The 48034-nt window shown below is 47.4% G+C and carries 44 protein-coding genes, 1 tRNA gene and 1 rRNA gene; 24 read left to right on the forward strand and 22 right to left on the reverse strand.

What is annotated here, in order from left to right:
* The 5 genes from CRN95_RS14295 to CRN95_RS14320 form a co-directional block, all read right to left on the reverse strand.
* Positions 1–62: ribosomal RNA gene (locus CRN95_RS14295) — 16S ribosomal RNA — on the reverse strand; the annotation flags it as partial.
* Between the two features lie 588 nt (positions 63–650).
* Positions 651–2105 (reverse strand): glycosyl hydrolase family 5, encoded by a 1455-nt coding sequence (locus CRN95_RS14305; RefSeq protein WP_097021260.1) that lies wholly within the window; start codon positions 2103–2105, stop codon positions 651–653.
* A gap of 217 nt (positions 2106–2322) precedes the next feature.
* The gene (purM, locus tag CRN95_RS14310) at positions 2323–3348 is read right to left on the reverse strand and encodes a phosphoribosylformylglycinamidine cyclo-ligase (RefSeq protein WP_088660298.1); all 1026 of its coding nucleotides are present in this window, start codon (positions 3346–3348) and stop codon (positions 2323–2325) included.
* Between the two features lie 39 nt (positions 3349–3387).
* Positions 3388–4188: a cyclic nucleotide-binding domain-containing protein gene (locus CRN95_RS14315; protein ID WP_097021261.1), complete on the reverse strand. Its 801-nt coding sequence runs from the start codon at positions 4186–4188 to the stop codon at positions 3388–3390.
* A gap of 3 nt (positions 4189–4191) precedes the next feature.
* Positions 4192–5427: an ABC transporter substrate-binding protein gene (locus CRN95_RS14320; protein ID WP_235003067.1), complete on the reverse strand. Its 1236-nt coding sequence runs from the start codon at positions 5425–5427 to the stop codon at positions 4192–4194.
* A 193-nt stretch (positions 5428–5620) separates the two neighbouring features.
* On the opposite strand from CRN95_RS14320, the gene CRN95_RS14325 reads away from it, so the two are divergent.
* Positions 5621–6490: a hypothetical protein gene (locus tag CRN95_RS14325; RefSeq protein ID WP_097021263.1), complete on the forward strand. Its 870-nt coding sequence runs from the start codon at positions 5621–5623 to the stop codon at positions 6488–6490.
* A gap of 17 nt (positions 6491–6507) precedes the next feature.
* Here CRN95_RS14325 and CRN95_RS14330 read toward each other — a convergent pair whose 3' ends face one another.
* Together CRN95_RS14330 and CRN95_RS14335 are read right to left on the reverse strand one after the other, a co-directional pair.
* Positions 6508–7278, reverse strand: coding sequence for a hypothetical protein (locus CRN95_RS14330; protein ID WP_088631464.1), 771 nt, complete (start codon positions 7276–7278; stop codon positions 6508–6510).
* A gap of 114 nt (positions 7279–7392) precedes the next feature.
* A complete protein-coding gene (locus CRN95_RS14335; RefSeq protein WP_235003068.1) occupies positions 7393–8328 on the reverse strand; it encodes a M48 family metallopeptidase in 936 nt (311 codons plus the stop codon).
* Positions 8329–8554: 226 nt separating this feature from the next.
* Between CRN95_RS14335 and CRN95_RS14340 the strand changes: the two genes are divergently transcribed.
* Positions 8555–8764 (forward strand): hypothetical protein, encoded by a 210-nt coding sequence (locus CRN95_RS14340; RefSeq protein ID WP_235003069.1) that lies wholly within the window; start codon positions 8555–8557, stop codon positions 8762–8764.
* 196 nt (positions 8765–8960) lie between these two features.
* Here CRN95_RS14340 and CRN95_RS14345 read toward each other — a convergent pair whose 3' ends face one another.
* The 5 genes from CRN95_RS14345 to secA all read right to left on the reverse strand — a co-directional run bounded on the left by CRN95_RS14345 (position 8961) and on the right by secA (position 16281).
* Entirely contained in the window at positions 8961–10802 is a 1842-nt protein-coding gene (locus CRN95_RS14345; RefSeq protein WP_097021264.1) for a penicillin-binding protein activator, read from the reverse strand.
* Positions 10803–10820: 18 nt separating this feature from the next.
* The gene (locus tag CRN95_RS14350; RefSeq protein WP_088631467.1) at positions 10821–11141 is read right to left on the reverse strand and encodes a nucleotidyltransferase family protein; all 321 of its coding nucleotides are present in this window, start codon (positions 11139–11141) and stop codon (positions 10821–10823) included.
* Positions 11142–11184: 43 nt separating this feature from the next.
* Complete coding sequence (locus CRN95_RS14355) at positions 11185–12285, reverse strand: metallophosphoesterase (RefSeq protein WP_097021265.1); 1101 nt, start codon at positions 12283–12285, stop codon at positions 11185–11187.
* Entirely contained in the window at positions 12282–12914 is a 633-nt protein-coding gene (gene tmk / locus CRN95_RS14360; RefSeq protein ID WP_097021293.1) for a dTMP kinase, read from the reverse strand. The genes CRN95_RS14355 and tmk overlap by 4 nt, the downstream gene beginning before the upstream one ends.
* A gap of 379 nt (positions 12915–13293) precedes the next feature.
* The gene (gene secA, locus CRN95_RS14365; RefSeq protein WP_097021266.1) at positions 13294–16281 is read right to left on the reverse strand and encodes a preprotein translocase subunit SecA; all 2988 of its coding nucleotides are present in this window, start codon (positions 16279–16281) and stop codon (positions 13294–13296) included.
* A 167-nt stretch (positions 16282–16448) separates the two neighbouring features.
* On the opposite strand from secA, the gene CRN95_RS14370 reads away from it, so the two are divergent.
* From CRN95_RS14370 to CRN95_RS14390, 5 genes are all read left to right on the forward strand, one after another.
* Complete coding sequence (locus tag CRN95_RS14370) at positions 16449–17846, forward strand: histidine-type phosphatase (RefSeq protein WP_097021267.1); 1398 nt, start codon at positions 16449–16451, stop codon at positions 17844–17846.
* Positions 17847–17852: 6 nt separating this feature from the next.
* On the forward strand, positions 17853–18929 hold the full coding sequence (locus tag CRN95_RS14375; RefSeq protein WP_097021268.1) for a tetratricopeptide repeat protein: 1077 nt from the start codon (positions 17853–17855) through the stop codon (positions 18927–18929).
* Between the two features lie 9 nt (positions 18930–18938).
* On the forward strand, positions 18939–20108 hold the full coding sequence (locus CRN95_RS14380) for an iron-containing alcohol dehydrogenase family protein (protein WP_097021269.1): 1170 nt from the start codon (positions 18939–18941) through the stop codon (positions 20106–20108).
* A 156-nt stretch (positions 20109–20264) separates the two neighbouring features.
* Positions 20265–20870, forward strand: coding sequence for a LemA family protein (locus CRN95_RS14385; RefSeq protein ID WP_097021270.1), 606 nt, complete (start codon positions 20265–20267; stop codon positions 20868–20870).
* Positions 20871–21122: 252 nt separating this feature from the next.
* On the forward strand, positions 21123–21902 hold the full coding sequence (locus CRN95_RS14390) for a nuclease-related domain-containing protein (protein WP_097021271.1): 780 nt from the start codon (positions 21123–21125) through the stop codon (positions 21900–21902).
* A gap of 101 nt (positions 21903–22003) precedes the next feature.
* Here the strand turns inward: CRN95_RS14390 and CRN95_RS14395 are convergent, their stop codons facing one another.
* Together CRN95_RS14395 and CRN95_RS14400 are read right to left on the reverse strand one after the other, a co-directional pair.
* Entirely contained in the window at positions 22004–22897 is an 894-nt protein-coding gene (locus CRN95_RS14395) for a DUF4435 domain-containing protein (protein WP_097021272.1), read from the reverse strand.
* A 1-nt stretch (position 22898) separates the two neighbouring features.
* Positions 22899–24161: an AAA family ATPase gene (locus CRN95_RS14400; protein ID WP_097021273.1), complete on the reverse strand. Its 1263-nt coding sequence runs from the start codon at positions 24159–24161 to the stop codon at positions 22899–22901.
* Positions 24162–24670: 509 nt separating this feature from the next.
* Here CRN95_RS14400 and CRN95_RS14410 point away from each other — a divergent pair.
* Entirely contained in the window at positions 24671–25726 is a 1056-nt protein-coding gene (locus CRN95_RS14410) for a hypothetical protein (protein ID WP_088631484.1), read from the forward strand.
* Between the two features lie 41 nt (positions 25727–25767).
* On the opposite strand, the gene CRN95_RS14415 is transcribed toward CRN95_RS14410, so the two are convergent.
* From CRN95_RS14415 to CRN95_RS14425, 3 genes are all read right to left on the reverse strand, one after another.
* Positions 25768–26418, reverse strand: coding sequence for a DUF4328 domain-containing protein (locus CRN95_RS14415; RefSeq protein WP_235003070.1), 651 nt, complete (start codon positions 26416–26418; stop codon positions 25768–25770).
* 510 nt (positions 26419–26928) lie between these two features.
* Positions 26929–27327: a pyridoxamine 5'-phosphate oxidase family protein gene (locus CRN95_RS14420; protein WP_097021276.1), complete on the reverse strand. Its 399-nt coding sequence runs from the start codon at positions 27325–27327 to the stop codon at positions 26929–26931.
* Between the two features lie 93 nt (positions 27328–27420).
* Positions 27421–27927, reverse strand: coding sequence for an O-acetyl-ADP-ribose deacetylase (locus CRN95_RS14425; RefSeq protein WP_097021277.1), 507 nt, complete (start codon positions 27925–27927; stop codon positions 27421–27423).
* Positions 27928–28197: 270 nt separating this feature from the next.
* Between CRN95_RS14425 and CRN95_RS14430 the strand changes: the two genes are divergently transcribed.
* The 10 genes from CRN95_RS14430 to CRN95_RS14480 all read left to right on the forward strand — a co-directional run bounded on the left by CRN95_RS14430 (position 28198) and on the right by CRN95_RS14480 (position 36150).
* Positions 28198–28779, forward strand: a complete 582-nt coding sequence (locus tag CRN95_RS14430; protein WP_097021278.1) for a VOC family protein — start codon at positions 28198–28200, stop codon at positions 28777–28779.
* Between the two features lie 281 nt (positions 28780–29060).
* Positions 29061–29846 carry a hypothetical protein gene (locus CRN95_RS14435; RefSeq protein ID WP_200816218.1) on the forward strand — a complete coding sequence of 262 codons (786 nt, stop codon included), beginning with the start codon at positions 29061–29063 and terminating at the stop codon, positions 29844–29846.
* Positions 29847–30641: 795 nt separating this feature from the next.
* The gene (locus CRN95_RS14445; RefSeq protein WP_145994004.1) at positions 30642–31355 is read left to right on the forward strand and encodes a 16S rRNA (guanine(527)-N(7))-methyltransferase RsmG; all 714 of its coding nucleotides are present in this window, start codon (positions 30642–30644) and stop codon (positions 31353–31355) included.
* A complete protein-coding gene (locus CRN95_RS14450; protein WP_097021281.1) occupies positions 31348–32133 on the forward strand; it encodes a ParA family protein in 786 nt (261 codons plus the stop codon). The genes CRN95_RS14445 and CRN95_RS14450 overlap by 8 nt, the downstream gene beginning before the upstream one ends.
* A 174-nt stretch (positions 32134–32307) precedes the next feature.
* Positions 32308–33306, forward strand: a complete 999-nt coding sequence (locus tag CRN95_RS14455) for a ParB/RepB/Spo0J family partition protein (RefSeq protein WP_097021282.1) — start codon at positions 32308–32310, stop codon at positions 33304–33306.
* A gap of 10 nt (positions 33307–33316) precedes the next feature.
* The gene (locus CRN95_RS14460) at positions 33317–34117 is read left to right on the forward strand and encodes a M23 family metallopeptidase (RefSeq protein ID WP_088630000.1); all 801 of its coding nucleotides are present in this window, start codon (positions 33317–33319) and stop codon (positions 34115–34117) included.
* 10 nt (positions 34118–34127) lie between these two features.
* Positions 34128–34457: a polymer-forming cytoskeletal protein gene (locus CRN95_RS14465; protein WP_097021283.1), complete on the forward strand. Its 330-nt coding sequence runs from the start codon at positions 34128–34130 to the stop codon at positions 34455–34457.
* A 389-nt stretch (positions 34458–34846) separates the two neighbouring features.
* Complete coding sequence (locus CRN95_RS14470) at positions 34847–35596, forward strand: metallophosphoesterase (protein ID WP_088630002.1); 750 nt, start codon at positions 34847–34849, stop codon at positions 35594–35596.
* A 35-nt stretch (positions 35597–35631) separates the two neighbouring features.
* Positions 35632–35703: transfer RNA gene (locus CRN95_RS14475), tRNA-Met, on the forward strand.
* A gap of 21 nt (positions 35704–35724) precedes the next feature.
* Positions 35725–36150 carry a hypothetical protein gene (locus tag CRN95_RS14480; protein WP_097021284.1) on the forward strand — a complete coding sequence of 142 codons (426 nt, stop codon included), beginning with the start codon at positions 35725–35727 and terminating at the stop codon, positions 36148–36150.
* Positions 36151–36227: 77 nt separating this feature from the next.
* On the opposite strand, the gene CRN95_RS14485 is transcribed toward CRN95_RS14480, so the two are convergent.
* Positions 36228–37448 carry a glycosyltransferase gene (locus CRN95_RS14485; protein ID WP_097021285.1) on the reverse strand — a complete coding sequence of 407 codons (1221 nt, stop codon included), beginning with the start codon at positions 37446–37448 and terminating at the stop codon, positions 36228–36230.
* Positions 37445–37909 carry a hypothetical protein gene (locus CRN95_RS14490; RefSeq protein WP_088630005.1) on the reverse strand — a complete coding sequence of 155 codons (465 nt, stop codon included), beginning with the start codon at positions 37907–37909 and terminating at the stop codon, positions 37445–37447. The genes CRN95_RS14485 and CRN95_RS14490 overlap by 4 nt, the downstream gene beginning before the upstream one ends.
* A 28-nt stretch (positions 37910–37937) precedes the next feature.
* Between CRN95_RS14490 and CRN95_RS14495 the strand changes: the two genes are divergently transcribed.
* From CRN95_RS14495 to CRN95_RS14515, 5 genes are all read left to right on the forward strand, one after another.
* A complete protein-coding gene (locus CRN95_RS14495; RefSeq protein WP_097021286.1) occupies positions 37938–39806 on the forward strand; it encodes a DUF4954 family protein in 1869 nt (622 codons plus the stop codon).
* 29 nt (positions 39807–39835) lie between these two features.
* Positions 39836–40399 carry a M48 family metalloprotease gene (locus CRN95_RS14500; protein WP_159462328.1) on the forward strand — a complete coding sequence of 188 codons (564 nt, stop codon included), beginning with the start codon at positions 39836–39838 and terminating at the stop codon, positions 40397–40399.
* Positions 40400–40529: 130 nt separating this feature from the next.
* Positions 40530–41480 carry a hypothetical protein gene (locus CRN95_RS14505; RefSeq protein ID WP_097021288.1) on the forward strand — a complete coding sequence of 317 codons (951 nt, stop codon included), beginning with the start codon at positions 40530–40532 and terminating at the stop codon, positions 41478–41480.
* A gap of 47 nt (positions 41481–41527) precedes the next feature.
* Complete coding sequence (locus CRN95_RS14510; protein WP_097021289.1) at positions 41528–42085, forward strand: LemA family protein; 558 nt, start codon at positions 41528–41530, stop codon at positions 42083–42085.
* 9 nt (positions 42086–42094) lie between these two features.
* On the forward strand, positions 42095–43147 hold the full coding sequence (locus tag CRN95_RS14515) for a M48 family metallopeptidase (RefSeq protein ID WP_097021290.1): 1053 nt from the start codon (positions 42095–42097) through the stop codon (positions 43145–43147).
* 29 nt (positions 43148–43176) lie between these two features.
* Here the strand turns inward: CRN95_RS14515 and CRN95_RS14520 are convergent, their stop codons facing one another.
* From CRN95_RS14520 to CRN95_RS14530, 3 genes are all read right to left on the reverse strand, one after another.
* Positions 43177–43509, reverse strand: a complete 333-nt coding sequence (locus CRN95_RS14520) for a helix-turn-helix domain-containing protein (RefSeq protein ID WP_088630011.1) — start codon at positions 43507–43509, stop codon at positions 43177–43179.
* Positions 43510–43675: 166 nt separating this feature from the next.
* Complete coding sequence (locus tag CRN95_RS14525; RefSeq protein WP_097021291.1) at positions 43676–45358, reverse strand: glycosyl hydrolase family 5; 1683 nt, start codon at positions 45356–45358, stop codon at positions 43676–43678.
* Between the two features lie 218 nt (positions 45359–45576).
* The gene (locus CRN95_RS14530; RefSeq protein WP_097021292.1) at positions 45577–47043 is read right to left on the reverse strand and encodes a glycosyl hydrolase family 5; all 1467 of its coding nucleotides are present in this window, start codon (positions 47041–47043) and stop codon (positions 45577–45579) included.
* A 677-nt stretch (positions 47044–47720) separates the two neighbouring features.
* Here CRN95_RS14530 and CRN95_RS14535 point away from each other — a divergent pair.
* Positions 47721–48034 (forward strand): GTP-binding protein (locus CRN95_RS14535; protein WP_235003060.1); only part of this gene is annotated, 314 nt, incomplete at its 3' end.

Here is a 48034-nt window from a genome sequence, read left to right on the forward strand (position 1 = left end):
ACTTGCATGTATAAGACACGCCACCAGCGTTCGTTCTGAGCCAGGATCAAACTCTTCATTGATTTTCTAAATAGTCTGTCCTGTTTTTCGTAAATTTGACTTCCAAGAAATTTTCTTGGGCCGTCACTAAGCACATCTCCGATTCCTTCAATCTTCCCGAAAGTCTCGCGGGCTTTCGCTTTTTCCTTCGTTCTCGACTTTCGTTTCTTCGTTTCGGCCTCGTCTCTCAGGAACGGCGCCAATTATAGAATTTTCACGAACATTTGCAAGGGGTAATTGTGAAAAAAATTCACTTTTTTTCACTTTTTTCGATAAAAACGGGATGTATGCCGCCGGCACTACACATTATCCACATTCTGTAAACAGAAATCTTTTTTGGCAGGGGGCGGAGGCCGGGGCGCCAAAACACGAAAAGCGACTGGATCCTTCGCTCTGCTCAGGATGACGGGGTAAAATTCAGGGTGACAAGAGTGAAAAAAGGCAATTCCGGCATCCCGGAACTCGTCCAGGGCAGGTTCAAGCCAGGGTGACTGCGCGGACACTTCGGCTAATTCGACAGGCTCATCAACCAGCTTAGCGACCGTGCAAAAAAAATCCCGGGAGCAATGCTTCCGGGACAACATTTCAAATAAATTCGTTCTTACACAGGACTAGTAGGTCTTTGCCTTGTCTGCAGCCAACTGGTCTGGATCGCAGTATTCGTGCTGATCGTTGGGTGTGCCGCTGCAAGCGTCTGTGGTGATAAATTCACCGCCCTTGTATTTAGACCAATCTGACTGGAACAGAATCTTGGTTTCAATGGATCTGCTGATAGTCGTCTCGTACTTGTCAACCAAGTACTGCGGGCATTCGACTTCTTCCCACTGATAGGTCGGGTTGTCGGCAGCCATAAACCAATCGGCAAACCAGTGACAGCCACGGAGCAGGTTCGGATAGTTGGAGTCACCAAAGGCAGCGTCGCACATTTCGTTGACGCAACTCTGGTAGCATTCCAGCGTACCATCATAACCGCACTTCTCTCCGTTCTGGCAGTATGTCAAGAAACCGCCGTAAGTGGCACCCCATTCAATGCCGGGCTTAGTGATCTGAAGCTGCAGGGCATTGAAGATACCCGGTCCACCACCCGGAACCATGAGGTCGAACTGGCCAGGCTTCACGTCGTGACCGATGTTGGATGCCATCACGATGATATGCTTACCCTTAAGAGCCTTGTGCGTTCCCTTGGGAGCATTATTGCCATCGGCATCCTTAAAGCTACCGTCATACTGCAAATGGAAGCACTTGCCACACGAAGTTGTCGCATCGCTACCAGCAACGAAAGCATATGCCAAAGTATCATTCACAGCTACAGGGGCCATGTCGGTACAGGTAAAGCCGCCACCAGATGCAGGGTCTGCTTCCTGGCATGCGTTTGGCGTATTCTGGATACCGATCCAGTAGCGTTCCAAGCCCTTGCTATAGGTAAACGTAGGAATTTCAATGTCGTTGATATTGCAGACGCGTGCCGTATAATGGCTAGCCGCGTATTCTTCCTGAGTATTGATCTTGGGCTTGCCTTCGGCGCCATCGGTACTCGTCTGGGAGCAGTGAGCCTTACAGGCGTCCCAATAGCGGGTATTCCAGCCACTAGTGCCATTGCCAAGAATATTCTTGAGCGTTGGCACAGGGTACAACTTAATGTCTTCTTCGGGATTGCCAACAGTCTTGACAGGCCCATTGCTGCTAGAGCTTTCAACAGCAGAAGAACCCGGAGTTGCGCTAGATGTCGGATTTACAGACGAACTAGACTGAGACGGATTAACGACGCTGGAGCTAGAACCCGGAACCGGAGCAACCACGCTAGAACTCGAAAGCGGATTCGACGGAACAACACTAGAAGAACTGGAAAGCGGATTAGAACCACTAGAGCCTGGCACTACAGCAGAGCTAGAACCCGGAATCGGAGCAATTGCGCTGGAACTGCTAGAAGCACCCGGAAAATAGCCCGAATCGCTCGACGTCGGAGCCGCAATAGGAGAAGAAGCGGTAACGGGGTCATCAGAGCAGGCGCTGAACATTGAAAAAGCACCTGCAGCCAATAAAGAACTCAGTAAAAGTTTTTTCATATTTTTCCTTTTCACACCTCGTCAAAAATTAGATTTTATTCCAACAAAAGGCACGAAAAAAAGTTTTTTGAAAGCTGTTATGTGAGTTGGAACAAAAAAAGGCCGCACTTGCGTGCAAGCCTTTTGGTTATTAGCTATTAGCCAATAGTCATCAGCCTTAGTTAGGCGCCAAAGGCGCGATTATTTAAACCAATAACCAATGACCAACTACTAATGACTAGTCGCGGAACTTCACCTGCTTGGTGCCGGCGACGACTTCACCGATCTGCGTCCACTTTTCACCCTTAGCTTCGAGGTGAGCGACGACTTCAGCCTTGTCAGCCGGGTCGATGAAGATAAGCATGCCCATGCCCATGTTGAACGTGGAGTACATTTCGTCCTTTTCAACAGAGCCAGCCTGCTGGATGAGCTTGAAGATCATCGGAGGATCCCACGTGGTGCGGTCGATAATCACGTCAACGTTGTCCGGAAGGATACGCGGGATGTTGCCCTGGTAGCCCGAACCGGTGATGTGAGCAAGGCCCTGAATCTTCTTCTTGTTGCAGAGGTCGATGAGGCTCGGGTAGTAACTGCGGTGCGGAGTGGCAAGAGCTTCGCCGATGGACTTGTCCATGCCGTCCACGACCGTGTCGACCTTGTAGCCGGCCACGTCGAACAACACCTTACGGGCGAGAGAGTAACCGTTGGTGTGGAGACCCGTAGAAGGCAGGCCAAGGATAATGGTACCCGGCTTGATCTTCTTGCCGTCAATGATGTTTTCGCGTTCCACGACACCCACGATAGTACCGGAAATGTCATAGTCGCCCGGACCGTAGAAGCCCGGCATTTCAGCAGTTTCACCGCCAATCAGAACGAGATCGTTTTCGCGACAGGCCTTGGCCATACCGGCAACCAGCTTGTCCATGACACCCGGTTCCAAGCGGCCCGTAGCCACGTAGTCGAGGAAGAACAGCGGACGTGCGCCCTGAACGAGGATATCGTCACAGCAGTGGTTCACGATGTCCTGGCCCGGCAGTTCGTGCGTGCCCATTTCGATATCGACCTTGAGCTTGGTGCCCACGCCGTCGACGGAGCTCACGAGGACAGGGTCCTTCATGCCGAGGTGGTTCAGCGTGAACAGGCCACCGAAGTTGCCCACGTCGCCGAGAACGCCCTGGTTGAATGTGGTACGGACGGACTTCTTGACACCGACCATTGCCTCATCGGCACGTGCCAAGGAAACTCCTGCGTCTGCGTAATTCATCTTTTTTCCTTTGCCCTACGAGCGGGCAGCGATTTGGCCCTATTTACGGGCACTTTGTTTTTCATCAATATTTCTGAGCGCATCAAGGATGAGGCTTGTGGTATCCGACATCTGGTTGATGTTTATAACGTCGGGCATCACATGCGTATCCAGCTTGAACAATGTCTCGTCACCCCAGGAAAGCATCTTTTCGAGTGCATCCGGACCTGCAAGCTTGCCGCACTTGGCACAGCAGATTCGGCCGTCCTGGAAAGCGATAAAGCCCGATTCACCGGAGCATTCGAAAATGACCGTTCCGGTAATGCGGCTCTTTTCCATCGTCTGCGCAAAATCAATAAACGGGAGAACCTTCGCCGAAGCCAAAAGCGACAAGCGTTCGAATTCATCAAGCGCCTGATTCTTTGCACGGAGACGATCCGCCATCACCTTGTAGAGGTAAAGCAAGGCACTCGGATTCTTGTCGAGGAACTTCAAAAATTCCGCCTTCGGAATGTGAAGCACCGTGCAGCCGTCTTCGGCGGCAATAATCGTATTGGCGGTAGGTTCGCCACACAGGATAGACATTTCGCCAAAACAGGAGCCGCTTTCCAAAGTCGCAAGCGCGCTGTAATGGCCATCGGACAGAATCTGGCCGCAAATGACAACGCGTCCGCTCTGCAAGACGCAGAAGCAGTCGCCTTCGACTCCGCCCTGGAGGATGATTTCGCCAGCATCGTATTCGCGAATCTGCGAATTTAAAAGCAGATAGTCCGCATATTCCCTGGGCACCTGTTGCAAGAACGGTACACCAAGGTCATACTGAGCAGAAATCCAATCTCCAATACCTGTGTGTGACATCATACGCTAAAAATTATAGATATTTCTGTACCATTTGTAACTGGTGTCAATCGAATTTACCCTCGGAACGGAGCCTTTTATGCATTTTGTAAGATTCCACAGGAGTTCTGCCGGTCGAGTGATGGCTCCTTCGTAAAAATCATTACCTGCCCCGGGGCCCTTAAGCCCATCATTCTGGAAAACTAGCTTATCCCTGAATGCCTTGATATTTTTCACGCGAGGCTCCAGCGAGAGAATTTCATCGACAGTACCAAACGCAGACGGATTCACCCACATGTCCACGCTATCGGCAAGCGCATAGACTTCTTCGAAAGAGAACGTGAGTTCACGTGAAGTATCGGAAGCCCACACATAGCAGCCTCCCGCATCGCGAACCAAGTTTGCCGTAAAGCTTTTACCGCCAGAAGCATGCCACACACCGCCATAGGACATGCCGGCGAGAACTCTAGGGCAATGTTCAGACGAATGACGAGAAACGAGAGACGAGAGGGAGTCTGTAGAAGCAATCAAAGCCTTTAGCGTTTCGTACTTTTCTTTCTCTTGTCTGTAAATAGAATCGGCAAGCGGACGAATTCCAAACAGGATTCCGTACAACTTAATCCATTCCAGTTTTGCAAGCGGAGTATTTTCCTGCCACTCGGACGTAAGCATCAACGGAAGATTCGTGCGTGCAATTTGTTCGTAGTTATCGTAATCACCGCCTGTAGTAAAGTCAAGCACCAAGTCCAGATTCAGCGCCATCAGCTTTTCCAAGGCGCCCGCATCGTAACCGATACTCGCTACAGATTTATTTTTTGCACGTTCATACAAAATGCTATCCACGATATACTGCCCGTCCGAGACACCGACAATGTTATCGCGGAGCCCGAGCCTGAGCATGTAGCCGACCTGCGAAGTCGAAAGAGCAGCCACACGATTGAGCGGCACACGCAATACAACCGCCGAAAGCCACTCTTCTGGGAACCCCCGACGTTGCAAATCCGTCCCGAGAGCAGCCGCAGCAGAATCCATCATCACGTACTTGTGGACGAGCGTATCCTTGCCGACCACGGAACGCACAACAGCGACATCCACCCCGCACAGTTTGCCAATCGAGAAATAGTCGCTCTCGACCGATTCGAATTGAACCGATTCGCTGCACTTTTCCACCGACGTTTTCGCCTGCAAATCCTTCGGCGCTTCACGACACCCAGTCAGGAATACCCCACCAACCAAGGCGCCACCCCACAAAAGCGATAACAAACCCGAACGTGAAACACAAGGCAAACATTCCGAAAAACTAAACCGCAACCCATGGAACGAATGGCAAAACAGGCTTAATTTCTTGATTTTCAACAATCTATCGTAAAATTTCATGCACAAAACCGGAAGATAATGTATTTTATTGTTTGACTTAATATCTCTTTTTTGAGATTCCTATTAGGAGAGAGCCTTTATGAAGACAAAAATAGCCTCTTTGTGCTTGGCCGCGGTATTTAGCATTCTTGCATTTGCCAGTAATTCCTCCGCTGCCGAAGAAGGATTTTACGACAAGGACCACATCCGCGGATTCATTTCTTTTGGCGGTGATTTCCGTGGCATGTTCTCCGGATTCCACGACTACGTGAACGCAGTCCCCTTTGCAGTTGGCGGCCTCAAGTACAAGAGCGGTTCCGACACTTCCCTTTACTACGGTTCCGCAAAATACAGCAAGTTCAACAAGTACTACCCCAACCTCCACTTCAATATCGGTGCGCAGTACAAGCAGTTCCTCACATGGTTCAGCATCAACTTCGCCATCACGCAGATATCCGAAAGACCGAGATCCACAGTTACCGCATACGCTATGGACTCCACGGGCGTCCCCACTGGCAGCACTGCATCATTCCCCCTCTACGACGCACGCTGGTTTAACTATGGTGCCGACTGGATGTTCGGCTGGAAACTTCTCGGCGAAGACGCGTTCTTCAACTTGATCCCTGCTGTAGGTATCGGCTTCAACATGATGAACATCCACTTTACCTCTAACTACGTTGTCACGAGCGAAAGTAACAAGTCCCAAACTCTCATGCGCGACCGCTACTACAGCACCATGGCCGCCACATTCAACTCCGAACTCGAAGCCCGCCTCCAGTTCGAACAGTTCTCCATCGGCCTCTATGGCGGTTACCGCGCCGTACGCTACAATGAACTTGACGTCGAAGGTGAAAAGCTCGATACGCACAGCTTCAACACTGACAACGATGGCGATACCTGGTTCGTGGGTCTCCGCATAGGCTGGACATTCTTAAGTCCCTGGACCAAGAAACAGTTGGACAAAATCTAAGATTCAATTAGTTTATGCTAACCGAGCCTCGCTAACGCGGGGCTTTTTTCATACCTGCAATTGCTCTTGCATTCAGGTTCCGGATTGTCCAGAGAAGCCATGATTTCTTGCAAGTACGTATTCCACACATTCGTTCTCTTTGATGAATGCATGCCATATGGCAGCATGAATAGATTTTTCGCGGCACTACGCTTAGGAGGGTATTTTTCGGCGACCTCCTCCATGGCGACATAATAACCGCTCAACTCGCGTAGGCATGAATCCGTCCTCCAGAACACTTTGGTATTCCCTCTCTCATAATCGAAATTCCACCCCAAAAGAAGCATAGGAACCCCCACCCTCTTGAGCCGTTCCGGCAATGATGAATACTGCCCCTGCGTACTCAACAAAACGAGAACATCAATCTTGCGGTAATACGCATAAAGATATGCGTCCTCGACAAGCTGCATGTTCGGCCCCAGCTTTTTTGCATCTGCAGAGGCATTGTAATGCACCTCGAACCCGGCGAGCATGAGCTGCTTTTCCAGACGGTCCAAACCGTTCTCCTCCGTCGGTTCGGCAACGTCAAAACTCCTCTCGTACGGATGGTAATAATGCGACTCCAGTTCGACGATGCACCCTTCACGGCCAAACAGCCTCATCACGTAATCCCTCACCCAGCCCTTGAGTTCTCTAAAATCCAGGCGGGAATGGAACTTGTGGTACTTGAGATAATACTCGTTGACCTTCTTAAGCGTATAACCGTCCAAAAAGAAGCCAACCCGCAAAACGGACAACTTGCTCGGCATAAAAAACCTCCTGATGTGTTAATGAGCTTCTACTTTATTAACACGCTTTTTTGCCGAATTTATTTCGATATTTTTTTGATAATTTTTAGAAACAATACGGGATATGGCTAAAAACTAAATCAGCTTGCGATCGGTAAGGTCGTCGATGAGCGAACCGGGCATCCACTTTTTCATTTTCTGATAGTCCGGATCATTGAGCTTTTTGCGCTGTTCTGCCGACTTCGCATTATCACCGGCATCGTGATAGATGCGGATGAGGTTCAAGATAGAACACCAATAGCGAATGGACTTGCCTGTGCGCTCGAGGTAATCGGCGGCGCTCTTTTCGTAAATAGCGGCGGCTTCGTCGTAGCGTTCGAGCCTGTAAAGCATATCGGCCTTGATCTGGAGCATCACCGGATGATTCGGGGCCTTCTTGAGGCCGCGTTCAGCAAGCGAAAGGCCCGTCTTGTAGTCCTTGCGGTCGTAGTGCATCCAGATGAGCGGCGTCAGGAACAACGGCCAGAAACGTGTCGAACGCAGGGAGCCGGAATCAAGAATCTTGAGGTAAGCCTCGCGATTGTCGGACTTGAACGGAAGCCAGCCAAAGCTGTTATCGACATAGTACGCGTAAATCGCATAGAAGGCCTTGGATTCATAATCCTTGGCATCTTCGAACTGGCTTGCGGCCGAGCGAGTCTGCATGGCGCCCTTAACGGAGTGGCCCGTCTCGGTAAGCACGTAGCCAATCTCGAAATTGCGGAGCGCATCCCACAGACCTTCGGTCTTGCAGGTTTCAAGATTCTTGGCGGCGACCTTGAGCGATGTCGTATCGCCCTTGTCGTCGTACATGCTCACGCGGATGATGTTCTGGAACACGCAGCCGACACCGTCGTTTTCGAGGCGAAGCTTGCGGGCCAAATTGAAAGCTTCAACGTAATTGAGTTCCATCGTCTTTTGCGTCACCTGTTCGGCAAGTGCATTTTGCGCCGGAGAAAGTGCAAAAGAAAGTTCGTCGGCAAACGAAATGCCGGCAACCATTAAAAGCGGTGCGATGATTCTCGAAAACATTATAAGCGCAATTTAGAAACTTTTGTTTCGCCATACCACCTTCCATTTTGGAATATGGCAGAGCTTGTTTGCGGAGCAAAAAAAATGTATAAATACAATAGATGTTAATAAGAAATAAACATCTTATTAACAGTCTGTCAAGAAAAATGTAGCTAAGTGGTTATCAGAAGAAGACTTACAAGAATTCATCCAGGTGCCACAACAACTCTTTTCTATGGAGGCCACCATGAAGATGCTCCACAAAACACAGACCGCAGCACTCTACTACCTGCTCCACACGGGATTCCAGGCATTCAAGGCTCGCATCAAAGACGAGCTGACCTCCACCAGCGGCGTCAATCTAGAAGACATCATGGACGACTCTAACCTTTACACCTATTACCAGCAAGGTGAATCGGCAGATTTCGTAGCGGCATGCATCGCCGCAAATAGCTAACCTTACGGAGCTATATTATGTGATAGCCGCAGTAGCGGCAGAAACAAAAGGACCCTGTGGCAAAGCCGCAGGGTTCTTTTTTAAAGCTTGTGCAACTACTAGACTTAACTGGATCCTTCGCATTCGCTCAGGATGACGAGTGCAAATCAAGACTTGACTGGGTCCTTCGGGCTTTGCCCTCAGGACGACGAGTGCGTTACTTCTTTTTCTTGGACTTGGCGGATTCTTTTGCCTTGTCCTGGCGTTCGCAGGTCGTCACGACTTCGAACTTGCCCTTGTTCACCGTAATGATCTTCGTATTGGCATTTGCACCGCGACGGAACTGGATGTCACCGTAAATGCCCTTGAAGTCCTTGGTCGCATTGATGTAATGCGTCATGTCATCGTCTTTGCCCGTCACAGCGGCAAGCGAAGTAAAGATGATGTTTGCGGCATCGTAGCTGAGACCGCTTACCTTGTCTTCACCCGGTTCCACGCCCCATCGAGCCGTGAAGTCCTTCACGAAGTTCGTGTAGGCGGTGTTCCCCTTGTTCATGTCGATGCTCGGAACGCTGAAGTAAGAACCTTCGACAAGGCGCTTGCCCTGAATCAAAAGTTCACGACCATACCAGCCGGATGTTCCGAGATATGTGCCGGAAACCTTGTTGAATGCGGCCTGGCTCACCATGGCACCTGCATCTGCCGGATTTGTTGCCGGAATGAAGAGGCCCGGGAATTCAACGGTAGAGTCGGCGAGGTAAAGCTTGCGGTCACGCGGGTTCACAGAGCTCAGATCATTCACGCCCTTAGCGATATTGCGACGGCGGTTTTCCTGATTGAAGCGGACATCGCGCATGAGGTTGAATTCCGTCTTGTAGTCCGGACGGCCTTCTTCGTAATTGCGGAAGCCGACAACATCACCACCACGACGTTCAACAGCACGGGTAAAGCTTTCGGACATGGCCGTACCGAAATCGCCGAGCGGGCTCATCACGCCAAATTCGCGGATGTCGAGGCACTTGATAGCGAAGTCCGCAATCGTCTGGGCGAGGATGTCCATGGTGAGGTTCACCTGGAAGATGTTCGGGCCAAGCTTTGCGATGCCAGCATCCGTTGCAGTCGGAGTAAGCATCGGCACATGCTGGAAGTTTGCACCAAGCCATGCAGCAACAGACGTTGCCGGAGCACTCATGATAGGACCAATAATAGCGATAATGCTATCCTGGTTCACAGCGCGTTGCGTACGCATAAGAGCGATAGCGGCATCGGCGTGCGTGTCCTGGAAGATTATGTTCACCTTGCCCTTGAGGTTTGCCTGTTCGTAAGCGAGGAGAGAACCCTGCACAGCGGCGGCACCGAATTCGGCAAAATCGCCGGAAAGCGGAGCAAGCACGAGCACAGTCGGAAGACCGGCGCCGAGACCTTCAAGAGCGCTGATGCCCTTCTTGGCGGTCTTCTGCAAATTCTCGGAAGAAGTCGTCTTGAGGACCTTCTTGTACCAGTATCTAGCAGCGCGGTAACGCTTGGCGTTCTGGCATTCGCGACCAAGCTGGAGCTGCATCCAACCCATCACTTCGCGATCAACGGGATACTTTTCAAGCAAAGCCTGAAGCTGGTCTGCCGTAAGGAGGGATGCGGCCAAAGTCTGAATGGCGACATCTTTAGCACGAGACCTTGCAGCCGGGTTGGTCGAATAAGAAAGCACGCGGAGCATGGCTTCGACACCATCGAACACGGAGCCCTTTTCGACATCAATAACAGCGCGGGCAAGCTCCATTCGTTCGCGGTAGGCGGACTTCACATGGTATTCCAGGAAGCGGGATGCCACGTCGTAAGCATCATCCTTTTTGCCTGTACGCAAATAACATTCGGCAAGCATCACGGAAGCCTTTTCGCCTTCAATCTTGCGGAACGAGGAGCTGTAAATCTTTTGCAGCGGTGCAATTGCATCCGAGCAGCGACCGTTCTTGACCACAGACTTTACGCGTTCAACATCATCCTGCGCAAAAACAGAGGTGGAGAGGACTGCTGCTAAAAATAAAGGAAACAAGCGATTCATAATTAAACCTCGCCGGTCTTACTGGAAGCTATCGGCGGCCTCCTGAACGACTGAATGTTCTTTCTTGATTTGCTTTTGAAGAGATTCGGGGAGCTTCGACCAGTCAACGATATCAACACGGAAAGGAAGTCCGCTTTCGACAAATGCCTTTTCCACCGAAGTCATATCATCGAGAGAAATAGGGGAGTCCGAAATGACAGCCAATTCCAAATCCGTATCCGGGGTCAAATCCACACCCGTGACACGTGTTCCGTACGCCCAAACTTCGAACCCCTCAAAATGGAGTCCAAGAATCCTTTGCACGGTTTCTAACTGATCCGATTCTAAACAAAGAGTCATAGTTCGCTAAAATATAGTTAATGTATTTTGACACTGACTGCCATTACAGTCTGTCGGGTACAAAACGGAGGAACCAGACTTCGGTATCGCTACCGATACGGACAGGGGGGCCCCAGGAATCGACACCGCTAGAAACAAGCCACTTGACCTGATCCAGTTCGCCAATTCCATAAGCAAGGCGCCAAACCCAATTGATAATGAGCGTTCCCGGGAAGAACTGGCCATTATGCGTGTGTCCGGACATGGCAAAGTCGGGACGGCGGCCAGGGTGGTCTTCTTCGATTCCGCGTGGCTGATGATCGAGGAGAAGCCAGGGGAGATTCGATTCTTCGACTGTAGGGCGCAAGCCAAAGAGCGGCTTTCGCTCGATATCGCGAATCTTGGCAACGTTGTGGTCTATACGGCCGGTAATGCAGGCAAACGGCGTGCAGACGGTGGAGTCTTCCAGCACGACGAAACCGTTATTCTGCATCCATTTTTTAAAGTCGCTGCCTTCACGTTCGAGGAACCCTTCGTGATTCCCGTCGATGGCAATCGCTGCCATCCTGGCGGTCGCGGCAAGCTTTTGCACCAGGAAGTCGTACTCCCAGGCAGAAAGTGTCGAATCCACGACATCCGAGAAGTCACCGCCAAACAGCACCAGGTCCGGGTGGAGGCTATCGCTTACATGCACAATGCGTTCCATCTTTTCGCGCTTGAAAAGCGGATCGATGTGGAGGTCGCTAAAGAAGAACGCCGTAAATTCCTTTTCTGTCGGGACGGCAATCTTGAACTCGCGAACATGGAAATTGTCGTTTGCACCTGTGCCTGCAATGCGGAAGATGACCGTCAAGAGAACGGAAACAAAGAACAAAAGTCTCGCCACCGAAATGGCGACGCGTTGATCGAGCGGCTTCTTGACGACAGCGCGACGGATGCCACGAGCAATCCACCAAAGGATATAGAGGAAAAGCGCCTCGCTAAGCCAGACCGCAAAAAACGACATGCCAAGCGATGCAAAATAAGTTGTTCTAAACAAAAAACAGAGGGGGAGGAGGATTACCGAAATACCGGCAATGACGCTCCCTTTGATTCCGGGCGCCACCATTCTCACGTTAAAGAACAGGAAGAATACGCCAAAGATGAGTATGAAGAAAAAGATCATTTCAGTTTCGCTTTAATAAGTGAAAGGACATCGCTGTGTACTTCGTCGGGAGTGCGGTCAGCATTGACGACACTCACGCAATCGCTATAATCGCGGCCTGCGGCGAGGTAACCTTCGCGGACACGCTCGAAGAATTCAGCCTTTTCGCTTTCGAGGCGGTCGGGGGCGCCACCACGAATGGCCATGCGCTTGCGGCTTGATTCGACGGTCAAGTCGAGAACTACAGTGAGTTCCGGGAAGCAGCCTCCGCAAGTGAGTTCCGTAAGGCGCTGGACTTTATCAGCACCGAGCCCGCGGGCATAACCTTGGTAAGCAAATGTGCTCCATGCAAAACGGTCAGCGATGACGATGTTCCCTGCATCGAGTGCGGGTTTAATGATTTCGTGAATCACCTGGGCACGGGCGGCATTGTACAGCAAGAGTTCGGTATCGTCTGCCATGATGCCCTTGAAAGCGGGGTCAAGCAAGAGCTCGCGAATGCGTTCGGAAATTTTGGCGCCACCGGGTTCGCGCAGCCTCACGACCTTGTGGCCTTCGGATTCCAGCACGCGGACGAGCATGTCGATTTGTGTGGACTTTCCGGAACCATCAATGCCTTCGAGGCTAAAAAAATTCTTCGCAGTTTTCATAAGAACAAATATGCAAATTTTTTTGAGTGGGCGCCAATGGCTTTTTCTTATTTCATAAAAGTACATCATGCGGGCGGGGCCCCAGCTCGGAGTTGACGCCTACGGCGTCAGCGGCTTCACTCGGTTATGCCGGTCTGCAAGCAGCCCGTCGCAACACTCGTTTTGCACGCTACTGCGAAGAATATACCTTGGCCGACGCTTTATTCTCTCGACGAATTCTTATTTATTCAAAACAAACTGAATATCTCGCTTTTTTTTTATGGATGTAAAAAAAATCCTCGGCGGGGAAGCCGAGGATTTTTTCAATTACGTTTTATGCGAGAGTGCTCGCGATTCTTGGAAGGAGATGCCCGATTAAATCGGGCATGACAATTCCGAATTATTCAACGTCCTTGCCGTGGCACTTCTTGTACTTGAGGCCAGAACCACACCAGCAGAGGTCATTGCGGCCGAGCTTTGCACCAGCCTGCTGCTGGGCGCGCTTCACAGCGGCAGCAAGGGCGGCGTTAGCGGCAGCGGAGCGGTTCGGGCGAGTGCCCGGGAGTGCGCTCTGCGGCATCGGCTGTGCCTGCTGATCTTCAGAAAGGGCGTTCGTTTCAGAAGAAGCTGCCTGACCGGCGAGACCTGCGGCCTTTGCACCTTCGGCACTCAGCTGTTCGGAAGAACCTTCACTGGATCCTTCGCTTTGCTCAGGATGACTTTCTGCATTAGCATCGCCAGCGTTACCTGCGGCAGCGGCGGCTTCTTCAGCAGCCTTGCGTTCGGCATCGATCTGTTCCTGGCTCTTGAGCTGGAGCTGGTCCGGAGAAACCGTCACACCGTTCGGGAGCGTGATGCGGATGTTCAAAATGCGGAGAGCCGTAAGCGTTGCAATCTTTTCCATGCAGCTTTCGAACATCTTGAAGCCGTCGTTCTTGTAGACCATCAGCGGATCCTTCTGGGCGTATCCGTGGAAGCGGATAGCATCCTTCAGCTGGTCCATAGCATACAAGTGTTCCTTCCACACCTGGTCAATCGTCATGAGGAGGAAGCGGCGTTCGATATTGCGGAAGTCGGCATCCGGAATAATCTTCGTGAGCTTGTCGTAACGCACCTTGCAAAGGTCGATGATTTCATCGAGCACCTGTTCCGGCGTCTTCGAAACAGCATCTTCAAGCGTAAGGCTGTATTCCATGCCGAGCGTGCGCTGCAAGTCTTCGTGCAAGCCTTCGAGGTTCCACTGTTCCGCATAGCTCTTTGCCGGGATGTAGTTAGAAACCTTGATATCGCAAGCGTCTTCGATGCGGTTCATGATTTCGTCACGGATATCTTCACCGTTCAAGATGCGGCGGCGGAGCCCGTAAATCACCTTGCGCTGTTCGTTCATCACGTTATCGTAGTCGAGCAAGTGCTTACGGATATCGAAGCTCTGACTTTCGACGCGGCGCTGTGCACCACGGATGGAACGGGAAACGATCGGGTGGGTAATCACTTCGTCTTCGCCCACGCCAAAACGGTTCATGAGGTTCTTGACGTTGTCACCACCGAAGATACGCATCAGGTTATCGTCGAGGGAGAGGAAGTACTGGCTAGAACCCGGGTCACCCTGACGACCGGAACGACCGCGCAACTGGTTATCAATACGGCGAGATTCATGGCGTTCCGTACCGAGCACATGCAAACCGCCGAGTTCAGTCACTCCCGGTCCAAGAGCAATGTCAGTACCACGACCAGCCATGTTCGTTGCAATCGTCACCTTGTCCTTGTGACCAGCGTACTGAATGATTTCAGCTTCGCGGCCATGGTTCTTGGCGTTCAAGACTTCGTGCGGGATGCCTTCCTTTTCGAGCATGCCGTGGAGGATTTCGGACTTTTCAATGGAAGCCGTACCCACGAGGAGCGGCTGGCCCTTTGCATGGCGTTCCTTGATTTCAGCAACAATGGCGCGCCACTTGGCATCTTCGGACTTATAAACGAGGTCCTGCAAGTCCTTACGGATGCACGGCTTGTTTGTCGGAATGACCCACGTGTTCATGTTGTAAATCTTGATGAATTCCGTTGCTTCGGTTTCAGCCGTACCGGTCATACCGGAGAGCTTCTTGTACATACGGAAGTAGTTCTGGAACGTAATCGTTGCAAGCGTCTGGTTTTCGCGACGGATCTGCACGTTTTCCTTGGCTTCGATGGCCTGGTGGATACCGTTGGAGTAGCGGCGGCCTTCCATCAAGCGGCCCGTATTTTCGTCGACGATGATAATTTCACCGTCACGGACGATATAGTCGACATCCTTTTCGAAGAGGTACCAAGCGCGGAGAGCGTTATCGAGGAAGTGAACCCAGTCGGCATGTTCGCCATAGAGGTTCGTAATGTGCATCAAGTCCTGGATGTGGAGCACGCCCTTTTCGGTAAACTGGATGTTCTTGTCCTTTTCGTCGACAGAGAAGTCCTTGTTACGGACGAGCTGCTTTGCAATTTCGTTTGCCTTTGCATACTTTTCGGTAGCGTCTTCGGCAGGACCACTGATGATGAGCGGCGTACGGGCTTCATCAATCAAGATGGAGTCGACTTCGTCAACGATACAGAAGTTGAGTTCACGCTGCACGAGCTGGTTCGGTTCAACAGCCATGTTGTCGCGGAGGTAGTCGAAACCGAATTCGTTGTTGGTACCGTAAGTCACGTCGGAGTTGTAGCTTTGACGGCGCTGTTCCGCATCGAGGCCATTCACAATAAGACCAACCGTAAGGCCGAGGAACTTATAGACCAAGCCCATCTGCTTAGCGTCACGACCAGCGAGGTAATCGTTCACCGTCACCACATGCACGCCGTGGCCAGAAAGACCGTTCAAGTAAACCGGGAGAGCAGCGGCAAGCGTCTTACCTTCACCGGTAGCCATTTCAGCGATGGCACCTTCGTGGAGCACGAGGCCACCGATCATCTGCACGTCGAAAGGCAACATACGGAACGGCTTCACGGATTCCGGATAGAGTTCGCGAACCTTAGCGTAGAGGGCAGCCGGGAGGTAGACTTCCCATTCGTTCTTTCCGCTTTCGAGTTCTGCCTTAGCCTTGTTCACGGCTTCCTGGAGTTCCGGGCCGAGGCGGCTAAAGTCAAAGCCAAATTCCGGCTTGAAGATGTTGAAGATACCGAGACGGCGGTCGCAAGCTTCGCGGCATACGGCAAAGGCATCAACCTTGATATCGTCGAGGGTAGCTCCATTATTCAGTTTTTCGCGGAATTCAGCGCTCTTTGCAGCAAGTTCCGCGTCATCGAGCGTTGCGAGAGCCTTGCAGGCTTCGTGAATCTTTGCAATCACCGGGCGGAGCTGTTTCACCTTACGTTCATGAGGTGTACCAAAAATCTTATGGAGTACTGTATCTACAATGCTCATGGTTGTCCTTGATTAAAAATTAAACGTGGTAAAAGTTAGCAAAAGATGTGCCAAATATATTTTCGTTTCATATTGAAAAGCCCCTTTAAAGTGCGTTTTTACGGGGATTACAGGCTTTAACGATTTAGTTTACTCACACCGCAACACCAATATATTATATTGGAGACATGAAAAAAATGGATTTTGCCAAGGGCATTTTTGTACTCGCGACGGGATTTTTCCTTGCTGCACCCGTGAACGCGCAAGTTAGCGATGAAGAACTCGCCAAGCATCCTGAATTCACTTCTAGTGGCTATTTAGTGTACCCGGAACCTGCAAATATTAAATATACGAAGGCTCCCGCCGGCTACAAGCCGTTCTATATCAGCCATTACGGGCGTCACGGCAGCCGCTACCACCACAGTGGCGAAGAGTACACCTACCTCTTTGAAACTCTCGCCAAGGCAGATTCCGCCCAAAAGCTCACCGAGCTCGGCAAACAGGCACTCGCCTACACGAAAGTCCTCGTAGACGAGGCGGCCCCCCGCAAAGGAGACCTCACGCAAGTGGGCGTCAAGCAGCACGAAGGGATTGCAAACCGCATGTCCAAGAATTTTGGGGACGTTTTCAAGGACTGGAATATCGGCGGGAAAAAGATCACGCCGTACGTCAGGTCATATGCGAGCACGAGCGGCCGCTGCATCGTAAGCATGGCCGCCTTCATCGGGGAACTCCGTTCGCTGAACCCGAAAATCCATTCCGAACTCATCTCCGGCAAAAGCTACATGAAGTTCATCAGCGCCTTTGACTGGGGCAAGCTCGACTATTCCAAAGTCAAGACGTACACAGACGAAAGCGACAAGCTCTGGAAAAACGTCAATCCGCAACAGTTCCTAGAAAAGCTGTTCAATGACTACAAATACGTTGCAAATAACGTAGACACCAACGGGTTCTACAATCACTTCTTTGAAATTGCAACATCGCTCCAAGGGATGGATAAACCGCTCCTCGACGAAATCGCCCAAGCCGCCAAAGTGCCCGCGGACACCTTTGTAAACTTGTTCACAACTGAAGAAAAAATTGCACGCTGGAAAGCGCAAAACGCCTGGTGGTACAGTCTCGAAGGTACAAGCCCGCTCATCAACCGCCCCGATGGCCTCAACTTCGCCAAGCCTACGCTCCAGAACATTTTGGAAGAAGCCGACGAAGCGATTGCATTGGACACATCGATAAATGCGCGCGCCACCCAAGCGCCGATTGCCGCCACGCTCCGCTTTGGCCACGACGCCACACTCCTCCCGCTTTCCGCACTCATGCAGTTGCCCGTTGCAAACGCCAAGGTTTCGGACCTCTCCAAGTTGCATGAACAGTGGAACGACTTTAGAATCATCCCAATGGCAGCAAACCTGCAGATGGTATTTTACAAATCAAAAAACAAGCCCATCCTCGTCAAAATTTTGTACAATGAAATTGAACAGACGTTACCCATCGAATGCAAGGCCGCGGACAAAACACAATGCCCCGCCGCCCCGTACTACCGCTGGGATGACGTCCGTAACTTCTATAGCGCCCTTCTCAAGAACTAACTTATCATGAAAAAATCTATCGCTCTCATTTTAGCTCTAGCCGTCACGCTTTTTGCTGCACCAAATGCAACCTCTAAGGCATCGCCCAAGACTTCCAAAGCCGAAGCCGTAAAAAATCTCGTCGATCAAGGCGTGCAATTTCACGAACAAGGTCAGTACGACGAAGCTCTCGCCAAATATAAGGAAGCCGAGAAAAAAGATCCGAAGAGCGCCCTCGTCAAATACGAAATGGCCTTTACTTACCATGCCAAGCGCGATTTAGACAAGTCGCTCCATTACGCCAAAGCCGCCATAAAGCTGAAAACCGAAGGCATCGAAGAAAATCTCTACAGCCTGCTCGGAACAGTTTACGACGACAAAGGTATGCCAGATTCTGCGCTCGCCGTCTATCGCGAAGCTTTTGCCAAGGTGCCAAACTCGTTCAACATTCCATACAATGCGACCATCACGTACATGCGCATGAACAACGCTGACAGCGCCTACGCCTGGGTCAAACGGAGCATCAACAATTCCCGCACGCATGAAGGCAGCTATTACTACATGGGATTCCTTGCAAGCCAACTAGGAAAATGGCCACAATTCTACGGTTACACCATGTACTCGACATTCATTACTAAAAAAGGCGAAATCATCCGCGACAATCTTTCAAGGCTTTATGGCAAGACCAAATACCTTGTCTTGAAAAAGGACAATGCCGTCGAAATGAACACGCCGAACATCAAGCAAACCGATAGCGATTCCACCGTCAACAACGAATTTTTACTTGCAATCCAGACCATGCTCGCCACAGATTCTATCGGTGCACGCAAACTCTACGACAAGGATTCAAATGCAACGCAGCAAACGGAATTCCTGATTCACGTTCTCGAGAAAATTATCAAACTTGTCGCCTTCACCGACGAAATCAATGACCCGATTCAAAGATTTTATCAGGGCCTCATCCGCGAAAGACTCGTAGACGCATTCATTTATTCCATTTGTGAACCCATCGACCGCCCGACATTTGCGCAGTGGCTGATCAAGAACCGCACCGAACAGGCGCGACTTTTCCAATGGTTCAATAAAGAGTGGCTGATGCTGTAAGGAGACTCCATGCGATTTTACGTACCTACCGATATTTACGTTGAAAAGGAATGCGTGAAAAACCACGCGAAAGAATTGCTCGCCGTCGGGAAGCGCGCACTCATCGTTACCGGACACAGCTCTGCTAAAGCTAACGGTTCCTTGAACGACGTGACTGAAGTCCTGAACGCTGGGGGAGTCGCCTACCAGATCTTTGATGAAGTCGAAGAAAACCCGTCCACCGATACCGTAGGGAAAGGCGCAAAAATCGCCCGAGAATTCGGTGCCGAATTTATCATCGGCATTGGGGGAGGTTCTGCCATCGATGCTGCAAAAGCCATGGCAATCCTCCTCGTAAATCCGGAATTGGATGCTGATGAACTACACAAAGCGCCGAGTCATCCGCTTAACCACGCGCCCGTTGTCGCCGTGCCGACAACTTGTGGAACAGGCTCCGAAGCAACGCCGGTCGCCATCATCACGAACCACAAAATCAATTTAAAAAAAAGCATCCCGCACAGGATTTTCCCGGTGCTCGCACTCGTTGACGGAAAATATCTCGCCTCTGCCAAAAAGCAGCTGATTGTGAACACTGCCGTCGATGCGCTCGCGCACATGGTCGAAAGCATTTTGAACGTTCACTCGAACATGCTCAACCGCATGTGCCCCGAATACGGCCTCAAGCTCTGGGGAGAATGCAAAGAAGCGCTCCTCGCCTCTGAAAATGATGCTACGAAAAATGATTCGGGAAATGCCGCTGCGCAAAAAGCGACACAAGATGCCGCGCCCATCGATGCAAGTTTGTACGAAAAGTTCATGCTCACCTCGACAATTGCCGGCATGTCCATCGCCATGACAAGCACTGCCGTACCGCACGGCATGAGCTATGACCTTACGCTCAGCAAAGGCACGCCGCACGGCCCCGCCGTAGGCTACTTCCTCGCCGCCTACGTCGAAGTCTGCCAAAAGAAAGTTCCGGCCGATGTCGAAAAAATCCTCTCGCTGTTGGGACTCAAAAACATCGAAGAATTTGCAGCAATGCTCCGCAAACTCATCGGCACATGCACCGTCACACGCGAATTGCGTGACAAGTTCGCCACCGCGATGAAAACAAATCACTCCAAACTTGACCTCGTTCCCGGCGGCATCACCCCCGACGAAGTCGAGTACATCTACGATAAATCGCTAGTGGTGAAGTAGGGGAGACGCCAATTTGCACTGTCATTCCCGCCCCCGAGCGGGAATCTCCTGTTCCACGCCGTGTCATCCTGAGCAACGCGAAGGATCCAGTAACATTTGCCATTACTTTGCCACATCCCGAAATTTGTATATTAACGCAGTAAAACTGGAGAATTTATGAAAAAAGCTTTAATCGCCGTTATAGTTGTCGTCGTCATCCTGCTCATCATCGTAGGGAAGGGCATCGGCACCTACAATAACATCATCGCTCTCGAAGAAGGCGTAAAGGCGCAGTGGGCACAAGTCGAAAACACCTACCAGCGCCGCTTTGACCTCATCCCGAATCTCGTCAGCACCGTGCAAGGCGAAGCCAACTTCGAAAAGAGCACCCTCACCGAAGTTATGGACATGCGCAGCCGCATGGGCGGAACCGTCAAACTCGACGAAAGCCTCATGAACGACGAAGCTGCCCTCAAGCGATTCCAGGAAATGCAAGGCACCCTCGGTGGCGCCCTCCAGCGCTTAATGGCCGTCTCCGAAAACTACCCGGATCTCAAAAGCAACAAGAGCTTCCAGGAACTCCGTGTGCAACTCGAAGGCGCCGAAAATCGCATCGCCGTCGAACGCAAGCGCTACAACGAAACCGTTCAGGCGTACAACACCACCATTCGCCAGTTCCCCACAAACCTCGTCGCCGGATTCGCAGGTGCCTCCCCGAAAGCCCTCTTCTCCGCTGACGCAGGCGCAAGTACAGCACCAAAAGTGCAGTTTGATGTGAAGTAAAAAGTGCGGCTGTCGCCTCGGCCACTGCGCCAGGGACACCTAGCAAAGCGTCATTGCGTTTACGCATGACTTGTTCGCCTCAGTAATGCGAAAGCAAGCATTCGCGCTACTCTCGACTCCGTCGTCATTCTGAACCCGCTAGGGTGAAGAATCCAGTAAAATCTAGATTCGCAAAAAGCCAGTCATGCCCGCCACTGAGCGGGCATGTGATTTTTAATATTTCCCATCGAAAAATTAGCATATATTATATTCATGCTGTTATTCATTATCGCAATCATCATAATTACTCTTATTACTCTGTTCAATTTTATGTGTGCAAAGCCGAATGACTCTGCCGCCTATGTTCCACCCAAACTCAGCGGCAATCAACCATTCCCCATACAACGAAAAATCAAAGAAAATCAAGAAGAATACGACAAGAAAATTCTTGCAAGCCCATTCAACGTAAACGACTGGCTCAGCATACATCCCGGTAACGATAAACTTGGCCCCTATGGAGAGTTTCTAACAACAAAGAAAGCCGTTAATGCCTGCAAAGAAACAACAACCTATTTTAAGATTTTAAATAACCTGTACATAAATACGGATAAAGGCTCTACAGAAATTGATGTTCTCATGATTCACGAAACTGGAATCTACGTATTCGAAAGCAAAAATTTCAGTGGACAAATTTATGGAGAATACAAACAAAAAAAATGGTTGCAATATTTAGGCAATGAACGTAACCATTTCTACAATCCAATTTGGCAGAATGAAGGACATATCGATGCATTAAAATCAGTACTTGGAAACGAATTACCCTATATTTCAATTATCGTTTTCAGCGAAAGATGCGAACTTAAAGAAATTCCTGATAATAAAACCGATATGATTATTTTAAATCGATATTCTCTGGAAAGTAAACTTGTCCATGAATTTAATCAACGAAATAAAGATATAACTATTGAACAAGTTGATGAAATTTACGACAGGATGAAAAATTTTGCAAATGGAGATATATACAAGAATTCAGAGTTAGATCCATTTAGCTAATTTCAATTCGAGACTTGTAAAAAATAAATGCAAAAAACGGTTATCGCAAAACAATAACCGAATAATTAAATGTATTAATTAATCTATTTATACTTTAAAAATTACGCAAGTCCATTTGCCTTCAAAAAAACTTCTAGTTGATTATCCAAAGGAACATAATTTACTAAAGAAGATATAGTGGCACATGGAATATTAGGTTTTGATTTTATCTTTCCACTTTTTAAAAGTTCCTTTGCATTCTCAATAATTGAATCTATTTGTTGTTTATAAAGCAAAAATACCCACTTTCCCCTATAATAAAAAAATGGTTTTTCATGTATATAGCATGATGCTAAATCTTCTTTTTCTTTATTACTAGGCATCATCGCTTCAGGAAATTTTTCTGATAAATATTTCCACGAATCTTTTGCTTTCAAAAAATCCTTTATGTTAACATCATCAAAACAAACTTTTCTATAATTATTTCCTTTTTTCCGCTGAAAAAAAGCCCACGAATTCAAAATTGCAATTTTACCTATATTATTTAGAAAAGAATTATAAAAATGTTTTTTTAAATAATCTAATTTTTCAGGGTCTATACAATTTTGAATATTTAATTCAGACTTTACAAAACGCTCAAATGCTTCTCCCGAACAATAAAAATTTTCTATTGCATAACAAGGAGTTGTATACATTGGAACATCATTTTCTAAAATTATATCATCAAAATCATGATCAACAAAAGAAATAGTTCTGTATTTTTTTAATGATTTATTATTTTTTATTTGATTAACAACTTTATATACATTAGATTTTCGTGCACAAACTATGGAATGATGGCATTCTTTTTTACTTTCGCTAAAAAAATGGCTATAAAAAATATTGTCATCAGGGCCTTCATATAAACAAATTGGCCAATCCTTTTCCTTTGAAACGGCTTTCGTTATATCGGAAATTATATCTGATATTTTTTTCTCTGTTTCTCTCTTTTTTTTATCTACATAATCTATGGACATTTTAACAACCCCTCATAGATTCAAGTGGAATAACATTATTTATATATTCATTTTCAATAATATAAGGAGAATGTGTAGCGCAAATCAAACATTTTACAGATGTGGAGTTCATAATATCAGTTATCAATTGTTCCTGCCATTCTGTAGACAACGAAATCTCAGGTTCATCAATAATGATTGTATAATCACTAGACTCCGATAAATATAAGAAAGAAAAGATCCCAACTATTTGCTTTTCACCTGAACTCAAATAATCTAAATCAATCGCATCCTTACTTTCCAAATCAATGCATTTAATCTTCACAGTTCTATCATCATAAACAAACTTATTTCTACGCAAATACTTATTAACAACTTCAACGAATTTTTTTATTTTATTATCTTTCTTCTTTAACTCCAAAAATCCCTCAGTTAAATGATAAATTATTTGAGCCAAAGCAGCATTTGATTCATAAAAATTTTTTGAATAGATTAATTTAATTAATTTATTTTTTTCTGTTGTTATTTGAGTTCTATCCAACATTAAATCAATATCATCTTCTAAATCGCCTATTGACTCAAAAAATTTTTTTGGAGGTTTTTTATCACTCATCGCATCTACAATTAATTTTTTATTTATAGATGACGCTAAATTCAATGCTTCTGTAGATAAATCTCGTTCAATTCTATCAAATTTTTCTTTTACATCTTTCATACCAAAGGCTATATGAATTTCTTTTTCATATTTATCTAACTTTACACTTAAATCTTGTTCTACTCGACGGTAAGTTGGAAAGAAAATAACATTATCTCTTTTCAATTTATTAGCTTTATCCAATACACTTATAAGTTGCTTTTTATTATAAGTAGGTCCATCCAGGAAGCGATAATAATGGGATGACGCAACATCATAATCAAAAGAAAGCCTTCTTAGATAATGAAAAATTTCATCACTCCTTAAATTCAAAAAATTATCTGATGGTATTTCTTTTTTCACCCGTTCATATTTTTGCAAATCTCTCTTTTTCAGCTGGCTCAATAGAAGATAATAAGGATTTACTATTTCTTTTCTTGAAATTTCCGTTCTTTTACGCCCATCAATAATCCGAATATTGTCAAAAGGAATATCAACTAGATTTTCCAAACGTCCAGTAAATATAGATTCAATAAATTTTAAGGTCGTAGTTTTACCACTTCCATTTTCCGCCATAATAATAGAAACATCATCATTTAATTCCAATGAATAATTCCTTCGACCATACAACCCATTTATTTCTATTTTCATTTTATTTCCTTTTTTTGTAATTTATTTGCACAATTTATACTTAATTTAACATAATGTCAACAATAGTTATCAAAGTAAGTTTTTTATAAAGTCTCAACCAATTCTCGGCGCATTCTCGATTAAGAATCGACCCATCTTCTCTCTAAACCTTCACTGGATTCTTCGCGGCGTTGCCGTTCAGAATGACGTAGTAGGAGAGGGTGGGCGGTGCAATATTCAGCGCAATTTCCATCAGACTTTACGCGCACAGTTCCTTTTACATTGCCCAAAACATTCTTTATTATAACCGATGCAGGAACGGAGTCCGGCATGACAATTCCGCACGCAGTCCCATTCAGCATCCCGCGGGACTCTTGTCCAACATCCCGAACATTTTCGTCTAGTATATCCGCGCATTCCTTTTCCGAGTCTCGCGCACTCTCATCAAACATTCTCCGCGCATCTCGTTTAGCAAACTCAGCGCTATTTCCTTTCTGCATTCCTCAAAACTTTTTACTACTTTTCCCACTATGAATAGAACGCAAGTTATCGTGCATCCTTACGACATGGCGCAACCGGACTGGGTGCGCTGCATTTTACCGTGCCTCCAGTTCATGGGCAAGAACGATTTTCAGATCATTCCGTCCATTACAGAAATCATCTGCACCAACAAGGACGCGCTCAAGCAGACTCGTGCGGTTGTCTTGCAGAAGCCGACGGCGCCGGGCCGCGCCCAAATTGCGTTATACTATGCGAAGCTCAAAAAGGAATGCGGTTTCAAGCTGGTGACCGACATGGACGATCTCCTATGGGATCTTTCTCCGATTATCGCGTCCTATGCAAAGCACATCCCGAACCACGACCAGATGATGCTCACGAGTCTCAAGCAAGTGTTGCCGTTGTTCGACACCGTGGTCTGTTCCACGCGTTACCTTGCTAGCCGCGTCAAGTCCGATCTCGGTGTAAATGCGGTCGTGATGCCGAACGGTGTGTCCAAGTCGCTATTCGGAATGACCCAGAGAAAGTCCGCTTTCACGGGAGTCCCGAAGGTGATGTATGCCGGCAGTCTCGGTCATTTTGCCGATGGCGTCCAGGGCGACCTCGAAGGCGCATGGATTCCATGGATCCGCAAGCACGTTGCAGACGGAAGCATCGATCTCTACATTTTTGGTGAACCCGACTTTTTGAAAGATCTCGAAGGCAAGTACACGAAACTTCCGTACACGAACTTTTTGCCGTTCGCACAAACGGTCGCCTCTTACAAGCCGGACTTTTTCCTGGCGCCGCTTGCACCCAACAATTTCAACAGGGCAAAGAGCGACCTGAAACTCAAGGAAGCCGCCGCACTCGGAGCGGTTTTCATCGGGAGCGATTTCGCAAGTTCCCCGTACAGCTATGCACCGAAGGAACAGCTAGTCGCTTCAGGCGCAACGGTCGATGACCTCGATGCGATTTTCAAGAATCTCTGCGAACCGGAAAAATTCATGCAGGCCATCAACTGGCAGTACCAGGCAATGGAAGAAAAGCACTGGGCACACGAAGATCCGGAATTTCAGAAAAAATACGTCGCGACGTATTTCGGTTAAGGGAGATTCCCGCTCGGTGACGGGAATGACAGCAAGAAAAATTATTGTTTATCCCTAAGCTGGTCGGCGGCACGTTCAATTTCGCGCTCGCGGATAATTTCATCAACACGCTTGCGGAAAAGCGTTTCTGTGTGAACATTGAAAAGTTCACGTTCTTGTGCAATATAAAAAGTGAAACACTGGATGTAGAGTCCGATACAGACGACGGTCAAAATGTTTTCGAGCAAATCGCGAACAGAAGAACCCGAGGATTCGCCGATTCCCAAAAACATCAATATGGAGCAGCCAACCGAGGCAAGTAGCCATCCGATTAAAAATTTCTTCGGGAACCTTTTCTTCAAGAGACCGCGCTCCTGCATGCAGTCTTCTTGACGTTCGGCCATATCGTTGAAAATCCAGAAATGCAAAATGAAACCGACAAATGGAATGCAGGTAAGGAGGACCGCACCCATGGGCGAGAAGTCGGTTACCGAAATAACACGCAAGTTTGCAACCGCACGATGCAGCCACGAAATAAAACAGACAAAAAATGCAAACAAGACAAAAAGCATTCCCAAACTGAATACAGCGCCCAAAATAAAACGAATCAAAAGTGAGGCCGTCATCGTGCTATCACTCGCTCCCGAAAGAATAGCGTTGACTGGCGAACTCCAAAAGAAATACAGGATGAAAATTACAAAGATCGCTTTCATCCAAAAAAGAGCTCGTTCGCCACGTTTCGTATTGTCCTGCATAAAGCCTCCACAATGAAATATAATATATGTAAACCAAATAAATGAATGCCTTACTGAATTTTTAGCCGTATATCAGCAAAAACAATTGTTTATACAATGTGATTACGTAATATCGTAAATTAACCACTTATCGCACAATTTTACATATTATCCACAAAATTCAATTACGTTTCACGTGAAACACTGCAAATGTGATAAAATCTGTTCATTAACTATTAACAGTAAAAATAAATATTTGAGAAATTTCCAATTTAAAAATTTCATAGTTAATAAAATCAAGTCAATTTATCAACTATATAATATATGTTGTACTAGAATTTAGGATCACAACGCATGTCTAGGTGATACCTTTTCCCAATTTTATGATAGGAACAAAAAAAATACCGAGCTCGCTGGGAACTCGGCGTTTAAAAAATCCCGGAACGGAGTCCGGGATGACAAGGAAACAGGCAGGCCCAAAAGGTCTGTTTAGAACTTCACGGTACGCGGAGGTTCAGTGAAACTGCAGAACGTGGCGGTTGCATCCTTGAAGTAGAGGACTTCGGTGTTTTCGTCGTCCGGGGAATACATGCGCTTGAGTTCGGGATAGGCTTCGAGCATATGGACCTTAGGTTCACGACGGTCATCACGGACGAGTGTTCCGCTCAAACGGAGCCACTTATTGCCAGCCTTGTTCATAGCGCAAAGCTGAACCTTGCCATTTTTCTGAATCTGCTTCGAGACATTCTTGGACTTGCCCGTTTGGATGTAGAGCTTGCCTTCGAAAATTTCAATAGTCCCGAAGGGGCGTACTTTCGGTTCGTCGCCATCAACCGTTGCGAGAAAATAGGCGCCGCATTCCTTGATAAAGTTTTTGACTTCTTCCATTATATACTCCTTAATGAAATTACAGTAGATAATATATAAAAAGAATAGGGTATTAAAGTGAGAATAATTGAATTTGCCGATGAAGCGTCCTTTTTACCGTACTTTCGTCACCTCAAGCTTGTAGATTTTTTCCATCTCCGCGCTGAAGCAGCAGAAGATGACCTTCTTGACATTCCGTGCGGAATATTCGCGAACCGTTTTCACGGCAATTTCGGTCGCCTCTTTCCAGGGGTAGCCATAAACGCCGGTGGAGATTGCGGGGAAGGCGACAGTTTCACAGCTGTTTTCTTCGGCAAGAGTGAGGCAGTTCTTGTAGCACGACTCCAAAAGTTTGGGTTCACCATGCAGGCCATCACGATAAATCGGACCCGGGGTATGGATTACAAACTTCGCCGGGAGCTTAAACCCGGGAGTGATTTTAGCCTGGCCAGTCTCACAACCGTTCAGGGGAATGCATGCTTGTAAAAGTTCCAGACCCGCCGCACGATGGATTGCCCCATCGACACCGCTGCCACCTAACAGCGAACAATTCGCCGCATTCACAATGGCATCCACCTTCAACTTGGTGATGTCGCCCTGGATAATTTCAATATCGATCATCAAAACCTCCTATGACTTTACCCTTAAATATAATTCACTATATAACAATGGTAAATAGGTCCCTTTTATGTATATTAAAATGGTTTTTGTTTAGAAAACTCGGTTGTGTTTGGCCTATGGTAAAACCATAGGCCGACACCCATCGGTCAGCAAATGAAAAAATGCAAGCATTTTTTCGCTTTCTGACCTCGGTTGTGTTTCACGTGAAACATGTTCACGGTTTAGGGGGTCTTTTTGACTGGAATTAGGTATATTGTTTATAGAGGTTTTATGAAGATTGAGCATGTTGCCATTTGGGTCAGAGATGTCGATAAGGTTTGTGAGTTCTACCGGAAGTACTTCGGTGGGGTAGTCCACCCGATTTACCACAACCCGGCAAAACAGTTTACCAGCCGGTTCATTACCTTCGATGACGGTGCCCGTCTGGAAATCATGCATCGTCCTGATATATGTGTTGAACGAAATGTTGGGACTGTAACTTCGTTACAGTCCGACACCCATCGGTCAGCAAATGAAAAAATGCAAGCATTTTTTCGCTTTCTGACCTCGGCCGTGTTTCACGTGAAACAATTGCAAACCGAGGAAGCGGCGGGAAACTCGTTTACCGACATTTCCGAGGTGCAGCAAGTTGGCTCCGAAGGAGCAAACACGATAGCGAAGCCAGACACCCAACATCTCGGATTTACCCATCTTTCCTTTTCCGTTGATTCAAAAGAAGAGGTTGACCACCTGACCCAACAAATGTCTTCCGAAGGTGTACCCGTTGTAGGTCAACCTCGAACTACCGGCGACGGGTATTACGAAAGTGTTGTCCTCGACCCCGAAGGGAACAGAATAGAAATTACTATATAATGTTAAAACTCTCAGCTCATGTGTTGGGACTATGATTACATCATAGTCCTACACCCTTCAGTTTCCAAATAAAAATGCGCAAGCACATTTTCGCTCGGAAACCTCGGCTGTGTTAGGACACTTCGTGTCCTACCTTAATCGGCTCGGAAATAGAAACAAATATATTTGTTTCTGCTTCACTCGCCTTATAAGGTTTCACATGAAACCTCTTTGGGCTCAACAACTGCAAACTTTCTCCAATATAATTCTCATAAATTAATTTATTTACTATATTACAATACATGAAGAAGAAAATCACACTTATACTTTTCGCTTTAGCTCTATTTTCTCAATCCTTCGCCAATTGCCTCCAGGCAATTTTCGATATGGAAAAAATAGAGATTGCCATGTTTGACGAAAATTATGAAGGTCTCGTCCCAGATAGTGCATACTGGGACAAAGGAACAGCCAATACAAGAGGTAAATCCATTTACATCTGGAAAGCATACTGGAATAACGAAAAAATCGACAGTATCTATGAAGCAAACCTCCGTAATGGGGAATGGACCTATAGAACAACCAAGGTTCCTCACGATAGTATCAAGGTCACTCACGAAGAAAATATATGGACCATAAGTGCTGCGATAGATAGTATGGGTACTTCACCGACAACCATCTACTTTGATGGAGACTCCATAGCCACTACTAACACTGATGAAGAAGGCGAATACACTTTCATCTACGTCATGAAAAACGACACCATTTTTAGACGCGACCAAACCGAGATTATAGTCATGGACGAAAAAGACACTAATACATGCTATCAGAAAGATGATCGCGACAATTACCAGACTATATGGTACCGTTATAAAAGCGCTTTTATAAATGGAAGACCCACACTCAGCAAGACATATATAGAAGAAGGACTTGATCACAAAACAGTTACCTACTTTTTCCATGAACGAAAAAAAGGCATATCATCAATCCATAATATAATCCGCCCAAAACTACATATCGAAAAACGCGGACATTTTGATTTAATGGGACGACCGGCCAAAGGAAAATTCACAGTCCAATTTTTAAAGTAATTAACTACTAAAAATAGATAACCCTCGCTATGAACACGAGGGATTTTTTTGACTCTTCGAGTCCTACCTTAATCAGCTTATGTTGGGCCTATAACAAGTTATAGGCCTACACTCTGCGGATACCAAATAAAAACATACGAGTATGTTCTGCGACACTCACTATCGCATGTTTGGACTATGGCAAAGCCATAGTCCAACACCCATCGGTCAGCAAATGAAAAAATGCAAGCATTTTTTCGCTTTCTGACCTCGGCTGCGTTTCACGTGAAACATAGGTTACTTCATCGTTCATGATCCAGACAATAAAGATCAATGCATCGAAAAGAAATACTACCTCGCTAAAGAAAAATACCCACCCAACAATTATACCGAAAGGTGTTCAACTTTTCAACCCTCTCGGTCGACCTGCCAATAGTAAACACATTATAAAGGTTAATAAGTAACATCAAACACAATCTCCTTAACAGGAGATTTTTTGTTTTCGCAGCATTCAGCTTAACAGTTTCTCAACATTTATCAAAATGTTATCAACAACTATTTTATGATTTTTATAGGGCAGGGGAGTTTGTGAATTGTTTTCTAAAAAAGTTATACTAAATTTCAATTCGGAACAGAAATGTTTGGACACTTCGTGTCCTACATGCTCATGCTCGGTCATAAAAATATGCAAGCATATTTTTGCGACACTCGCTATCGCATGTTTCACGTGGAACATTTTTGTTTCACTACACAAAAGTTCTAGCAAAACTTAACTGGATCCTTCCCCTTTCGGGTCAGGATGACGTCAAAAGAAAATTGAGCTATAGAATTAACAAAGCGCAGCAAGATCTTTTAAACCAGTTCCTTTCGGGACATGGTGTACAGCTGTCCGAAGAGACTCTCGACAAGCTTTACCAGTTTGCAGACTTGGTGGTGGACACCAAGGAATATGGTAACTTGATTTCGGCAAAGGATTCTGAAAAGTTTTTGAGCAGGCACATCGCCGACTCTCTTGTTCCCTTCGTGTTTATGGGGAAGTCACTGGATCCTTCGACTTCGCCTAACGGCTCCGCTCAGGATGACAAGCTCCGTCAAGCGAGGACAGGCGTCGGGAATGACAAAATCCGTTGGGCCGATATGGGTGCTGGTGCAGGTTGCCCAGTTTTCCCGCTTGCAATTGCCATGCCAAACGTGCAGTTCTATGCAGTCGAACCACGCCACATGCGCGTGAACTTTATGCAGATGGTCAAGGAAAAGCTCCACTTGGACAACTTGACCGTCGTCGGCAAGCGCTTTGAAACTTCCGGCCTGACCGACCTTGACTTTATCAGCTGCCGTGCCCTCTCGACTTTCGAAAACGACTGGGAACGTGCCCAGGCAGGTCTCAAGCAGGGCGGAACTTTTGTCACGCTGAAGAGCTTCAACAATATTGCCCATTTGGAAAACGATCCGAAAGTGCATATCCAGAAGTATGAACTTCCAGAAGAAGAACAGGTGTACGCTCTAGTCACCCGAGGTAATAATGAGTAAAATTATCGCCATATGCAACCAAAAAGGTGGCGTCGGTAAAACTACTACGGCCGTGAACTTGGCCGCGAGTTTTGCAGCCCTTGAAAAGAAGACCCTTCTTTTAGACATGGACCCGCAGGGTAATGCCTCTCAAGGTCTCGGTTTCATGGAATCCCAGGATATGGATATCCACGAAATCCTGGACATGGCTGGTAATCCGGACAATCTCACGCTCGAAAATATCAAGCCCGCCATCTTGGACACGTCGCTTGAATACCTCAAGGTCATCACTTCTGGACCTGACCTCGCCGTCATGGAAATTGAACTTGTCAACGCCATGAGCCGCGAACGCAGACTCGAACGCGTGATGAACGTTCTCAAGCAGGAGTTCGATTTCATCATCATCGACGCTCCTCCGAGCTTGAACTTACTCACAATTAATACACTGACGGCCGCAACGAGCGTGCTCATTCCGGTGCAGTGTGAATATTATGCATTGCAGGGTATGACTGAACTTTTCAAGACTATCCGTGAAGTCCAGAAAAATCTGAACTCCAACTTGAAAATTGAAGGCGCCCTCCTCACGATGTACGATTCCCGTCTGAGCCTTTCGAAGCAGGTTGCCGAAGAAGTTCGCGAAAACTTGAGCGACACCGTTTTCCAGACGATGATTCCGCGCAACGTGAAACTCTCCGAAGCTCCGTCCCACGGCAAGCCGGTCATCCTTTACGATGTGCAGAGCACAGGTTCGCAGGCATACATGAAGCTCGCCGAAGAAATATTGAATAAGGAAAAGTGACGAAGTCATCCTGACTCTAGAACGAAGTGATAGGGGAAGGATCCAGGCAACAATTTCACTGGATTCTTCGACTTCGCCTAACGGCTTCGCTCAGAATGACACTTGCATAAACTTTTAACTAATAACCATTGACTACTAACTATTGACTAGTAACTAATAACTAGGAACTAAAAAATGGGTAAACAAGCACTTGGTCGCGGTCTCTCTGCAATTTTTAAGGCACACGATGTTCTCGGCAACTCTGTCGATAACGCTATCAACAATACCGCTACAAACGAAAACGTAAATCCGGACAATCAGAAAATCGTCGAAATCAACATCGACTTGATTGACCCGAACCCGTTCCAGCCGCGTAAGTTCTTCGATGACGATGAACTTGTCGAACTTGCTGAAACCATCGAAAAGCACGGACTCATCCAGCCGATTGCTGTCCGCAAGGTGGGCGACCGTTACCAGATCATCAGCGGTGAACGCCGTACCCGTGCATCGAAACTCGCCAACTGCAGAACCATCAAGGCTCAGGTTTACGAAAATCTCGACGACAAGACCATGAGCGAATGGGCACTCATCGAGAACATCCAGCGCGTGGACTTGAATCCGATCGAAGTGGCACAGTCCTACCAGCAGTTGATCGACAACCACAACTACACACATGATGACTTGGCCAAGACAGTCGGCAAGTCCCGTTCCGCCATCACGAACGCACTTCGTCTTTTGAAGCTCCCGAACCAGGTGCAGGCCTGGATTCAGGAAGGCAAACTTGCAGGCGGTGCCGCCCGTGCTCTCTGCAGTGAAAAAATTGCAGACCCGGAATCTCTCGCAAAGCGCGTCATCGAAGAAGGCTTGAACGTCCGCCAGATCGAAGCGATTGCCCGCGGTGAGGACCCGTTCGCCCAGACAAAAGACGAGGGTGAAACGAAAGAAGCAGAACCTGAAAATGGCGCAGTCGTTCCTGAAGAAGATGAAATGCCGGAAGTTCACGGCAGCGAACCGAGACCAAAGCCGGAACTCAGCGCTGACCTCAAGAACTTCGAAAACAGACTCGAAACATTCTTCGGTACAAAGGTTGCACTCAACCCGAATGCCAAGGACCAGACCAAGGGCACCATCGTCATCAACTATTATTCCATGGATGACCTGACAAGAATCCAGGAAATAATGGACAACCGTTAATGGTAAAATTGTGAGTCGTAAGTTCTACACTATCCAGATTATTCCGGAAAACACGACCGGTGCAAGGAAGTACCGCATATCGAGCAAGCAATTTTACTTGTTCCATATCGGGCTTGTCCTGGTCGCTATTATTCTTATTTTGTTCATAGTCCACATTGCAAAGATCAACAAGACACTCATCTCTTACGAAAAGATGCGCGTACACAATGCACAGCTCATCAAGCAGAATGCAAACTACGAAGAGCTCTTTTCGCGACTTGATTCTCTGTGGATTATGGAAAATAGAATCCAGAATATTTTCGAGACGTTCCTCGAAAACGACTCCAACAAAATTAACAGCATCATCGAGCGCAACCGATTTGCGCATGTGCCGTCCGCGAAAAACCAAATCGACTTCGAAGGGATACACAACTGGCTTACGACCGACGAAAAAATTCGCTTGGAACGAATCCCGAACGTGATCCCGGCTGTTGGCATTATCAGCAAAAAGTTCTCCTACGAAAACAAGCACCTGGGAATCGACATTTCGGCCCGAAAAGGAAACCCGGTATTTGCATCGGGTAGTGGCAAGGTCACTTACGCCGGCAACAGCGGCGATCTCGGAAACACGGTTGTCATCGATCACCAGAACGGATACAAGTCGTCTTATTCACACCTCAAGAGTATTCGAACCCGAAAAGGTGCCAATGTTACAAAAGGCGATGTCATCGGTTATGTAGGCGATACCGGAAATACCAGCGGTCCACATTTGCATTATTCTATTACCAAGAATAATTTACCGCAGGATCCGGAAACGATATTTACATACTAGAGGAAAAAATATGGGGAGCAAAAGCGAACAGGAATTTACTCAAATCGGAAGGAATGTCCTAATTGATGGGGACATTACCGGTAAAACTGATTTGCGAATCGCCGGAAAGGTTCACGGAAGTGTTATCATCGATGGCGAATTGATTCTTGAAAAACTTGGAATAATCGAAGGCGACGTCAAGTGTGGCGCTGCCATTCTTGCAGGTGTTATCAAAGGAAACGTAGATTGCAAAAAGAAACTCGTCCTTCAGGATAATGCAAAAATTTTAGGAAACGTAAAAGCAGAACAGCTCGTCATAGACGAAGGTGCCATATTACAGGGCAACTGCGACATGAAGTAAACGCCTGCAATCAAGAAGTAAAAGTAATCAACCACCTATATTAAATAATACTAAATATATTTATATATGATAATTAGTATTTAATGTAGTGAATAGTGGATAGAAATTTTAAATCGATTTCGTAAGTCTATGAAAATCAACGAGTTACAGAATTAAAGCAAATGTGGATTGATGTTGAAAGTTTAAAATTTATTCACTTTCTTCAACGTTGATAGATGTTGAACCTGAGTTTTCAATGCTAATTCACCAAATGGTCACGAAAGTATGTTGAAGATTATGTGACAAAGTTCACAAAAGTATTTACATTGTCGAAAAAATCATAAAAAAACGTATTAAGTTTTCATTTTTTTATCTCAATAGCTATATTCATATAGAATTTACGTAGTTGTATGAAGAAAGACGTTCTTAAGATTGGTCAGATATCTGATACCCACATCGGTGAAGATGCGAGTTTAGTCCAGGATATTGATGTCTGTAAGAACTTTTTGACGGCCTATAACTCTGAAACCATGAAGGATCTGGATCTTTTGGTGATTTCTGGAGATTTGGCCGATGACTTTAAACCAGGTGCCTACTCTTATATAGCCAACGTATTAAAAGACTGCAAAGTTCCAGTTTGCGTTATTCCGGGAAATCATGACAACATTGAAGTCATGCAGAAGTATTTTGACTTGGAAGGCAAAATACATAATGGAAAGTGTTATTATCGCTATGATATTGACGGACATTCCATTTTCTTTTTGGATAGTGCAGATGGGACAGTTTCAAGTGAGCAGCTTTTATGGCTAGAGCAGGAAACTGCAAAAGTGGATGGTGAGGTTTTGCTGTTCCTACATCATCCACCATGCCATTGCAACCACAAGTTCATGGACTTGAGATATGCGCTAAAGAACATTGGAGAAGTTCAGGCGACGCTTTTGAAGATAAAGAATCTCAAGCATATATTTGTGGGACACTATCACAGCGAGATGGTCGAAAATTTTGGAGATAAGACCGTCTATGTGACTCCGTCGACGCAAATGCAGATTGACCCGAATATGTCGGTATTTTGTCTGAGTTCTGCTGCACCGGGTTGGCGCGTGATTGAATGGGGCGAAAATTTTATGGAAACAAAGGTTTATTTTTCAAATACCCCTTGAAATTCCTAAAATCTTTTACTAAATTTGCAATCAATGGCGGTTTAGCTCAGCGGTAGAGCACTGGAATCATAATCCATTGGTCCGGGGTTCAAATCCCTGAACCGCTATTACAAAAAAAAGAGGCGAGCATGTCAAAAAAAATTCTAGTAATTTCACTTTTGGCAATCGCCTCTTTTTTTGTTTCTTGTTCTGACAAGCAGCCGGAAGCAAAGCCTGCAAGTCAGGTCGTGTTGCCGCAGTCGCAGCCGATTGTTCCTGTGCTTCCGTTCACGGCTCCTGCAAAATCCAATATCACTGATGAAAAGGCGGTTGTTTACGCAAAAGCTAGCAATGGCCTTGTAGAGCTTGGCGTCAAGTGGTCCGAACGTATCGACAACGCCAAGGATTTTGAAAAGATCCAGATTCTCAATGCATATAACGTCGCACGTGACCAGCTCTGCGCTCGTGCAGGTTTGCAAGGCGGCATTGCTGAATTTGACTGGATTACGAATGTAGCCATGAAGAATCCGGAAAACAGATCTGCTTTCGAAAAGGCCGGATTTAAGGTAAAGTAATTTAATTAGTTAATAATTCAAAGTTACTAGTTACTAGAAATATCGAAAAAAATTGCCGCGAAGAATCGCGGTTTTTTTTATTGCTGAAGGCGCTTATAAACTTCAATCTGGCGTTCGATAATGCCATCCCAGGTGAAGCATTCTTCAATGCGCTTGCGGGCGCCAGCGAGAAGTTTTTGAATCAATGTCGGGTCTGCTTCGAGACGCTTAAAGGCGTCGGCAAGCGCAACAGGGTCTTTTTCGGGAACAAGAATTCCGGACTCTCCGTCGACAACGACATCCGGGATACCGCCGACATTGCTTGCGACAATCGGCAGTCCAAGTTCCATGGCTTCGATGAGCACGACTCCGAGTCCTTCTGTGTCGCCCTTGTGGTCGACGATAGCTGGAAGTGTAAAGACGTTTGCCGTCTTGTATTCGTTTGCGAGATCTTCAGGCGAGAGCTTGCCCGTGAAAATGATTTCGGCGCCGTCGTTTACTGCGGCTGCTTGCTGCTTAAGCTGTTCGGTCAAGTCACCGACACCGACGATGCGGATTTCGAACTTGTCTCTAGGCAAATGCTTTGCAGCTTCGATGAGATAGCAGATTCCCTTGCGTTCGATGTGTCGACCGACAAAGAGAATTTTGAATTTGCCATTCACTGGATGCGGAACAATTGTGACTGGATCCTTCGTTTCACTCAGGATGACGCCACTCTCGTCTTTATTATCCTCTAGCGTAGTTCCGTACGGGCTCCATTCGACGTTTACGTTGCGGAGCGCCTTGATTTTACCGGCGGTAAAACTTGAATTTGCGAAGATTGCCTGTGCCTGCCCGATGGCAAATTTCAGGAGTGGCTTGACCCATTTCTTTTTGCGGATGAGCAAGAGCTCTGCACCGTGGAAATTCAGTACGAGCGGAATTTTAAAAAGCTTGGCTGCACCGAGTGCGATGTAGGCGTGCGGGAACGGCCAGTGCGCGTGAATCACGTCAGGGCGCCACTTGCGGCAAATCCTGATGCACTGGAAAAATCCGTTGATGATATAGGGGATGGCAAGCAGCTGTAACCATGGCTTGGAGGCCATCTTGCTTGGGGCGCCTTCTTCGTGTGTGAGGATTTCCCAGCTTGCAGGCGCATAGCGGAAACGGTTCACGTGCGTGCCGTCAATGTCATGGCTCTTGAGGCCCTTGTACGCAGGCGCAAGCACCTGAATTTCGACACCCGCTTTTTTCAAGTGGGCGATAGATGTACGCAGCCAAGGGACTTCGGCGTCTTCTTGAAATCTTGGATAGACGGAGCCTATGACGAGTACTTTCATTGTTCCTGCTTTGCGGTCTGCTGTGTCTGGATATCCTGGATACAGCTCGGATAGACGATAGGCTTTACGTTTTTATCAAGCACAAGGCTTATGATTTCGAAGTTCTGGGCGCTTGCGGTACGCATGAATCGTCCTGCAAGACGCGTCCAGCCATCGAGCTTGGAATCCAGTAGCAAAAGGCCGATTCCGCTTTCATGTTCGAGGAAACCGAGAATATCGTTTCCGCGCTTGTTCTTGGAAAGCGTTTCCATGAAGATATTCCAGAACTGCTGGGAATTGCTCTCGTTGCCGAGGGTTGCATTGATGGAATCGAAGTCAAATTCAATGTATACGAAGGAGCTCTTATCCTCATCACTGCGGATAATTTCTTCCTGACAACGTCTTTCAAAAATATCTTCCGTATAGATGGAGATATTGTATTGATGTTTTTTAATCAAGTTGAAGAGGTATTCCTTCATCATCGCCCCTAATTTAGTCTATTTTTTAACCATGCAGCGATTGTTAAAATTGAAAAAAGCGCTGAAGAGCAGTGTTTTGGCTACTTCGGTCGAGAATTTTAAAGTCATCAAATCAGCGACTGGCAAGTACCGTCCGATGACGGCGTTTGAAATCCAGATTTTGGAGAAAAACGGAAACAGTTGCGACGACTGGTCGAAGGTTCTAGTCGAGCCCGACTTTGACCCGAATCGAATTTTCCGTTCGAGTTTTATGGGCGATGTGCGCCTCCCGAAATTCTTTGGTACACTCCTCTTGCCGGGTGATGTTTCGGTCGCTACAGGTATTTACGATTGCATGGTCCATAACTGCATTATCGAGAACGCCTTGATTTATAAGGTCTCAACGCTGAGCAATGTGCTTGTACGCAGTAGTGCGGTTGTGCAAAATGTTGGCACGCTCGTGAGCAGCGGCAAAATCAACTACATGGTTGGTTCGTCCATTAATGTCGGTAACGAGATGGGTGGTCGCGAAGTGCTGGTGTTCCCGGAACTCACGACGGAGCTTGTCGACTTGCAGCTGTTCCACAAGGCTGAACAGAGCGTCCAGGATTCTTTTGCTGAAATGCTCAGCACGTATAGGTCCGAACTTGCACTCCCGTTTGGAATCGTGGGGAAGGGCGCCGTCGTTTCGAATACGAACATTATCCGCAATAGCTGGATTGGTGCACATGCCCGCATCGAAGGTGCCGCAAAGATTCGCAATTCCATTATCATGAGTTCGCTCGAAGAATCGAGCCATGTCTATGATTCCGTGATTCTTGAAAACACGAATGTGCAGATGGGCGTTAAGGTGCATACGGGCGCCGAGGTCCAGAGTTCTGTTCTGATGAGCCGTTGCAAGGTGGGGAGCAAGGCTATCGTGAAGTCTTCCATCATTGCGCCGTGCTGCCATATCGAAGAAGGCGAGGTGAACAGTTCTTACATGGGACCGATGACGCAGATGCACCATCATTCGCTTTTGATTGCAGCACTTTGGCCAGAAGGCTGTGGCAACTTGGGCTATGGTGCAAATGTCGGTAGTAACCACACGGGCCGCATGCCAGACCAGGAAGTAATGCCTGGTCAGGGCATGTTCTTTGGTCTTGGCGTGAACATCAAGTTCCCGTCGAATTTCCGCGAGTCTCCGTTTACTTTGATTGCAAGCGGACTTACGACTTTGCCGCAACGACTTAAGTTCCCGTTCTCGCTGATCCACGCGGGCGACCCGCAGCTGGTGGGTGTAGCTCCACGCTTGAACGAAATTGTGCCGGGCTGGAACTATGCAAAGAATGCGTATGCGCTCGATCGCAATGCGTACAAATATTCCATTCGCGGTAAGGGCATTGTGCCTTCTACGTTCTACTCGATTTACAATCCTGAAACAGCTCGCTTGGTGTTTGATGCGTACAACCGCTTGCAGGTGAGCAAGGTCAAGGATGTTTATACGAAATCTGATATTGACGGGCTTGGTGAAAACTTCATGCGCGAACGCGTGCGCCAGAGTGCTATCAAGACGTATGGTGAATATCTGGAACGCTACGTGCTTGATCTGATGCTTACGCTTGTGGAAAGTGACGAGTCCCTTTCGAAACAGTCGCCACGCGAATTGCGCAAGCTTCTCGGTGATACAAATAAAGAAATAGCCCGTGTCGTGACACTCCCTGAAACGATGGATGACTTGGTCAAGCGTTACAGGCAGCTTGACAAGGAATGGTTCGATAATGTAAGCCATGGACTTGATCGCGATAACGAACGCGGCCGCAAGATTTTTGATGATTACGACAGTGCCCATCCGGTGGACAAGGGATTCATGGAATGGGAGAGGACGCGTCTCGAAGAATCGGCAAAGCGTTTGAGTGCATTCGTGAAAAATCTCGCTTAAGCATAGATTGCACTGCGCATATTTCTGTTATGTTGTTATATATTTTACTTTGTCTAGAAATTGTACTCCGCGCTGTAATTGAAGTTCGTGAACGCAGGTTGACGCAATTGCGTGGTGGTGTTTTTGCTGTGTTGCGATTGATTCCGCTAGTGAACGACATTGCACCGCTTCCGGAAAATCGCAAGGAACCTCAGAAGAGCCTGTTCGTGGAAAAGCACGAAGAAGGCCATCGCATTTTGCACCATTCGATTTTGCGGAACTTGATGAAGGTGGCGTTCCTGATGGTTGCCGTGTGGTTCTTGGCTGCGATGGTCACTCGTTGGAATGCAAGTTTCTTCGAATCGATTCTGTGGCTGCACCTGGTGGCAATTCCGTTCCGCTACTTTTTCAATTGGTACTGCTGGACTCAGGAATTCGAAGCGGATGCGTATGCGTTTAAGGAATTGGGTAAGCAGAAAGCGAAAGCTGCCATGCAGGAACTTGCCGAATGCGAAATCCCGTACTCAAAGCTTTTTGCATCGATTTACAGGGAACACCCGACCGTCGCACTACGCAGCCAGAGAATACTGAAGAAAGTGATTGGTAAACGGTAGGACGTTTTTTTGTCATGCCCGACGCCTGTCCTCGCGCCTGTCCTCGCTTGACGGGGATGACGGGGATGATCGGGCATCTCCTATTACTTTACAGTTGCATTTTTTTGTATATTCCTTTTTGAGGTTTAAAATGTCTCGTTTTACTTCATTGAAAAGTTTCAAGATTCTTTTTTCGCTTGCGGTACTTTTAGTTGCTTCTGCCAACGCTTTTGACTTGAGTGTCAAGGCAAATGTCGATAACGCACAGGTCTTTATCGGCGACAAGTTCAATTATGAAATCCAGGTCACGGCGCCTGAAAATGCGATTGTCGATTTACCGAGCTTTGTCGGTAACCTTGGCAGTTTTGAAGTCAAGGAAATGAAGAACGAGAAGATTACCGAGGGCATGCCTAAAGGCACTGCGAAGTTCACTTGGCTTGCAACGCTCAATACATTTGTGAGTGGCGATTTTCTCATTGCTCCGCAAGAAGTGAATGCTGTTGTCGGTACGGATACGGTCAAGACGCATACGGACCCGGTCGCGGTCAAGGTTTCTAACCGCACAACTGGCGAAGAAGCTGATATTCTCGAAGTGGAAGACCCACTGAGCGACCCGAGACTCCCGCAGTGGCTTTATGTATTGCTCGCTGTACTTGGTGTTGCTTTGCTCGTATTCCTTGGCTGGTTCCTGCACAAGAAATTTGCAAAGCGTGGCGAAGCCCCACAGCTCCCGCCGTACGAAGAAGCTGTACTTGCTCTCAAGAATTTGCGTAACAAGAATTACCTTGCCGAAGGTAATCAGGGTGATTACTTTATGTCGCTTGGATTCATTACCCGTCGCTACATTGAGCGCCGCTTTGAAGTCGATATTCTCGATGCGACTGTCGCGGAACTCAAGAAGCGTATGGCACATGTCGCAGGGCTCCCGCAGGCATACAAGGAATCCGTGGTGACGCTTGCCGTCGAAACAGAACCGGTGAAGTTTGCAAAAATGAAGCTTGAAGGTGAACGCTGCAAGTTCTGGGATGAATGGGCCGACCGCCTGCTTGAAGATACCAAGCCGATGCCAGAAGAAGAAAAGGCGAAAGACAAGAAGAAGTAAAACTAAAATTCTTATATATATTTGTTTATAAGAATCAAGGAGAAAATATGACCGTAGTTATCGTTGTCGCAGTCATTTTTATTGTCATCGCCGTGTTCATTTCCATGTACAACGGGCTTGTAAAACTTCGCAACAATCGCGAAAACGCATTTGCGAATATCGATGTGCAGCTCAAGCAGCGCTATGATCTTGTACCACAGCTTGTCTCGACGGTCAAGGGCTATGCAACTCACGAAAAGCAGGTTCTTGAAGAAGTGACTGCCGCCCGTGCTGCTGCCATCAATGCCAAGACTATCGACGAGAAGGTTGCTGCTGACAAGTCGCTTTCTGCAGCCCTTTCGGGACTCCGTATTTCGCTGGAAGCTTATCCGGAACTCAAGGCGAACCAGAACTTCTTGCAGTTGCAGACGGAGCTTGCCGACATTGAGAACAAGCTTGCCGCTGCCCGCCGATTCTTCAACTCCTCGACGCGCGAATACAACAACGCTTGCGAAGTCTTCCCGAGCAACATCATTGCAGGCATGTTCCACTTTACACGTGCCGCCATGTACGAGGCAACTGAAAATAGGGCTACGCTCGAAAAGGCTCCTGAAGTGAAGTTTTAATTTCCTTCAATGAAATACGTCGGTCTCCAGACTCAGATATGGCGGAATAACCGTAATACGGTAATTCTGCTTTTCATGTTCCCGGTAATATTATTGGGGATGGTTTTTCTGGTTATTCTGGGGCTTGATTTTTTCGGTGCTATTTGCGATATTGTCGAAGGCGGTTGCCCTGCGGACCATGCTTCATATACAAAGTATGGAACAATGCACTGGCCCGAAATATGGCATTGCTTCAAAGTCGTGATTCCGTACACCTTGCAGATTGTAGGTGTATGGTTCATTATCGCCTATTGCGCCAATACCGCCATTATCCGGCATGCGACTCATGCAAAACCTGTTGAACGCAAGGATAACTTGCGTGTCTACAACATTGTCGAAAATCTCTGCATTGCAGGCGGCATCGAAATGCCGCAAATCAATATTATCCAGGATTCGGGAATGAACGCCTTTGCAAGCGGTATCGATATTCCTTCGTTTACCATTACGCTTACGACGGGTCTTATCGAAAAGCTGGATGATAGGGAACTTTCGGCAGTCGTGGGTCACGAGCTTACGCATATCAAGAATCGCGATACGCGCCTTATGGTCGTGTGCATTGTGTTCGTTGGAATTTTTGCGACGATTCAGACGGTGTCGCTCAAGTTGATGAGCGCCATGATCCATACTCCGCGTCGTTCGTCCAGGCGTGACCGCAATAGTGGACGAGCTGATGTGTATCTAATCCTTGTTCTCTTGCTTGTGTTTATTTGGAGTTCTATCGGCTATGTCTTCACTTGGTTCACTCGCCTTGCAATTTCGCGTAAGCGCGAGTACGTCGCTGACGCCGGCGGGGCGGAACTTTGTGGAGATCCCTTGGCACTCGCTTCTGCACTGCGGAAAATTTCCAATGATCCAGGGCTCATGTCGGTACAGCGTAACGATATTGCGCAGCTTTACGTGATCCATCCGGATGAGGAATTCGATAACAATATGGGATTAAAGGGGTGGGTCGCAAAGGCGAATATCTTGTTCTGCACGCACCCGGACACGCCCGAACGCATTCGGCTGCTTGAACAATTCTAAAAACGCCTGCGATTATGGCTTAGGCGTTTTTATTTTGGATTACTTTTTTCCAGAATGTTTTTATTGATATAGTTTATGCCCTTAGCCTTGTCGGCGGCGGCAGGCGTTTGGAGCTTGATTTGCTCCAACATTAAAGCTTCGAGCTTGTACATCAGTTCGGTGGCTGTACAGCCGAAGGCATCGGCAAGGTCGCAAAATGATTTGACTGAAAGATTGCGTTTGCCTTTTGCGACGAGACCGAGGTGCTGACGGCTAATCCCGCTATCGAGAGCGAGCTTTTTCTTCGTGATTGAAGTAGCCCCTTGCATCTGTGCTAAAAGTTCTATTTCAGCTTTTCGGATGACATCAATGTCATATCGCATTCTCCAATGTTATGAATTACCCCAAAATATCGTGCAAACAATTGTTTCCATAATTTCGAGAAAATTTTTGGATTTCAGCGATGTAATCATAATCAAAAAAGCACCCTTTGGCAGGGTGCTTCTATAAATTTTAAATATGACTAATAGTAATTTTTGCCGTTTTTGATTAGAATTTGGCCTTCAAAGCAGACGGGCATTCGACTTCTTTATAAGTGTGGTTCGGGTTGCCTGCAGCTTCCATCCATGTGGCGAGGAAGAGGCAGCCTTCCTTGGCCTGGGTGTCACTTCCGAAGGACTTGTTGCATTTTTCGGTGAGGCACTGCTTACGCTTGGTCAAGAGGTCGCCACTGTATCCGACTTCGCTTTCGCATTCGGTGAGGAGACCGCCGTATGTCGCACCTTGGCTGCCCCAGCCCATGCCTGAGCAACCGTTGTACAAACCGACACCGCCACCCGGGATCATAATGTCAAACTGGCCACCCTGCACGTCGTAACCGATGTTCGATGCCATCACGACGAGAGTCTTGCCTGCAAGTGCCTTGTGGTTTGCCTTGGTTTCGTACTTGCCGGTACCGGTGAAGGTGAGGGCGAAGCACTTGCCGCATGTGGCGTCGTTACCCGGAGTTGCAGCGAATGCGTAGGCGAGCTTGTCGCTCACGATTATAGGAATCTGGCTTGTGCATGTCGTGCCCTGGCCACCAGAGCAGATACTGCCGTTCGTGTTGCCGATTGGGGTCTTGCCCTTGGCATCGCAAGTCTTGGCAGCGCCACCGTGTTCCGGCCAAGCGCAGTGAGGCATGCAGCAGTCCCAGTAACGGGTTGCAAAGCCCTGCTGTCCACCAGCACCTGCATTGAGGTACTTGGCTTCTTCAGCACCTGCGTTGGGGTTGTTCTGCTGTTGCTGCTGGCTAGACGAAGATTTCGGCTGGCTGCTGGAGGACTTCGGCTGTTGCTGCTGCTGAGAAGAAGAGGATTTCGGCTGCTGCTGTTGCTGAGACGAAGAAGACTTCACGCTGGAGCTGGACTTCGGCTGTTCGGACGGGCTGCTTGCCGGTGCGGAGCCGGTGATGTTCTGGCAATTCTTATTGTCAGGATCGTAGTAGCAGTTTAACTTGCAAGATTCGTCGTAGGCGTATTTTTCGCCCTTAGAGCCTGTGAGCTGTTCGTGATATCCAACGCACTTGCTAGAAGCGTTATCATAGCATTGGCCGTCGCACTGCTTGCCTGATGTGTTGGCGGAGGACTTCGGCTGTTGCTGTTGTGAAGAAGAGCTTGCGACAGGCTGTTCTGTCTTTTGAGAAGAGGAGGACACGGCAGGCGTCGGGGTCGGCGTCTTGGCGGAGCTGGAGCTCACGGCCGGAGTGCCCGGATTGTAGACGGAAGAACTGCTTACGGTAACAGTGCCCGGAACAGTTGTTGAAGAGCTGCTCACGGTGATACCGTTCGAAAGCGGAACGAGTTCCCCATTGACGATGGCAAGTCTTGTACCGTCGAGGTATGTGACGGTCTTGTCTGTGCTCAAGATGGGGAGGGTGCTAGTGTCAACATTGGTAATGACAACGTTGCCGTTTAAGTCGTAAATCGTGCCTGTTGCGACATCGTAAGTGCCGTAAGGAATGCTGAACGGATCAGTGACAGTATAGGTGCCCAATGCGTCAGGCTTAATAAGCAAAGTCTGCGTACCGATATTTAACATCCAGCAGTTTATATCGACTTCAAATGCATCCTTTGGCTGGACAACGGGGGTTTCGGATGTGTGTTGCGCTGATGTTGCTGGATCGTCAGAGCAGTTCCATGCGATAACGGAAAGTCCAAAAATGGCGAGGGTTTTGAAAAATTTATTCTTCATGATATAGTAAGCCCTTATAATTATTATATCACACCCTGTATTCCAATCATCCGCGGTAAAAGATAAAATCTTATTGTTTGAATTGCTCGTAAATAAGAGTAAAAAGAACTATACAATGACAATTTGTGCGGTTTAGCACAACTTATTTATTATCAAAGACTTACAAAAAAGAAAAACGCCCCTGTTCGGGGCGTTTAGTTCCGTTTTAGACTTTTAGATTAATACTTGTCTTTAAGAACTTGCGGGCATTCCACTTCGACGTAGTCATGCATCGGGTTGCCTGCGCCGTGCATAAATTCAGCAAGGAAGAGGCAGCCTTGTTTTGCCTTGGCATCGTTGCTGAACACTTCGGCACACTTGCTCTTGAGGCAGGACAAGGTTGCAGATGCGTTGTAGTTTTTAGCCTTTTCGCAATCGGAGAGGAGGCCGCCGTACTGTTCGCCCTGCGGGCCCCAGCCCATGGAAGAGCATCCGTTGAACATACCGACGCCACCGCCAGGAATCATGATGTCGAACTGACCTTGCTGAACGTCACCACCGATATTTGTTGTCATGATGATGAGCTTCTTGTCCTTGATGGCTCTGTGGTTTGCATCGGTCGAGTACTTGCCCTTGCCTGTGAAGGTGAGCTGGTAGCACTTGCCGCAAGAACCACCATCGCTTGCAGGCACTGCTGCGAATGCAAAGCCCATTTCGGTACAGCCGTCAATCGTAAACGGAATCTGGCTTGTGCAGGTCATCTGGGGACCGCCGCTGCAGATACTGCCGTCGCCCCAGTTCGTGTTTTCAGACTGACCCTTGTTGGTGCACTGCTTGGAGTAATTGCCGCCTGCATGTTCCGGCCAGGAGCAGTGAGGCTTGCAGCAGTCCCAGTAACGGGTTGCCCAGCCAGATCCTCTCTTGCCGCCGCTCTTCACCTTAATATTTGGGCATTGGCCAGTGACGACAGAGGAACTGCTGCTCTTCGGGGCAGAACTACTGCTTTTCGGCTGAGAGCTGCTGCTCTTGGGGGTAGAAGAACTGCTGCTCTTCGGGGTGGGTGGCACGTAAGAAGAGGAGCTATTGGTGATGTTGTTGCTACTGCTGCTGTAAACCGGAGGAACGTCTGCACTCGAAGACGATGCGATGGGGGAGATGTAGTCCACGCATCTGGAGTTCGGCTGCAAAATAGGGAGCGACATGATGTTGGCTTGGGTCAGCACAGTACCGTTGAAGTCTGTGATGATGCCTGTCGTGAAGTTTGCGATACCAATCTGCTTTCCATCCGGGTCGGTCACGATCGAACTGGCGTAGATGAGGTAATTCCCGGTAGCGTCCTTCAGGTGGAAAACGTTGTCGATAGTCTTGAAACGGACGTTGTCACCAAATATAACTGTAGTTGCAAGGAGGTTGACATTGCTGATGAGCAAGTTACCGGACAAATCCACGATATTGACGTTCGAAGAATTCGGAATCGCTGTGATAAAGCCGATCTGGACGCCTGCCTCGTCTGTAACGGTCAAGTCACTATAGCCAAGGTAAATACGGTCTCCAGACAAAAGCCAAGCATTATCGCACGACGTAATGGTAGACTGCTGCTCAGGAACGCCATCATCGCTGCTGGAAGATGGCTTGTCGTCTGAGCAAGAACAAGCTAAAACAATCGTCCCAAGAGAAAGAAGGGACTTTAAAAGGGGGTATTTCATAGAAGTTCCTCGAAATTATCCCCAAACACCTTTGCATAAAGATAGAAATATTATATATAATGTCTTGTAAAAAAACTTTTCATGCCATTATCGTGATTTAGGACAATTTATGTTAGCCACTAGTCAGTGATTATTGGTCATCGGTATCTATTAATAGTTTGTTGGTGGTCGATGGGTGATTTTGGAGATTTGTGTCTTGTTTTTTGAATGAATCGGAGAATCTCAAAATATTGAAGGGCAATGGGTTGGGGAGGTCCAAAAAGGTAAAACTTTGTAAAATTTTCTGATGTAAAAATCTTTTTACATTGTGAGACTTGGATTGTGAATTGAATTTTGCTGGGTTTGTGAATAATGTTGATAAAATGTTGGAAAATTGGTTTTATAGTTGATATAAAATATTGAACCTTTGATTTTTGAGCGAAAAAGGGCAATTCTATCCTAGGAAATGAGCGGGTTTTCAACGGCCCGAAAACACCCCGAAAAACTGTGGATAAGTCCGAAAATCCGCATTTTTAGCGCAATTTCAAAAGAAAAATACTTGCAAATTACCTAGCATTTATTAAATTTGTGTTCCAATTTCGCAGAGTACCGCTTCCTATGCTTTGCGAAAATACGGAGAACTCGTGTAGTTCTCTTGAACTTGAAGCGATAAACCTTCTGCTGAAGAAGAGGAAAAAATGGCAAAAGAACATTTTGACAGAAGCAAGCCGCACTGCAACATTGGCACCATCGGCCACGTTGACCACGGTAAAACCACTTTGACCGCTGCAATCTGCACCACCCTTGCTGCTAAGGGTCTTGCCGCTGCAAAGCGTTTCGACGAAATCGACAACGCTCCGGAAGAAAAGGCTCGTGGTATCACGATCAACACCTCCCACGTGGAATACACCACCGCTAACCGTCACTACGCACACGTCGACTGCCCGGGGCATGCTGACTATGTGAAGAACATGGTGACTGGTGCTGCTCAGATGGACGGCGCTATCCTCGT

It is taken from the genome of Fibrobacter sp. UWB16 (genome assembly GCF_900215325.1).
Taxonomy (GTDB): domain Bacteria; phylum Fibrobacterota; class Fibrobacteria; order Fibrobacterales; family Fibrobacteraceae; genus Fibrobacter.

Bases quoted from the DNA above. Each gene is read 5' to 3' on its own strand.
- CRN95_RS14305 (WP_097021260.1), bottom strand. From the start codon at position 2,105: ATGAAAAAACTTTTACTGAGTTCTTTATTGGCTGCAGGTGCTTTTTCA.
- purM (WP_088660298.1), bottom strand. From the start codon at position 3,348: ATGAATTACGCAGACGCAGGAGTTTCCTTGGCACGTGCCGATGAGGCA.
- CRN95_RS14315 (WP_097021261.1), bottom strand. From the start codon at position 4,188: ATGATGTCACACACAGGTATTGGAGATTGGATTTCTGCTCAGTATGAC.
- CRN95_RS14325 (WP_097021263.1), top strand. From the start codon at position 5,621: ATGAAGACAAAAATAGCCTCTTTGTGCTTGGCCGCGGTATTTAGCATT.
- CRN95_RS14330 (WP_088631464.1), bottom strand. From the start codon at position 7,278: ATGCCGAGCAAGTTGTCCGTTTTGCGGGTTGGCTTCTTTTTGGACGGT.
- CRN95_RS14335 (WP_235003068.1), bottom strand. From the start codon at position 8,328: ATGTTTTCGAGAATCATCGCACCGCTTTTAATGGTTGCCGGCATTTCG.
- CRN95_RS14340 (WP_235003069.1), top strand. From the start codon at position 8,555: ATGAAGATGCTCCACAAAACACAGACCGCAGCACTCTACTACCTGCTC.
- CRN95_RS14345 (WP_097021264.1), bottom strand. From the start codon at position 10,802: ATGAATCGCTTGTTTCCTTTATTTTTAGCAGCAGTCCTCTCCACCTCT.
- CRN95_RS14350 (WP_088631467.1), bottom strand. From the start codon at position 11,141: ATGACTCTTTGTTTAGAATCGGATCAGTTAGAAACCGTGCAAAGGATT.
- CRN95_RS14355 (WP_097021265.1), bottom strand. From the start codon at position 12,285: ATGATCTTTTTCTTCATACTCATCTTTGGCGTATTCTTCCTGTTCTTT.
- tmk (WP_097021293.1), bottom strand. From the start codon at position 12,914: ATGAAAACTGCGAAGAATTTTTTTAGCCTCGAAGGCATTGATGGTTCC.
- secA (WP_097021266.1), bottom strand. From the start codon at position 16,281: ATGAGCATTGTAGATACAGTACTCCATAAGATTTTTGGTACACCTCAT.
- CRN95_RS14370 (WP_097021267.1), top strand. From the start codon at position 16,449: ATGAAAAAAATGGATTTTGCCAAGGGCATTTTTGTACTCGCGACGGGA.
- CRN95_RS14375 (WP_097021268.1), top strand. From the start codon at position 17,853: ATGAAAAAATCTATCGCTCTCATTTTAGCTCTAGCCGTCACGCTTTTT.
- CRN95_RS14380 (WP_097021269.1), top strand. From the start codon at position 18,939: ATGCGATTTTACGTACCTACCGATATTTACGTTGAAAAGGAATGCGTG.
- CRN95_RS14385 (WP_097021270.1), top strand. From the start codon at position 20,265: ATGAAAAAAGCTTTAATCGCCGTTATAGTTGTCGTCGTCATCCTGCTC.
- CRN95_RS14390 (WP_097021271.1), top strand. From the start codon at position 21,123: ATGCTGTTATTCATTATCGCAATCATCATAATTACTCTTATTACTCTG.
- CRN95_RS14395 (WP_097021272.1), bottom strand. From the start codon at position 22,897: ATGTCCATAGATTATGTAGATAAAAAAAAGAGAGAAACAGAGAAAAAA.
- CRN95_RS14400 (WP_097021273.1), bottom strand. From the start codon at position 24,161: ATGAAAATAGAAATAAATGGGTTGTATGGTCGAAGGAATTATTCATTG.
- CRN95_RS14410 (WP_088631484.1), top strand. From the start codon at position 24,671: ATGAATAGAACGCAAGTTATCGTGCATCCTTACGACATGGCGCAACCG.
- CRN95_RS14415 (WP_235003070.1), bottom strand. From the start codon at position 26,418: ATGAAAGCGATCTTTGTAATTTTCATCCTGTATTTCTTTTGGAGTTCG.
- CRN95_RS14420 (WP_097021276.1), bottom strand. From the start codon at position 27,327: ATGGAAGAAGTCAAAAACTTTATCAAGGAATGCGGCGCCTATTTTCTC.
- CRN95_RS14425 (WP_097021277.1), bottom strand. From the start codon at position 27,927: ATGATCGATATTGAAATTATCCAGGGCGACATCACCAAGTTGAAGGTG.
- CRN95_RS14430 (WP_097021278.1), top strand. From the start codon at position 28,198: ATGAAGATTGAGCATGTTGCCATTTGGGTCAGAGATGTCGATAAGGTT.
- CRN95_RS14435 (WP_200816218.1), top strand. From the start codon at position 29,061: ATGAAGAAGAAAATCACACTTATACTTTTCGCTTTAGCTCTATTTTCT.
- CRN95_RS14450 (WP_097021281.1), top strand. From the start codon at position 31,348: ATGAGTAAAATTATCGCCATATGCAACCAAAAAGGTGGCGTCGGTAAA.
- CRN95_RS14455 (WP_097021282.1), top strand. From the start codon at position 32,308: ATGGGTAAACAAGCACTTGGTCGCGGTCTCTCTGCAATTTTTAAGGCA.
- CRN95_RS14465 (WP_097021283.1), top strand. From the start codon at position 34,128: ATGGGGAGCAAAAGCGAACAGGAATTTACTCAAATCGGAAGGAATGTC.
- CRN95_RS14470 (WP_088630002.1), top strand. From the start codon at position 34,847: ATGAAGAAAGACGTTCTTAAGATTGGTCAGATATCTGATACCCACATC.
- CRN95_RS14480 (WP_097021284.1), top strand. From the start codon at position 35,725: ATGTCAAAAAAAATTCTAGTAATTTCACTTTTGGCAATCGCCTCTTTT.
- CRN95_RS14485 (WP_097021285.1), bottom strand. From the start codon at position 37,448: ATGAAAGTACTCGTCATAGGCTCCGTCTATCCAAGATTTCAAGAAGAC.
- CRN95_RS14490 (WP_088630005.1), bottom strand. From the start codon at position 37,909: ATGATGAAGGAATACCTCTTCAACTTGATTAAAAAACATCAATACAAT.
- CRN95_RS14495 (WP_097021286.1), top strand. From the start codon at position 37,938: ATGCAGCGATTGTTAAAATTGAAAAAAGCGCTGAAGAGCAGTGTTTTG.
- CRN95_RS14500 (WP_159462328.1), top strand. From the start codon at position 39,836: ATGTTGTTATATATTTTACTTTGTCTAGAAATTGTACTCCGCGCTGTA.
- CRN95_RS14505 (WP_097021288.1), top strand. From the start codon at position 40,530: ATGTCTCGTTTTACTTCATTGAAAAGTTTCAAGATTCTTTTTTCGCTT.
- CRN95_RS14510 (WP_097021289.1), top strand. From the start codon at position 41,528: ATGACCGTAGTTATCGTTGTCGCAGTCATTTTTATTGTCATCGCCGTG.
- CRN95_RS14515 (WP_097021290.1), top strand. From the start codon at position 42,095: ATGAAATACGTCGGTCTCCAGACTCAGATATGGCGGAATAACCGTAAT.
- CRN95_RS14520 (WP_088630011.1), bottom strand. From the start codon at position 43,509: ATGCGATATGACATTGATGTCATCCGAAAAGCTGAAATAGAACTTTTA.
- CRN95_RS14525 (WP_097021291.1), bottom strand. From the start codon at position 45,358: ATGAAGAATAAATTTTTCAAAACCCTCGCCATTTTTGGACTTTCCGTT.
- CRN95_RS14530 (WP_097021292.1), bottom strand. From the start codon at position 47,043: ATGAAATACCCCCTTTTAAAGTCCCTTCTTTCTCTTGGGACGATTGTT.